This is a genomic window from Streptomyces sp. NPDC042638 (genome assembly GCF_040647235.1).
Taxonomy (GTDB): Bacteria; Actinomycetota; Actinomycetes; order Streptomycetales; family Streptomycetaceae; genus Streptomyces; species Streptomyces rameus.
The window spans coordinates 53,842-107,531 of the sequence record NZ_JBEZBT010000004.1 but is presented as its reverse complement, the minus strand read 5'-3'; the positions used below and the strand labels follow the sequence as shown (position 1 = coordinate 107,531).

At 68.7% G+C, this 53,690-nt stretch carries 56 protein-coding genes, 4 tRNA genes and 2 pseudogenes (1 of these 62 running past the window's edge); 48 read left to right on the top strand and 14 right to left on the bottom strand.

Features of this window, described 5'->3' with window-relative positions; translation table 11 throughout:
• Nucleotides 1-340 (top strand): hypothetical protein (locus AB0B40_RS05115; protein WP_362262923.1); only part of this gene is annotated, 340 nt, incomplete at its 5' end.
• Nucleotides 341-897: 557 nt separating this feature from the next.
• Here AB0B40_RS05115 and AB0B40_RS05110 read toward each other — a convergent pair.
• From AB0B40_RS05110 to AB0B40_RS05100, 3 genes are all read right to left on the bottom strand, one after another.
• Nucleotides 898-1,521 carry a response regulator transcription factor gene (locus AB0B40_RS05110; RefSeq protein WP_345060524.1) on the bottom strand — a complete coding sequence of 208 codons (624 nt, stop codon included), beginning with the start codon at nucleotides 1,519-1,521 and terminating at the stop codon, nucleotides 898-900.
• Nucleotides 1,522-1,788: 267 nt separating this feature from the next.
• Nucleotides 1,789-2,190: a YccF domain-containing protein gene (locus AB0B40_RS05105; RefSeq protein WP_362262920.1), complete on the bottom strand. Its 402-nt coding sequence runs from the start codon at nucleotides 2,188-2,190 to the stop codon at nucleotides 1,789-1,791.
• A 123-nt stretch (nucleotides 2,191-2,313) separates the two neighbouring features.
• Nucleotides 2,314-3,567: an amino acid permease gene (locus AB0B40_RS05100; protein WP_362262917.1), complete on the bottom strand. Its 1,254-nt coding sequence runs from the start codon at nucleotides 3,565-3,567 to the stop codon at nucleotides 2,314-2,316.
• 163 nt (nucleotides 3,568-3,730) lie between these two features.
• Between AB0B40_RS05100 and AB0B40_RS05095 the strand changes: the two genes are divergently transcribed.
• Nucleotides 3,731-3,997: a GlsB/YeaQ/YmgE family stress response membrane protein gene (locus tag AB0B40_RS05095; RefSeq protein ID WP_345060518.1), complete on the top strand. Its 267-nt coding sequence runs from the start codon at nucleotides 3,731-3,733 to the stop codon at nucleotides 3,995-3,997.
• Between the two features lie 73 nt (nucleotides 3,998-4,070).
• Here AB0B40_RS05095 and AB0B40_RS05090 read toward each other — a convergent pair whose 3' ends face one another.
• A complete protein-coding gene (locus AB0B40_RS05090) occupies nucleotides 4,071-4,559 on the bottom strand; it encodes a YajQ family cyclic di-GMP-binding protein (RefSeq protein ID WP_345060516.1) in 489 nt (162 codons plus the stop codon).
• A gap of 224 nt (nucleotides 4,560-4,783) precedes the next feature.
• Here AB0B40_RS05090 and AB0B40_RS05085 point away from each other — a divergent pair.
• Nucleotides 4,784-4,865, top strand: a tRNA-Tyr gene (locus tag AB0B40_RS05085).
• 420 nt (nucleotides 4,866-5,285) lie between these two features.
• Here AB0B40_RS05085 and AB0B40_RS05080 read toward each other — a convergent pair.
• Nucleotides 5,286-6,494: a hypothetical protein gene (locus tag AB0B40_RS05080; RefSeq protein WP_362262913.1), complete on the bottom strand. Its 1,209-nt coding sequence runs from the start codon at nucleotides 6,492-6,494 to the stop codon at nucleotides 5,286-5,288.
• A 406-nt stretch (nucleotides 6,495-6,900) separates the two neighbouring features.
• A complete protein-coding gene (locus tag AB0B40_RS05075) occupies nucleotides 6,901-7,473 on the bottom strand; it encodes a DUF6529 family protein (RefSeq protein ID WP_345060512.1) in 573 nt (190 codons plus the stop codon).
• Nucleotides 7,474-8,033: 560 nt separating this feature from the next.
• Here AB0B40_RS05075 and AB0B40_RS05070 point away from each other — a divergent pair.
• From AB0B40_RS05070 to AB0B40_RS05055, 4 genes are all read left to right on the top strand, one after another.
• Nucleotides 8,034-9,362, top strand: a complete 1,329-nt coding sequence (locus tag AB0B40_RS05070; RefSeq protein WP_345060510.1) for a cytochrome P450 — start codon at nucleotides 8,034-8,036, stop codon at nucleotides 9,360-9,362.
• Nucleotides 9,363-9,672: 310 nt separating this feature from the next.
• Nucleotides 9,673-10,026: a DUF6233 domain-containing protein gene (locus AB0B40_RS05065; protein WP_345060508.1), complete on the top strand. Its 354-nt coding sequence runs from the start codon at nucleotides 9,673-9,675 to the stop codon at nucleotides 10,024-10,026.
• A 44-nt stretch (nucleotides 10,027-10,070) separates the two neighbouring features.
• A complete protein-coding gene (locus tag AB0B40_RS05060; RefSeq protein WP_345060506.1) occupies nucleotides 10,071-10,295 on the top strand; it encodes a hypothetical protein in 225 nt (74 codons plus the stop codon).
• Between the two features lie 64 nt (nucleotides 10,296-10,359).
• A complete protein-coding gene (locus tag AB0B40_RS05055; protein WP_345060504.1) occupies nucleotides 10,360-10,572 on the top strand; it encodes a hypothetical protein in 213 nt (70 codons plus the stop codon).
• Nucleotides 10,573-10,731: 159 nt separating this feature from the next.
• Here AB0B40_RS05055 and AB0B40_RS05050 read toward each other — a convergent pair whose 3' ends face one another.
• Nucleotides 10,732-11,388 carry an NAD(P)H-binding protein gene (locus AB0B40_RS05050; protein ID WP_345060502.1) on the bottom strand — a complete coding sequence of 219 codons (657 nt, stop codon included), beginning with the start codon at nucleotides 11,386-11,388 and terminating at the stop codon, nucleotides 10,732-10,734.
• Nucleotides 11,389-11,489: 101 nt separating this feature from the next.
• The gene (locus tag AB0B40_RS05045; RefSeq protein WP_362262909.1) at nucleotides 11,490-12,755 is read right to left on the bottom strand and encodes a hydrolase; all 1,266 of its coding nucleotides are present in this window, start codon (nucleotides 12,753-12,755) and stop codon (nucleotides 11,490-11,492) included.
• Nucleotides 12,756-13,395: 640 nt separating this feature from the next.
• On the opposite strand from AB0B40_RS05045, the gene AB0B40_RS05040 reads away from it, so the two are divergent.
• The 6 genes from AB0B40_RS05040 (at nucleotide 13,396) to AB0B40_RS05015 (ending at nucleotide 16,017) form a co-directional block, all read left to right on the top strand.
• Nucleotides 13,396-13,468, top strand: a tRNA-Thr gene (locus AB0B40_RS05040).
• Nucleotides 13,469-13,514: 46 nt separating this feature from the next.
• Nucleotides 13,515-13,587, top strand: a tRNA-Met gene (locus AB0B40_RS05035).
• A gap of 90 nt (nucleotides 13,588-13,677) precedes the next feature.
• Entirely contained in the window at nucleotides 13,678-13,842 is a 165-nt protein-coding gene (gene rpmG, locus AB0B40_RS05030) for a 50S ribosomal protein L33 (protein ID WP_003948671.1), read from the top strand.
• 167 nt (nucleotides 13,843-14,009) lie between these two features.
• Complete coding sequence (locus AB0B40_RS05025) at nucleotides 14,010-14,462, top strand: MaoC family dehydratase N-terminal domain-containing protein (RefSeq protein WP_345046709.1); 453 nt, start codon at nucleotides 14,010-14,012, stop codon at nucleotides 14,460-14,462.
• 7 nt (nucleotides 14,463-14,469) lie between these two features.
• Nucleotides 14,470-14,898, top strand: coding sequence for a MaoC family dehydratase (locus AB0B40_RS05020; protein WP_345046710.1), 429 nt, complete (start codon nucleotides 14,470-14,472; stop codon nucleotides 14,896-14,898).
• A gap of 63 nt (nucleotides 14,899-14,961) precedes the next feature.
• Nucleotides 14,962-16,017 (top strand): UDP-N-acetylmuramate dehydrogenase, encoded by a 1,056-nt coding sequence (locus AB0B40_RS05015; RefSeq protein ID WP_362262905.1) that lies wholly within the window; start codon nucleotides 14,962-14,964, stop codon nucleotides 16,015-16,017.
• Between the two features lie 10 nt (nucleotides 16,018-16,027).
• On the opposite strand, the gene AB0B40_RS05010 is transcribed toward AB0B40_RS05015, so the two are convergent.
• Nucleotides 16,028-16,660 (bottom strand): NAD(P)H-binding protein, encoded by a 633-nt coding sequence (locus AB0B40_RS05010; RefSeq protein ID WP_362262902.1) that lies wholly within the window; start codon nucleotides 16,658-16,660, stop codon nucleotides 16,028-16,030.
• Between the two features lie 102 nt (nucleotides 16,661-16,762).
• Here AB0B40_RS05010 and AB0B40_RS05005 point away from each other — a divergent pair, with 102 nt between their 5' ends.
• Both AB0B40_RS05005 and AB0B40_RS05000 read left to right on the top strand, forming a co-directional pair.
• Nucleotides 16,763-17,371, top strand: a complete 609-nt coding sequence (locus AB0B40_RS05005; protein WP_362262899.1) for a helix-turn-helix domain-containing protein — start codon at nucleotides 16,763-16,765, stop codon at nucleotides 17,369-17,371.
• A 47-nt stretch (nucleotides 17,372-17,418) separates the two neighbouring features.
• Nucleotides 17,419-18,127 (top strand): annotated as a pseudogene (locus AB0B40_RS05000) (hypothetical protein).
• Here AB0B40_RS05000 and AB0B40_RS04995 read toward each other — a convergent pair.
• Nucleotides 18,072-19,112, bottom strand: a complete 1,041-nt coding sequence (locus AB0B40_RS04995) for an adenosine deaminase (RefSeq protein ID WP_362262896.1) — start codon at nucleotides 19,110-19,112, stop codon at nucleotides 18,072-18,074. The pseudogene AB0B40_RS05000 and the gene AB0B40_RS04995 overlap by 56 nt on opposite strands.
• 125 nt (nucleotides 19,113-19,237) lie before the next feature.
• Entirely contained in the window at nucleotides 19,238-20,464 is a 1,227-nt protein-coding gene (locus AB0B40_RS04990; RefSeq protein WP_345046717.1) for a pyridoxal phosphate-dependent aminotransferase, read from the bottom strand.
• Nucleotides 20,465-20,726: 262 nt separating this feature from the next.
• Here AB0B40_RS04990 and AB0B40_RS04985 point away from each other — a divergent pair.
• The 16 genes from AB0B40_RS04985 to AB0B40_RS04910 all read left to right on the top strand — a co-directional run bounded on the left by AB0B40_RS04985 (nucleotide 20,727) and on the right by AB0B40_RS04910 (nucleotide 40,926).
• Nucleotides 20,727-20,799, top strand: a tRNA-Trp gene (locus tag AB0B40_RS04985).
• A gap of 106 nt (nucleotides 20,800-20,905) precedes the next feature.
• A complete protein-coding gene (secE, locus tag AB0B40_RS04980) occupies nucleotides 20,906-21,190 on the top strand; it encodes a preprotein translocase subunit SecE (protein ID WP_345046806.1) in 285 nt (94 codons plus the stop codon).
• 80 nt (nucleotides 21,191-21,270) lie between these two features.
• Nucleotides 21,271-22,206, top strand: coding sequence for a transcription termination/antitermination protein NusG (nusG, locus tag AB0B40_RS04975; protein WP_362262891.1), 936 nt, complete (start codon nucleotides 21,271-21,273; stop codon nucleotides 22,204-22,206).
• An 80-nt stretch (nucleotides 22,207-22,286) separates the two neighbouring features.
• Nucleotides 22,287-22,706 (top strand): hypothetical protein, encoded by a 420-nt coding sequence (locus AB0B40_RS04970; protein ID WP_362262888.1) that lies wholly within the window; start codon nucleotides 22,287-22,289, stop codon nucleotides 22,704-22,706.
• Nucleotides 22,707-22,815: 109 nt separating this feature from the next.
• Nucleotides 22,816-23,250: a 50S ribosomal protein L11 gene (gene rplK, locus AB0B40_RS04965; protein WP_055493153.1), complete on the top strand. Its 435-nt coding sequence runs from the start codon at nucleotides 22,816-22,818 to the stop codon at nucleotides 23,248-23,250.
• A 97-nt stretch (nucleotides 23,251-23,347) separates the two neighbouring features.
• Nucleotides 23,348-24,073 carry a 50S ribosomal protein L1 gene (gene rplA / locus AB0B40_RS04960; protein WP_345046720.1) on the top strand — a complete coding sequence of 242 codons (726 nt, stop codon included), beginning with the start codon at nucleotides 23,348-23,350 and terminating at the stop codon, nucleotides 24,071-24,073.
• 167 nt (nucleotides 24,074-24,240) lie between these two features.
• Nucleotides 24,241-25,155: a hypothetical protein gene (locus AB0B40_RS04955; protein ID WP_345046721.1), complete on the top strand. Its 915-nt coding sequence runs from the start codon at nucleotides 24,241-24,243 to the stop codon at nucleotides 25,153-25,155.
• A gap of 1,068 nt (nucleotides 25,156-26,223) precedes the next feature.
• Nucleotides 26,224-26,754 carry a 50S ribosomal protein L10 gene (gene rplJ, locus AB0B40_RS04950; protein ID WP_345046722.1) on the top strand — a complete coding sequence of 177 codons (531 nt, stop codon included), beginning with the start codon at nucleotides 26,224-26,226 and terminating at the stop codon, nucleotides 26,752-26,754.
• Between the two features lie 116 nt (nucleotides 26,755-26,870).
• The gene (gene rplL, locus AB0B40_RS04945; protein ID WP_345046723.1) at nucleotides 26,871-27,254 is read left to right on the top strand and encodes a 50S ribosomal protein L7/L12; all 384 of its coding nucleotides are present in this window, start codon (nucleotides 26,871-26,873) and stop codon (nucleotides 27,252-27,254) included.
• Between the two features lie 591 nt (nucleotides 27,255-27,845).
• Nucleotides 27,846-31,331: a DNA-directed RNA polymerase subunit beta gene (rpoB, locus tag AB0B40_RS04940; protein WP_345046725.1), complete on the top strand. Its 3,486-nt coding sequence runs from the start codon at nucleotides 27,846-27,848 to the stop codon at nucleotides 31,329-31,331.
• Nucleotides 31,332-31,433: 102 nt separating this feature from the next.
• Nucleotides 31,434-35,333 carry a DNA-directed RNA polymerase subunit beta' gene (locus AB0B40_RS04935; RefSeq protein WP_345046726.1) on the top strand — a complete coding sequence of 1,300 codons (3,900 nt, stop codon included), beginning with the start codon at nucleotides 31,434-31,436 and terminating at the stop codon, nucleotides 35,331-35,333.
• A gap of 512 nt (nucleotides 35,334-35,845) precedes the next feature.
• The gene (gene rpsL / locus AB0B40_RS04930) at nucleotides 35,846-36,217 is read left to right on the top strand and encodes a 30S ribosomal protein S12 (RefSeq protein ID WP_003948652.1); all 372 of its coding nucleotides are present in this window, start codon (nucleotides 35,846-35,848) and stop codon (nucleotides 36,215-36,217) included.
• Nucleotides 36,218-36,219: 2 nt separating this feature from the next.
• Nucleotides 36,220-36,690, top strand: coding sequence for a 30S ribosomal protein S7 (rpsG, locus tag AB0B40_RS04925; RefSeq protein WP_007384059.1), 471 nt, complete (start codon nucleotides 36,220-36,222; stop codon nucleotides 36,688-36,690).
• Nucleotides 36,691-36,729: 39 nt separating this feature from the next.
• A complete protein-coding gene (fusA, locus tag AB0B40_RS04920; RefSeq protein WP_345046727.1) occupies nucleotides 36,730-38,856 on the top strand; it encodes an elongation factor G in 2,127 nt (708 codons plus the stop codon).
• A 156-nt stretch (nucleotides 38,857-39,012) separates the two neighbouring features.
• The gene (tuf, locus tag AB0B40_RS04915; RefSeq protein WP_030345400.1) at nucleotides 39,013-40,206 is read left to right on the top strand and encodes an elongation factor Tu; all 1,194 of its coding nucleotides are present in this window, start codon (nucleotides 39,013-39,015) and stop codon (nucleotides 40,204-40,206) included.
• Between the two features lie 132 nt (nucleotides 40,207-40,338).
• Nucleotides 40,339-40,926, top strand: coding sequence for a hypothetical protein (locus tag AB0B40_RS04910; protein WP_362262879.1), 588 nt, complete (start codon nucleotides 40,339-40,341; stop codon nucleotides 40,924-40,926).
• Here AB0B40_RS04910 and AB0B40_RS04905 read toward each other — a convergent pair.
• Both AB0B40_RS04905 and AB0B40_RS04900 read right to left on the bottom strand, forming a co-directional pair.
• Nucleotides 40,809-41,174, bottom strand: coding sequence for a hypothetical protein (locus AB0B40_RS04905; RefSeq protein ID WP_362263138.1), 366 nt, complete (start codon nucleotides 41,172-41,174; stop codon nucleotides 40,809-40,811). The genes AB0B40_RS04910 and AB0B40_RS04905 overlap by 118 nt on opposite strands.
• 133 nt (nucleotides 41,175-41,307) lie before the next feature.
• Complete coding sequence (locus tag AB0B40_RS04900) at nucleotides 41,308-41,778, bottom strand: ATP-binding protein (RefSeq protein WP_362262876.1); 471 nt, start codon at nucleotides 41,776-41,778, stop codon at nucleotides 41,308-41,310.
• 138 nt (nucleotides 41,779-41,916) lie between these two features.
• Here AB0B40_RS04900 and AB0B40_RS04895 point away from each other — a divergent pair.
• The 3 genes and pseudogenes from AB0B40_RS04895 (at nucleotide 41,917) to AB0B40_RS04885 (ending at nucleotide 43,393) form a co-directional block, all read left to right on the top strand.
• Nucleotides 41,917-42,761, top strand: a pseudogene (locus AB0B40_RS04895) (helix-turn-helix transcriptional regulator).
• Nucleotides 42,758-42,946, top strand: a complete 189-nt coding sequence (locus AB0B40_RS04890; RefSeq protein ID WP_345046732.1) for a DUF397 domain-containing protein — start codon at nucleotides 42,758-42,760, stop codon at nucleotides 42,944-42,946. The pseudogene AB0B40_RS04895 and the gene AB0B40_RS04890 overlap by 4 nt, the downstream one beginning before the upstream one ends.
• A 120-nt stretch (nucleotides 42,947-43,066) precedes the next feature.
• Complete coding sequence (locus AB0B40_RS04885; RefSeq protein ID WP_345046734.1) at nucleotides 43,067-43,393, top strand: amino acid ABC transporter permease; 327 nt, start codon at nucleotides 43,067-43,069, stop codon at nucleotides 43,391-43,393.
• Nucleotides 43,394-43,639: 246 nt separating this feature from the next.
• Here AB0B40_RS04885 and AB0B40_RS04880 read toward each other — a convergent pair whose 3' ends face one another.
• Nucleotides 43,640-44,026 (bottom strand): hypothetical protein, encoded by a 387-nt coding sequence (locus AB0B40_RS04880; protein WP_362262872.1) that lies wholly within the window; start codon nucleotides 44,024-44,026, stop codon nucleotides 43,640-43,642.
• 254 nt (nucleotides 44,027-44,280) lie between these two features.
• Here AB0B40_RS04880 and AB0B40_RS04875 point away from each other — a divergent pair, with 254 nt between their 5' ends.
• The 14 genes from AB0B40_RS04875 to rplP form a co-directional block, all read left to right on the top strand.
• Complete coding sequence (locus tag AB0B40_RS04875; protein ID WP_362262869.1) at nucleotides 44,281-44,880, top strand: alpha/beta hydrolase; 600 nt, start codon at nucleotides 44,281-44,283, stop codon at nucleotides 44,878-44,880.
• A complete protein-coding gene (locus tag AB0B40_RS04870; RefSeq protein ID WP_345046737.1) occupies nucleotides 44,877-45,476 on the top strand; it encodes a hypothetical protein in 600 nt (199 codons plus the stop codon). Before AB0B40_RS04875 ends, AB0B40_RS04870 begins: the two co-directional genes overlap by 4 nt.
• Before the next feature lie 228 nt (nucleotides 45,477-45,704).
• A complete protein-coding gene (locus AB0B40_RS04865) occupies nucleotides 45,705-46,151 on the top strand; it encodes a hypothetical protein (protein ID WP_345046739.1) in 447 nt (148 codons plus the stop codon).
• Nucleotides 46,148-48,007, top strand: coding sequence for an alpha/beta hydrolase (locus tag AB0B40_RS04860; RefSeq protein WP_345046740.1), 1,860 nt, complete (start codon nucleotides 46,148-46,150; stop codon nucleotides 48,005-48,007). The genes AB0B40_RS04865 and AB0B40_RS04860 overlap by 4 nt, the downstream gene beginning before the upstream one ends.
• A 61-nt stretch (nucleotides 48,008-48,068) precedes the next feature.
• The gene (locus AB0B40_RS04855) at nucleotides 48,069-48,539 is read left to right on the top strand and encodes a hypothetical protein (protein ID WP_362262865.1); all 471 of its coding nucleotides are present in this window, start codon (nucleotides 48,069-48,071) and stop codon (nucleotides 48,537-48,539) included.
• Nucleotides 48,540-49,147: 608 nt separating this feature from the next.
• The gene (gene rpsJ, locus AB0B40_RS04850; RefSeq protein WP_003948644.1) at nucleotides 49,148-49,456 is read left to right on the top strand and encodes a 30S ribosomal protein S10; all 309 of its coding nucleotides are present in this window, start codon (nucleotides 49,148-49,150) and stop codon (nucleotides 49,454-49,456) included.
• A 17-nt stretch (nucleotides 49,457-49,473) separates the two neighbouring features.
• A complete protein-coding gene (gene rplC / locus AB0B40_RS04845; RefSeq protein WP_020135811.1) occupies nucleotides 49,474-50,118 on the top strand; it encodes a 50S ribosomal protein L3 in 645 nt (214 codons plus the stop codon).
• Between the two features lie 8 nt (nucleotides 50,119-50,126).
• Entirely contained in the window at nucleotides 50,127-50,783 is a 657-nt protein-coding gene (gene rplD, locus AB0B40_RS04840) for a 50S ribosomal protein L4 (RefSeq protein WP_161296465.1), read from the top strand.
• Nucleotides 50,783-51,202: a 50S ribosomal protein L23 gene (gene rplW, locus AB0B40_RS04835; protein WP_161296467.1), complete on the top strand. Its 420-nt coding sequence runs from the start codon at nucleotides 50,783-50,785 to the stop codon at nucleotides 51,200-51,202. The genes rplD and rplW overlap by 1 nt, the downstream gene beginning before the upstream one ends.
• 38 nt (nucleotides 51,203-51,240) lie before the next feature.
• Nucleotides 51,241-52,077, top strand: a complete 837-nt coding sequence (gene rplB / locus AB0B40_RS04830; protein WP_018543909.1) for a 50S ribosomal protein L2 — start codon at nucleotides 51,241-51,243, stop codon at nucleotides 52,075-52,077.
• Between the two features lie 12 nt (nucleotides 52,078-52,089).
• Nucleotides 52,090-52,371, top strand: a complete 282-nt coding sequence (gene rpsS / locus AB0B40_RS04825; protein ID WP_023547380.1) for a 30S ribosomal protein S19 — start codon at nucleotides 52,090-52,092, stop codon at nucleotides 52,369-52,371.
• 45 nt (nucleotides 52,372-52,416) lie between these two features.
• Nucleotides 52,417-52,764, top strand: coding sequence for a 50S ribosomal protein L22 (gene rplV / locus AB0B40_RS04820; protein ID WP_019329637.1), 348 nt, complete (start codon nucleotides 52,417-52,419; stop codon nucleotides 52,762-52,764).
• A complete protein-coding gene (gene rpsC / locus AB0B40_RS04815; protein ID WP_116148545.1) occupies nucleotides 52,764-53,591 on the top strand; it encodes a 30S ribosomal protein S3 in 828 nt (275 codons plus the stop codon). The genes rplV and rpsC overlap by 1 nt, the downstream gene beginning before the upstream one ends.
• A 5-nt stretch (nucleotides 53,592-53,596) precedes the next feature.
• On the top strand, nucleotides 53,597-53,690 hold the 5' portion of the coding sequence (rplP, locus tag AB0B40_RS04810; protein WP_009190136.1) for a 50S ribosomal protein L16. The gene runs 326 nt beyond the window's last position; only the first 94 of its 420 coding nucleotides appear in the window; the start codon lies at nucleotides 53,597-53,599; its stop codon lies off the right edge, out of view.

Sequence of the window (53,690 nt, the reverse complement as noted above, 5' to 3'; positions counted from 1 at the left end):
CCAGGGCGGCACGCAAGGTGGTAGGGGGAACACTCAGGGCGGTACGCAGGGTGGCGGAACCGGTAACACTCAGGGCGGTACGCAGGGTGGCGGGACCGGCAACACCCAGGGCGGCACGCAAGGTGGCGGGACCGGCAACACCCAGGGCGGCACGCAGGGTGGCGGGACCGGCAACACCCAGGGCGGCACGCAGGGTGGCGGAACCGGTAACACCCAGGGCGGCACGCAGGGTGGCGGGACCGGCAATACCCAGGGCGGCACGCAGGGTGGCGGAACCGGTAACACCCAGGGCGGCACCCAGGGTGGATCCGGTAACACTCAGGGCGGCACCCAGGGCTGATTCGGCCGGAAGGTGAGTTCGTCACCTCGCAGAGGGCGCCTCTGCGGGGTGACGACCAACGCCGTGGACCGCGTCCGTCCGCTGGTATCCCTTGTCGGCGTCGATGCCGACGTCGAGTTCACTTCCGCTTTCGGGGTGAGGGAATTGGGAAAAGTCCCATTCCGTAAATTCGGTCTCTCAATCGCAGTATCCGCAATCGCATCCGCATGCACCTGTCTGATGGTGGACGTATCGGCCGCTTCTGCGAGTACCTCGAGTGCTACGACTACTGCGATTACGGTCGCGCCTGCGAAGTCGGCGATGCGCTGTTATGCGACACGAGCCAACCCTGACGCCGTCGTCTGCTACCGATTCTCGAAGAAGGCAGAATTCAGGCACGGCAGTGTTGTGTACGTACCGATTCTCATTCAGGTGCCTACGCCCTCGAATCCGCCGTCCGTGGTCATCGTGAACAGCCTCGATGATGTTCATCCGGGCGACACTTCCGGGTGAGGGTTCCGGCGGCATTGATTGTCTGAGCTGGCGCGGATCGCGAGGTTCGGCCCGCTCACCGCTGCTTACTCCGCCGGAAATTCCCCCAGGGGGCCGTACTTCAGAGCCAGGCGGGTGAGGTCGGCCCTGCGGCGAGAGCCGATCTTCCTGCGCAGTCGCTCCAAATGCGTGTGAACCGTGTTTTCGGTGATGTTCAGTTTGGCGGCGATCTCCCGGTCCGTCGCCCCGCTGGCCACGAGCTGCAAGATCTGTCTCTCGCGGTTGGTGATGTGCGGTGGGGGCGTAGGCAGGCTGTGACCGGCGAGACTCGCGCCGAGATAGCTTCTGCCTGAGGCGACGGCACGGACGGCCGCCATCAACTCCGATACGTCGGTTTTCCTACTGAGATACGCGCGGGCACCGGCTTTGATGCACAGAACGGCATCTGTCTGGGCCTCCGAAGTCGACAGCACGATGACGGCACGTCCTTGTCGGTTCAGCTGGGCGACTTGGTCGGACGTCACTTGGTCGGACACCTGTAGGGCGATGAGAACGAGCTCTGTTCTCTTCGCATCCCGGAGCGCTTCCTGCACGCTGCTGAAGAAGGCCGTGATCTGCAGGTCGGGCTGGGTGTTGATCGCCTGCACGAGGCCGAGGCGAAGCAACGGCCAATCGCAGATGACAGCCATCGGCGTCACGGACGGGCTCATGGGAAGCTCCAGCGTTGGCGGGGCTCCGGCCACAGGACGAAGCGGAGTGGACGACCGGCGGCTCCCGCCGCCTGATACCAGACTCCGGCCTCTGGCGGCAGGCGGCACCCCCGCATGCCCCGCCGCGGGGAAACGCGACACGAGCGGAGCAGTGGTCTTCGGTCTTCGACCGCTCAGCGGGCCTCGTCTGCAGCGGGGCCGATCACGCGGCCGGGATGCCCGGAACGGGCCCGCCGTGCAACGCGAACGGTGTCGGCACCGAAGAGATCATCGCCCGGCGAACCCCTGATCCGTCGGCACTACCTCACGCCCGAGCGGCAGAAGCGAGATCGGAATGAGCTTCAGGTTCGCCCAGCCGAAAGGGATGCCGACGATCGACAGGAAGAGCGGGATACTCGTGATCAGGTGCGCCAGCGCCAGCCACCATCCCGCGAAGATCACCCAGAGCACGTTGCCGATGAAGGACCCCGCTCCGGCGTCCCGCCGGTCCACCGTCGTCCGGCCGAACGGCCAGAGCACGAACCCGGCGATGCGCAGTGACGCGATGCCGAACGGAATGGTGATGATCAGGATGAAGCAGATGAGCGCAGCGATCAGGTAACCGATCGCCATCCAGAGGCCGCAGAGGACGAGCCACAGGATGTTGAGCAGCAGGTTGAACACCTTCATGATCGGCACCTCTCCAGGTCGCTCCGCCGGCATGCCTGCTGTCACAAGTATCAGCCGGTCATGTGCTCGGCCGGAACCGTGGCGTCGTCGTACCGATCATCCGCCGCACCGGCCCGCCCACCATCACGCCCCGTTCCGGCCTGCCCACCACCGCCGTACGCCATAGGCCGCCGCACCAACCGCCAGTACACCTCCGCCCACGGCCACCGAGACCGCGGGCAGCGCGCCTGCCAGGGTGGCGCAGCCCAGCAGACCCACCGCCGGCACCACGCGGGACGACGGGGCCGCGCTCAGAGTCCACGCCGAGGCGTTGGCGACGGCGTAGTAGACCAGCACGCCGAAGGACGAGAAACCGATCGCGCCACGCACGTCCACCGTCGCGGTGAGTACGGCGACCACCGCACCCACGGCCGCTTCCGCCCGATGTGGCACCCGGAACCGCGGGTGCACGGCCGCCAGCGCGCCCGGCAGATGCCCGTCCCGGGCCATGGCGAGCGTCGTACGGGACACCCCGAGGATCAGCGCGAGCAGCGAACCCAGCGCGGCCACCGCCGCCCCGGCCCGCACCACGGGCACCAGCTGCGGCACCCCAGCCGACCGCACGGCCTCGGCCAGCGGCGCCGCCGTCTGTCCGAGCCGGACCGGGCCGAGGACGGCGAGCACGGCGACGGCCACGCACGCGTACACCACCAGAGCGATCCCCAGGGTCAGCCGGATCGCCCGCGGGATCGTGCGCGCCGGGTCGCGGACCTCCTCCCCGAGGGTGGCGATCCGGGCGTACCCGGCGAACGCGAAGAACAGCAGTCCGGCCGCCTGGAGCACACCGCCGGCCCCCGCCGACAGGCCGACGTCGAGCCGCCCCGCGTCGGCCCGCCCCGAGGCCAGGCACGCCACGGCCACGGCCGCGAGGACGGCCATGACGACGGCCACGATCACCCGCGTCAGCCATGCCGACTTCTGGATCCCGCCGTAGTTCACGGCGGTCAGGGCCACCACGGCCGCGACCGCCACCGCGTGGGCCTGCTCCGGCCACACGTACGCGCCCACGGTGAGTGCCATCGCCGCGCAGGAGGCCGTCTTGCCGACCACGAACGCCCAGCCGGCGAGATGGCCCCAGAAGGCGCCCAGCCGCTCCCTGCCGTACACGTACGTTCCACCGGAGGCCGGGTAGCGGGCGGCGAGCCGGGCCGAGGACATGGCGTTGCAGTAGGCCACCACGGCCGCGACGGCCAGTGCGGCCAGCAGCCCGGTCCCGCCCGCGCGCGCGGCCGGCCCCGGAGCGGCGAAGACACCGGCGCCGACCATCGAGCCGAGGCCGACCACCACGGCGTCCCGCACGCCCAGACTGCGGCGCAGGCCGGCATCGGTACGTGTCATGCGCCGCACCCTACTGAGGGCGGCAACCGGCAGGCGGCCTGGTGACGTCCTCCTCAATGACAAGGCACGAACACGCGCGCGACGGACAGCGGGCCCTCACCGGAGAACCGGAAGGCCAGGGCCCGGACAGTGCGGACACAGCGCGGAAGGGCAGGTTCACGGCATGAGCATCATCGGTTGGATCATCCTGGGACTGCTGGCCGGAGCCATCGCCAAGGTCCTGCTGCCCGGACGCGACCCCGGCGGCTTCATCGGTACGACCCTCATCGGCGTGGCGGGCGCGTTCATCGGGGGCTGGATATCGGCCCGCTGGCTGGACCACCCGATCACCAAGCACTTCTACGACGGCGCGACCTGGGCCGCGGCCATCGGCGGCTCCCTGGTGCTGCTGATCGTCTACCGCGTCCTGTTCGGCAACTCACGCGACTGAGCGCGGCACGGCGACGCAACACGGAAGGGTGGGCACCACACGGCGCCCACCCTTTTCCTCCGGCGTCTTCGTCCTACCGGTAGTTCACGAACTGCAGCGCGAAGTCGAAGTCCTTGCCCTTCAGGAGGGCGATGACGGTCTGCAGGTCGTCGCGGCTCTTGGAGCTGACGCGCAGCTCATCACCCTGGACCTGGGCCTTCACGCCCTTGGGGCCCTCATCACGGATGATCTTCGCCACCTTCTTGGCGTTCTCCTGGGAGATGCCCTCCTCGATCGACGCGAAGAGCTTGTACTCCTTGCCGGAGAGCTGAGGCTCGCCCGCGTCCAGCGCCTTCAGCGAGATGCCGCGCTTGATGAGCTTGGACTGGAAGACGTCGAGAACAGCCTTCACGCGCTCCTCGGAGTTCGCCTCCATGAGGATCTTCTCGCCCGACCAGGAGATCGAGGCTCCCACGCCCTTGAAGTCGTAACGCTGCGAGATCTCCTTGGCGGCCTGGTTGAGGGCGTTGTCGACCTCCTGCCGCTCGACCTTCGAGACGATGTCGAAACTGGAGTCGGCCATGTCCTGTGGCTCCTTGTATCGGGTGCGTATCGGGTGCGTGCCGGCGTGCGCGGCGGCGACCGCCGGGCCCGGTGGAGTACCGGGCCGCATCCGCACCAGCCTAGCCACCTCGTGACCCGAGGGGTGGAGATCAATCGGGTGGCGAAGCACCCCTCCGGATCGGGTATTGTTTACGTCGTTGCCGGGGAACACCGCCGAAAGCGGGTTCGATTGGCAGCAAGCCCGGCGGTGTGCCCGAGCGGCCAAAGGGAGCAGACTGTAAATCTGCCGGCTCAGCCTTCCCAGGTTCGAATCCTGGCGCCGCCACACGACCGAAAGGGTCTGTGACCAGCAGCAATGCTGATCGCAGACCCTTTCGTCGTTCCCGAAGCGCACACTATCGATTTGGGGTCTTCGCCCCACTGTGTCTCACCGTGATCCACGTGCTCCGGCCGCGGGCCTGGGGGTCGACCTCGGAGCTGAGTCACGTGGAGACAGCGGCGTGGCGAAGATCATAAGGGCGCTTGGCCGACGGCGAGGCGCGTTGAGCGGGGCTGAGTGCGCGTGCTCGCGCTTCTGCCCACACTTCGCCGTACCCGGTGTCTTGAACAGCCGACCGTCGGAGGCGATGCCGTAAGCCGTGATGTGACAGCACAGCAGGGGGCAACCAGGTTGGGCTGGGCGGGATCGGGACCGTACCGGCCACATCCCCCGCGAATCTGCCGGCTCAGTCTTCCCAGGGGCTGGTCAGCGCCGGTTTTTGATCTCGTCGAGCATTTCCTCGACCGGGCCCGCCAAGACGTCGATCAGACCGTAGCGGCTCCGTACCGCGCGCAGCGTCTGCTCGGGGAACGTGCGGTTTTCCTCGCCTGCGGGCGCGATGACCGGCGCCACGTCGACACCATGTTTGCCAAAGCGCCAATAGGTGGTGACGCGGCGCTTTTTTCTCGTGATTTGATCGATCGCATTGTTTTCTTTCATCTCGGCCGTTTGGATGATGGTGTCGTTCTCTTTCTCGTCTGCTTTTACCCATTGGGGTACAGTAGTGCCGCGCCAGGAGTAGCTAGGGCCTCCGAATTTATCCATGACGAGCCGGTCTTTACGCGCCAGGCTCAGGGTGGCGTAGAACGTCAGCTTGTCGAAAGTCGTGTTGCTGGGAAGCTGGACGACGGTCCGCGTGAGCGACTCGTCGTTCGCCTCGACCCAATTTCCGGGCGGCATCCACGGCTGCGCCGACACCAGCTTGCCCGGCTGGTAGACCTCCCTGCGGGTAAGCGGGTGCTTCTCCCGGTACATAGCCCATTGCTCGGCGTCCTTTCGCCATTTATCCCGGGCCACGTCCCTCGGGCTCATCGACACTTCCTCTCCCATGGCATGGAATTCGGCGCCCAGCACGTAGAAGGCCATATCGCTGTGGTTCACGAGCTTGATGTCGACCGGTACGGAGAACAGCTTGCGGTCCGCGCTGAGCACTGCCTTGCCCACGTTCAGCTGCACGAGAGGGGTGGCCTCGCGCCGGTACGGCTGGAAGAGGTACTGGTAGCTAAAATTGGCGACCGCTACGAGAGTGGAGACGATGAGTGCCGCGGCCACCCGCTTCGGAGTGGGGAGATCAGCCAGTCTTCGCCACACCAGAAGGACAGTGGATAGCGCACTTACGCTGAGCACAATGGTCAGTACTTTGTAGCCGACTTTCTCGCCGTCATTCCACGTCTGTAGTGCGAGCAAGACGTTCGTCAACAACGCCACACCGGTGCTGATCAGCGCGACCACTCCGAAGTTGGAATTCGGTCCGCGGGCCCAGCAGTCCACGACCGCGGCGACACCCACGACCATGATGAGAGCCGCCAGCATGAGGGCCGCACCGGTGAAGCACCCCGCGAAAGTCAGAGCCTCCCTGAAGTCCTTGAAGCCACACCAGCCCGCGGGCAGCGCCGTGAGGAGCAGGACCAGCACGACCCATGCCATTTCCGCCCGGGAGCATGGGCATGTCCTCAGGCCTCTTCGCACCATCACGTACGCGCCGGCGGGGGCCCCTGGGTCGCGCCCTGAGGAAGTCGTCACATGATCACCTCTGGCTGTACACCGGAATCCGATCACCATGCTCCGAGTGATCCACGCGATCACTACACACATTCCGCCGGGATCACCACACACATTGCGCCGGTCGGCCCCCTCTTCCTGCGCCAAAGCCGTAACAGTGATTGCAACCTGGTGCGGGTCTCCTGCTCTCACGGCGCAGTTCCGCGTCAAGGGTGCCGACGCCTCCGGCGAGGGAGGTGGCGGCGACGGCGCCCACGGTTGTGCCCGTCCCGGTCAGGACGAGGGGTTGGCTACCGGAGTCGCTGTCGCCATGGGACGGTCAGAAGCCGGGGGCGGAGCCGGCGAAGAACCACAAGGCGGCGGTGTACCACATCAGTGCGATGGCGGTGACCAGGGTGCCGCCGGCGGCCGGAAGCGCCCAACCGGGCAGTCGGCGGCTGCGTACCACCAGCACCTTGGCGACGAACGCGCCGTACAGGACGCAGCCCACGATGGAGTGCACCGCCACCCGGCTGCTCGACAGGTCGACTCCGTACGCGGTGACGCAGTGGTAGGAGATGGGCAGCGAGAGCAGAAAGGCGAGGAGGCCGATGAGCCGGTGGGCGGGGGGCACCCGGTGCGGCGCGGCCCCCGCTCCCGGCAGGCGCCGGTACATCCACAGCCCGAGCAGCAGTTGGATGAGCGCCAGCGCCATCAGAGCACTGCCCAGGCGCGCCTTGAGATCGAGGACACCGACGCCGTGCCGCCCGAACAGGCCGCTGGTGTAGTCGGGTGTGTGCGTGCGGCCGAACGCGTAGACCCCCACCGCGACCGCGACCGGAAGCAGAAAAGCCAGGAAGGCCGCCGTGGTTCGTGCGGGACGCCGCGTCTGCGCGCCCGTCGGCCCGGTCATCGGTCCCCGATCGATCGGGTTCGACCGCGCTGCCGCATGCGCGTACGACGTACCGCTGTGGCGCCCGAGATCCTCCCGCTGGGGCAGCCGCCAGGGGGAGCAGGCGGCATGGCGGAAACCGCCGGCACTCTCGCCGCGGCCATTCCTCTCACGAGCGCTCCATGGTGTCGGACGGCGCATCCGGGCAGCCGCGCGGGAACGGCCCCCGGCGGAACCCGGCGGAACCCTTCTCCCCAAGTTGGCACCGGGTGCTCGGGCCCTGTCCACTCCGGCTGGTCCGCCCGGGCAGTCGCCGCCCTTAACATGACAAATATGGCATATGTGGCAACATGAACAAGTGTGGCATTCATGCGAGAGGAGTGCGTCATGATCGCCAAGCTGCTCAGCAAGCTGTCCTTCACCCGGCACTACGGTGCGTACGGGGAACACGACTGGCATGCGTACGCCGGCGACAACTAGGGCCTGACCGCACTATCGGCGGGCGCCCCTGGTGCCCGCCGGCTCCGAGCCACACTGCCGACGACATCGACCTGGACGGGTACGGAAGTCAGGACGATCTCATGGGCCGAATCAATGAGCCGCCGCGATTGCCCGGAGGCGGCTTCGCGGCCTGGAGCCGTGACCGGCTGGCGATGGCGCGCCGTGGTGCTGACGAGTGCGGGGACGTCTGGCAGCTGGAGCCGGGCGTCTACGTGACCGCCACGGCCGGCCCGTGTGAAGAAGTCCTGCGCCGTTCGCAGGACTTCCGCAAGGCACCCTCGCCTCTCTTCCCGCCGTTGAAGTGGCCGAGCGGAGCAACGACGCCTGAGCAGCGTGCCCACGCACACGCCGCCCGCATGCGCGGACTGCGCCCGCAGGCGGTCGCGGCCCGGATCGGTGAGATGGCGCCCACCACTGCCCGGTTCGCCGACCAGTGGCCCATGGGCCGGGACGTCGAGATCCTGCCTCTGGTGCGGCCCACCCTGGCGGAGATCGGCGTGCACTACCTCTTCTCCGAAGACACTCCCGCCCTGCTGCCCTTTGCCCCACAGCTCTTCCTGGCCCGGGAGGCGCTCGCCCGCCCCTCGCGCTGGGTGTGGCCGCGCTGGATCCCCACACCGGCACGGCGGTTCCGCACGCGACAGCAAATCGCCTTCACCGACGCTCTGCGGCCCATCGTCCGCCGGCGCCGTTCATCGGGCCGCCTCGGCGACGATGTGCTGGGGCACATGCTGCGGCCCTCCCCGCGCTACGGCCTGCTGCCGGAAGAGGCCATCCTCGACACGCTCCCCGGAATCACCGTCGCCACCTTCGAGGCACCTACCCGGGCAGCCGGATGGATCCTGCTCCACCTGGCCCGGCACCCCGAGGCGGCGGCCCGTGTCGCTGCCGAAGCCGCCGTGCTGCCCGCGAACCCGGCCGCGACGACCAGTACCCACCTCGACAGCCTGCGATACACGCAGGCTCTCGTACGCGAGGTGCTCCGGCTGCACCCTCCGAGCTGGCTGCTGACCCGGCGCACCCCACGACGGACTCAGCTCGACGACTACACCATCGACGCCGGGTCCACCGTTCTCGTCTGCCCCTACACCGCCCAGCGCGACCCACGGGAGCACTCCGAGCCGGACGAGTTCCAGCCCGAGCGCTGGCTCGACGATTCGGATTCGGATCCGCCCGCGAAACCCGGGGTGTTCCTCTCCTTCGGCACCGGTCCGCATGGCTGCGAGGGAGCCGCTCTGGCCATGGCGATGCTGACGCTCCTGACCGCGCAGACCGCCCGCCGCTACCACCTGAGCGAGCCGCCCGGACCGGAACCCGGCTACCAGGTGACCACCTTCGAAGGGCTCGCGACCGCCGGCCTGCGCCTGCGTGCCACCTCGCGCGACCGGGAGCGGTCCTGCTTCGAGTGACCGACCGCCCGGATGAGCGGCGTGGCCGGTGCCGATCGCGACATCGAACTCGAACCATCCTGGAACAGGGCCGGTGCGATGCGAGCCGACCGACCGTCCCGACCGGCTCGCCCGTGGCCGTCGTTTCGACCGCCAACCGGAAGCGGTCGCGGTCGCGGTGCCCGCGAGGCTGAGGGGCACGCCGAGGCCGGTGCCGGTCACCCTGCTCCTGCCTCACCGTTTCCCCCGCGGAGGCGGACCGGGACCGCCGGTTCGCCGTTCCGGCGGTCCCGCTGTCGCACTTCCCGTCGGCGGCACTAGAATCGAACGTGTGAACGAGAACCGTCCGCTGACGCGTCTCGACATGCTGCGCTTCGCCCGCCGCGTCGTCGAGCACCAAGCTGCCCGGCAGCTTGCGTTGATGGACCGGTGGATCACCGACGAGGAGCGCCGGGAGGCCGAACGGCAGCGTCGTACCGCCGCCCGGCAGGCCTGCCCGGAGTGGGTGGTCGAGCGTGGTCTGAACGGCCGTAGCGCGGTGTACGTCCATGTCGGTGGCTGTACGGGCGCGGGCGGGCGGGCGAAGGGCGCCGGGCGCGAAGAGGCGGTACGTGCCCTCACCGAGGAAGGAGTCCCCGCGTGCCCGCTGTGCCGGCCGGATACCGCGCTGGGGATTCTCGAATGACCGGCCCGGGTGCGGGCCCGGGCGGTCCGGATGATGCTGGAGCCATGGCCGGGAAACGTCCCATCATCGTGCAGTTGCCGTCTCCGACCGGCGGTCGCCGGGTGCGGGTGGACGGCGAGATCCTCGGCCTCGCGCACAACGTGGGGGACCTGGTGGAGTTCCTGCGCCGGGCCGGGCTGGAGATCGAACCGGAAGAGGTGGCCGACTCGCCGCTGATCGACTGGCGCGGAGTGGGCCCCGACCGGTGGGAAACGGAGACCCGGACCTGACCGAGCAGCCGCTCCCGCCCGTGCGGAGGCGCACCGACGGTCCCGTTCCGGGCACACTGGCGGCATGTCCTCCCGACGCAGAACCTGTCCCGTGTGCCGTCGCGAAATCGCCGTCGTCGCCGGCCGCTTCGCGCGACACGACCCGCCCGGGGCACGGGAGAACGGAGAACTCCTCTCCTGCGCCGGGTCGCGACGCCAGGCACAACTCGGCGCGGAACAGCCGTCCCTGGACGGCTACGTCGTGCCGGACTTTCCCGGACAGCTGCCCCTGTTCTGATGTTCTGAGTTCTGGCGTTCCGCCCGGCTTCCGACCGGCCGCCGGCGGACGCTACCGGTCAACGCTCGGCGGCCGGTTCCGTTTTCGGCTCCGGCGGTCGGACTCGGTTCCGGCGGCCGGATTCCGTTACGGCGGTCGGCTGCTGTTCCGGTCGCCGACTCAGTTCCCGGCGACGGATTTGACCGCTACCGACACCGGCGTCGAACCGCTGATCAGCTCCAGCGTGAGACCGGCCGTCGCCGGCGTGTCCACCAGTTCCGCGAGGACGGCCGCCACGTCGTCCCGCGGGATCGAGCCCGGCCCCGTGTGCGCCTCCATGCGGACCAGGCCGGTGCCCGGGTCGTCCGTCAGCGAGCCCGGGCGCAGGATCGTCCAGTCCAGCGCCTCCTGCCGGGCGATGTAGGCGTCGGCCTCGCCCTTGGCGCGTAGGTACACGTCGAAGACCTCGTCCCCCTGGTGCGCGGGATCAGCGCCCATCGAGGACACCACGACGAAGCGGCGTACGCGCGCGCGTACGGCCGCGTCCGCGAACAGCACCGCCGCGCCCTTGTCCACCGTCTCCTTGCGGGCCTTGCCGCTGCCCGGGCCCGCGCCCGCCGCGAAGACCGCCGCGTCCGCGCCCTGCAGGTGCGCGGCGACCCCCTCCACCGAGACGGACTCCAGGTCGAGCAGGACCGGTTCGGCGCCGGCCGCCCGGAGATCGTCGCCCTGTTCGGGCTTGCGGATGATGCCCGCCACGTCGTCCCCGCGCGCGGAAAGCAGACGCTCCAGCCGCAGCGCAATCTGACCATGACCACCAGCGATGACAATGCGCATGATTCCGACCGTACGCCCGAAGGGCCTCATCCGCCGCACGAGTTAACCGGCGCGCGGACAGCCCTGCGGGCTCCTCGGCCCCGGGCCGCCCCGCCGGGGGCTCAGGACAGTTCCCCGCGCCCCTGCCGCGGCAGCCCTAGCTCCGCCGCCGCAGCCGAGTTGCAGTACTCGCGCACCGCACTGGTACGGGCCACCACCCGGCCCCGGTGCACCACGATCCGGCTGTAGGCCAGGGAGAGCGCGCCGGCGAGATGGTCACCGCGTACGGCAAGGAGCTCGGCGGGGAAGCCCGCCTCCACACGCACCTCGGGCAGGCCCAGCACCGCGCGGGCCGACGCGCACACGGCGTCGTAGGCGTCCTCCGCGCGCAGGCCGTGCGCGGAGGCGAGCAGGTAGGCCGCCTCGAGGGGGTCGCCGCGGCCGACGGGGTTGGAGACGTCGCGCATGGCCCCGCTTCCGGCCGCCACCCGCACCCCGGCCGCCCGCAGCACCCGTACCGGTGCCGTGCCCCGCCGGTCGGCGCCGCCGCAGCCGCCCTGGGGCAGGCACACCACCGTCACGCCGGCCGCCGCGAGCTGGTCGGCTGCGCGGGAGGCGGCGTCGGCGGACAGGCGCGCGAGCCCCGCGCACGGTCCGATCGTCACGCCGGGGCGCAGGCGCCCCGCCATGACCGCGAGCCGGGACAGCCGGGCCGGGTCGGAGGCGTCCGTGTGCAGGTCCACCGGGCAGCCGTGTTCGGAGGCCACCTCCAGAACCGCCTCCACATAGCCCGTGGGATCCGGGTCCAGGTCCGGGCAGCCGCCCACCACGGAGGCGCCCATCTTCACCGCGTCCCGCAGCATCGCGAGCCCCTCCGCCCCGGCCACCCCGGTCAGCAGCCGAGGCATCGCCACCGTCGTCAGCTCGGCCAGCCCCCGCAGCGACCGCCGTGCCTGCAGGACCGCGCCCAGCGCGCCGAGCCCCTGGACGTCGCCCACGCGCACGTGCGCGCGTAGCGCCGTCGCCCCGTGCCCGAGCTGCAGCAGTGCCGCCTCGGTCGCCCGGCGCTGGACGTCCTCGGGGGTGTACGACACCGGGCCGGGACAGTCGGCGGACAGGGCGGTGTCGCCGTGGGCGTGGGGCTCCGCCGGCGCCGGCAGGAGCAGATAGCCGCTCAGGTCCACGCGCGTGACGCCCGCTCGGGCCGGTCCCGGGGCGAGACTGCCGGTCGTACCCACCGCCTCGATACGCCCTCCGCCGAGCCGCACGTCCACGGTCCGGCCGTCGGTGAGCCGCGCCCCGCAGAGCAGGAGGGCGGCCGGGTCGGACGGCCCCGAGGACCCCGACGAGTTCGACGGCGGTTGCGGCTGCGGCTGGCTGTCGGGCATCGCGCTCCAGGGTCGGGGCCGGGGGGCTCGGCGGGCCGGCATACGGGATCCGGGGCTGTGACGGCCCAAGATCACACAGAGTGAGTCGAGCCTAGGGTCGCGAGCCGCGCGGGTCGTGCAGGAGCGCAATAGTCGTACCGGCGTGGTCCGCCCCAGGCGGCCACAGCGGCCACACATGTCGCCCACGCGCGCGGCCGGCGCCGCGCGTGGGCGACGCTCGCGTGCGCGAGCCGCACCGACGACGCCCAGGCCCACGCTGACGCTCAACGCCGCACACCCACGGCGCTCGCGCGCGTGGAGCCTCCCCTGCGCGGCCCGCCCGGGCTCACGTTCACGCGCGCGTGCCGCCGTCCGCTCCACGCGCGCGTGCCGCCGTCTGCTCCACGCGCGCGTGCCGCCGCTGTCCGCGACGCCGGTCGGTGCGACGCCCGCCGCGCGGGCTCGTTCGCCTTCCCGTCGCGGCTCCCGTGGCTCCCGTGGCTCCCGCCGCTCCCGCGCGCGGGAGCGGCGGTGGCGGTGGCGGAGAGGTGCGTCGCGTGAGGCCGGCGGGATGCCGGGAGGGCGGTGGGGAGGGCCGGGGCGGGCGGAGGGAAACGGATTTGGGCGAACGGCGGCGGACCGTGTAATGTCTTCATCGCTCGCCCCAATAGCTCAGTCGGCAGAGCGTCTCCATGGTAAGGAGAAGGTCAACGGTTCGATTCCGTTTTGGGGCTCTGGTGTGAGAGGTCCCCGTCGCAAGACGGGGTCCGATCTCATCAAAGCGGTGTAGCTCAGTCGGTAGAGCAAGCGGCTCATAATCGCTGTGTCACCGGTTCAAGTCCGGTCACCGCTACTGACAGTAGCCGATTGCGGGGTCGGTCCTTCGATCGGCTACTCTTGCTTGCGTTGAATCAGTCCATCCGTTCGTCTTAGGAGCACTCACGTGGCTGCCACCGACGTCCGCCCGAAGATCACGCTGGCCTGCGTGGAGTGCAAGGAGCGGAACTACATCACCAAGAAGAACCGGCGTAACAACCCGGATCGCCTGGAGATGAAGAAGCACTGCCCGCGTTGCAATGCGCACACCGCGCACCGCGAGACGCGATAAATCAGGCTCGTTCGTGAGGCCGTCCCCTTCCGAGGGGGCGGCCTCACGGCGTTTCCGCCGACTCGGCAACCAGGTACCCATGCCGCCTCATCAGCCCCATGCGCATTCCGTGGCGGGTTTCCGGCTAATTTGGGGCCATCACAGCAGACGTCAGGAGGTGCCGGGCCATGGCGCTCGACCAGTCCTTCGTGGGACGGACCTACCCGCCCACCGCGCCCTATGAGGTGGGCCGGGAGAAGATCCGCGAGTTCGCCGAGGCGGTGGGCGAGACCAACCCGGTGTACACGGATCCCGAGGCCGCCAAGGCGTTCGGCCACTCCGATGTGATCGCCCCGCCGACCTTCGTGTTCTCCATCACTTTCCGGGCCGCCGGACAGGTGGTCCAGGACCCGCAGCTGGGGCTCGACTACAGCCGGGTGGTGCACGGTGACCAGAAGTTCGTCTACGCCCGCCCTGTGCGCGCCGGCGACCGGCTCACGGTGACGTCCACGATCGAGAGGATCAAGTCCCTCGCGGGCAACGACATCCTGGACATCCGTGGTGAGGTGCACGACGAGGCCGGCGAGCACGTCGTGACCGCCTGGACCAAGCTCGTGGCCCGCGCGGCCGAGGAGGCGTGAACAGCCGATGACCGCGAAGATCGCGTATGACGACGTCGAGGTCGGCACCGAGCTGCCGGCGCAGAGCTTCCCCGTGACGCGCGCCACGCTGGTGCGCTACGCGGGTGCCTCCGGGGACTTCAACCCGATCCACTGGAACGAGAGGTTCGCCAGGGAGGTGGGTCTGCCGGACGTCATCGCGCACGGCATGTTCACCATGGCCGAGGCAGTCCGCGTGGTGACGGACTGGACCGGGGACCCGGGCGCGGTCGTGGAGTACGGCGTCCGCTTCACCAAGCCGGTCGTCGTCCCCGATGACGACCAGGGTGCCCTGATCGAGGTCAGCGGCAAGGTCGCGGCCAAGCTGGACGACAACACCGTGCGGGTCGACTTGACGGCGACGAGCGACGGCCAGAAGGTGCTGGGCATGTCCCGGGCGGTCGTGCGGCTGGCCTGACGGCCGACGCCGAGGGCCCACGGCTGGGCGGCGCCGTCGGAGGCGTCTCGTAGTCTTGGGCCCGTGCAGGTACTCCACGACGCCCCCCTTGCCCCGCTGACCACCTTCAGGCTGGGCGGCCCCGCGACGCGGCTGGTGACCGCCGCGACCGACGCCGACGTGATCGCCGCGGTCCGCGAGGCCGACGACACCGGCACCCCGCTGCTGGTCATCGGCGGCGGATCGAACCTCGTCATCGGCGATAAGGGCTTCGACGGCACCGCCCTGCGCATCGCCACCCGCGGTGTCGAACTGCGCGGCACCACCCTGGAGGTGGCGGCCGGCGAGGTGTGGACCGACGCCGTGGCCCGCACCGTGGAGGCCGGGCTCGCCGGGCTCGAATGCCTCGCCGGCATCCCCGGGTCCGCGGGCGCCACGCCGATCCAGAACGTGGGCGCCTACGGCCAGGAGGTCTCCTCGACGATCACGGAAGTGATCGCGTACGACCGGCGGGCCGGCGAGACGGTCACGCTGACGAACGGCGAGTGCGCCTTCTCGTACCGCCACAGCCGCTTCAAGGCCGACCCCGAGCGCTATGTCGTGCTCCGGGTCCGTTTCGAGCTGGAGGACGCGGGAGGGCTGTCTTCCCCGGTCAAGTACGCCGAGGCGGCCCGCGCGCTCGGCGTGGAGCCCGGCGGCCGGGTGCCGCTGGCCGAGGCCCGTGAGGCCGTGCTGAAGCTGCGCGCCGGGAAGGGCATGGTGCTGGACCCCGAGGACCACGACAGCTGGTCGGCCGGGTCCTTCTTCACCAACCCGATCCTCACCGACGAGCAGTTCACCGCGTTCCACGCGCGCGTGCGCGAGCGGCTGGGCGAGGGCGTCGAGCCGCCCGCCTACCCGGCGGGGGAGGGCCGTACGAAGACGTCCGCGGCCTGGCTGATCGACAAGGCGGGCTTCGGCAAGGGCTACGGCACCGGTCCCGCCCGCATCTCCACCAAGCACACCCTCGCCCTCACCAACCGGGGCGGCGCCACTACGGAGGACCTGCTGGCCCTGGCCCGCGAGGTGGTCGCCGGCGTCCGCGAGGCCTTCGGGGTCACGCTGGTCAACGAGCCGGTGACCGTGGGTGTGAGCCTGTGACCGGGGCGGCTCAGTAGGCGACGCCCACCCCCTGCTTCAGGGTCTCCCCGGCGTCGATCATCGACAGCATCGCGTGCGCGACGTCCGCGCGCGCGATGAAGCGGCCCTTGGGCGGGAAGCCGCCGATCACGGTGCGGTAGCGGCCGGTGAGCGGCTTGTCCTGCAGCCGCGGCGGCCGTACGGACGTCCAGTCCGTACCGCTGCGGGCCAGGTCGGCCTCCATCTCGCCCAGATCGGCGTAGACGTCCTTGAGGACCGCAGACACCAGAGTGCGCATCCCGCGGTCCAGGGCGCCCTCGCCCTCCGCGGCCGGCCCGACCGGACCGGCGCTGACGACCAGCAGCCGGCGGGTGCCCTCCGCCTCCATGGCGCCCAGGACGGTACGGGTCAGCCGGGTGGTCACACCGGCGTCCTTGCGGCTGCGCGCGCCCAGGCCGGACAGGACGGCGTGCCGGCCCCGGACGGCGGTGCGCAGCTCCTGCGGGTCGGTCAGGCCGCTGCGGACGACCTCCAGGCGATCGCCGGTGAGGCCGAGCCTGGCCGGGTCCCGGACGACAGCCGTGACCTCGTGACCGGCGTCCAGGGCCTGGCGGACCAGTTCCCGGCCGATCCCCCCGGTGGCACCGAAGACGGTCAGCTTCATGGCGGCTCCCCCTGCTCGTCAGGTGGGTGAGTGCTTACTCACCTCGTTGTCCCCTAGAGTGGGTAAGCACTCACCCACCCGTCAAGTCCGAAAAGGAGCCCCGTGGAGACCAAGCCGGCGCGGGTCCGCATCCTCGACGCCGCCCACGAACTGATGCTCACCGTCGGGCTGGCCCGCGCCACCACCAAGGAGATCGCCCGCGCGGCCGGCTGCTCCGAAGCGGCCCTCTACAAGTACTTCGACAGCAAGGAAGAGCTGTTCGTGCAGGTCCTCGACGAGCGCCTGCCCCGGCTCACCCCGCTGCTGCGCAGCCTCTCCGCCGAACCGGGGCAGGGCACCCTGGAGGGCAACCTCACCGAGATCGCCCGCGAGGCCGCCCTCTTCTACGAGCAGAGTTTCCCGATCGCCGCCTCCCTGTACGCCGAGACCCAGCTCAAGCAGCGCCACTACGACGCCCTGCGCGCCATCGGCTCCGGCCCGCACCTGCCCATCCAGGGCCTCGACTCCTACCTGCGCGCCGAACAGGCCGCCGGCCGGGTCCGCGCCGACGCCGACACCTACGCCGCCGCCTCCCTGCTCCTGGGCGCCTGCGCCCACCGCGCGTACGCCTACGACGCCGTGGCGAACGGCGAACGGCCGCCGGTGGAGGAGTTCGCCGCCCGGCTCGCCTCCACGCTGCTGGGCGGAATCTCCGTTGCGGACCGGCCCTGAGGCCCGCGACCCAGCTGCCATGAGGCACCGCACATGAGGCACCGCACATGCGGCTGAGACTGCGCGAGTTCCGGCCCCGGACGGGCCCGTACGCGTACCGGATCGTCCAGCCCCGGCACACCCTGCGCCACACCTCCCTGCGCGCCCCCGATTCCCGTCGGGATGCTCTGCGGCGACCACGACGGGCTGGACCGGCTCGCGGGCCTGTTCGCCTTCGCCGCCTGCTCCCGGCACACGATCGTCCACGTGCCGCTGCGTGACGGTGTCCCGCCCCCCGAGGGCGTCGGCGACACCGTCGACCTCGTCCTCGCCCACCACGGCCTCGGGCTGCGCCCCGGCCAGTGGCCCGAACTGCGCCGGAGGCTGCGGCAGGGCACCCCGCTGACCGGGCGCACCGACGAGTCACGCACCGCCCGGGACGCCGCCGCCTGGCGCGAGCGCCGGGAGCGGGCCGGCTCCCGGGACGATCTGCGGCACGCCACGCGCGCGCGGACGTTCTTTCTCTTCGGCAGCCGGGACGTGTTCGCCGAGACGGCCACCGCGCTCGCGTACGCCGCGGCCCGGGGGCCGTACCGGAAGGGCGTCGCCAAGGGCCGTCCGGCGCTGATGGCGGTGCTGCCGGAGCTGGTCCAGCCGCCCGGCGGTGGACACCCGGTCGAGGTGCTCGTCTGCTTCCGGGCCTATCCGCCCTACGCCCACTTCAGGCGGCCGGGCGCGCCAGCCAGTCGTCCACGCCGGCCAGCAGCCGCTGCCTGACCTTCTCCGGGGCGGCGGAGCCCCGCACCGACTGCCGGGCCAGCTCCGCCAGTTCGGCGTCGGTGAAGCCGTGGACGTGGCGGGCCAGCTCGTACTGCGCGGCCAGCCGGGAACCGAACAGCAGCGGGTCGTCGGCGCCCAGGGCCATCGGGACGCCCGCCTCGAAGAGGGTGCGCAGCGGCACGTCCTGCGGCTTCTCGTACACACCGAGGGCGACGTTCGAGGCCGGGCACACCTCGCAGGTCACGCCCCGCTCCGCCAGCCGCCTCAGCAGCCGCGGGTCCTCGGCCGCCCGCACCCCGTGCCCGATCCGCGTGGCGTGCAGGTCGTCCAGGCAGTCCCGGACCGACGCCGGGCCGGTCAGCTCACCGCCGTGCGGTGCCGACAGCAGACCGCCCTCGCGCGCGATGTGGAAGGCCCGGTCGAAGTCCCGGGCCAGGCCCCGCCGCTCGTCGTTGGAGAGCCCGAAGCCGACCACGCCCCGGTCCGCGTACCGCACGGCCAGCCGGGCCAGCGTGCGCGCGTCCAGCGGGTGCTTCATGCGGTTCGCGGCGACCAGGACACGCATGCCGAGGCCGGTCTCCCGGGACGTCGTGTCCACCGCGTCCAGGATGATCTCCAGGGCCGGGATCAGCCCGCCGAGCCTGGGCGCGTACGACGTCGGGTCCACCTGGATCTCCAGCCAGCCCGAGCCGTCCCTGACGTCCTCCTCAGCGGCTTCCCGGACCAGGCGCTGGATGTCCTCCGGCTCGCGCAGGCAGGAGCGCGCCGCGTCGTACAGCCGCTGGAAACGGAACCAGCCCCGCTCGTCCGTGGCGCGCAGGCTGGGCGGTTCCCCGCTGGTGAGGGCTTCCGTCAGCGCGTCGGGCAGGCGGACGCCGTACTTGTCGGCCAGTTCCAGGACCGTCCCCGGCCGCATCGAGCCGGTGAAGTGCAGGTGCAGATGGGCTTTCGGCAGCTCAGAGAGGTCACGTACACGCTCCATCCCAGGATCCTGCCGTACCCACCCGTCATACCGGTAGCCGTTTCCCCGTACGTGGTCTTGCTCGCACAAACGAACAGGGGCACCCCGCGGGCTTGCGGGGTGCCCCTGTGTCATGAACGGGCCGGTCAGTCCCTGGCCTCCGCCAGCAGCTTCTGGATCCGGCTCACACCCTCGACGAGGTCCTCGTCGCCGAGCGCGTACGACAGCCGCAGATAGCCCGGCGTGCCGAAGGCCTCACCCGGGACGACCGCGACCTCGGCCTCCTCCAGGATCAGCGCGGCCAGCTCGACCGAGTCCTGCGGGCGCTTGCCGCGGATCTCCTTGCCGAGCAGCGCCTTGACCGAGGGGTAGGCGTAGAACGCGCCCTCGGGCTCCGGGCAGACCACGCCGTCGATCTCGTTGAGCATCCGCACGATCGTCCTGCGGCGCCGGTCGAACGCCTCGCGCATCTCCGCGACGGCCTCCAGGCCACCGGAGACGGCGGCCAGGGCGGCCACCTGGGCGACGTTGGAGACGTTCGAGGTGGCGTGCGACTGCAGGTTCGTCGCGGCCTTGACGACGTCCTTCGGGCCGATGACCCAGCCCACGCGCCAGCCGGTCATGGCGTACGTCTTCGCCACGCCGTTGACCACGATGCACTTGTCGCGCAGCTCGGGCAGGAGCGCCGGCAGGGACACCGCGGCGGCGTCGCCGTAGACCAGGTGCTCGTAGATCTCGTCGGTGAGCACCCACAGGCCGTGCTCGACGGCCCAGCGGCCGATCGCCTCGGACTCGGCCTCGGAGTACACGGCGCCGGTCGGGTTGGACGGGGAGACGAAGAGGACGACCTTCGTCTTCTCCGTGCGCGCCGCCTCCAGCTGCTCCACCGAGACGCGGTAGCCGGTCGTCTCGTCGGCCACGACCTCCACCGGGACACCGCCGGCCAGGCGGATCGACTCCGGGTACGTCGTCCAGTACGGCGCCGGGACGATGACCTCGTCGCCCGGGTCGAGGATCGCGGCGAAGGCCTCGTAGATGGCCTGCTTGCCACCGTTGGTGACCAGGATCTGCGAGACGTCGGGCTCCCAGCCGGAGTCGCGCAGCGTCTTCGCGGCGATCGCGGACTTCAGCTCGGGCAGGCCGCCGGCCGGCGTGTAGCGGTGGTACTTGGGGTTCTTGCAGGCCTCGACGGCCGCCTCGACGATGTAGTCCGGGGTCGGGAAGTCGGGCTCACCGGCGCCGAAGCCGATCACCGGACGCCCGGCGGCCTTCAGGGCCTTGGCCTTGGCATCCACGGCGAGGGTGGCGGACTCGGAGATCGCGCCGACTCGGGCGGAGACCCGGCGCTCGGTGGGTGGGATTGCAGCGCTCATGCCGCCCATCGTTCCAGACCGGAAATCCCCCCGGCACACGGGTTTCACAGACTGAACAGCAAGGGGTCGAGGCGTGAACAGGGATCCGAATACGGCCCCGGGCCAGGACGATCTTTGGCGGAGCGGTCCCGGACGGGCACTTTCTGTTCGACGCCGGGGCGTGGAGCACGTACACTCTCACCTCGTTGGCCTCCGGCAGCCGCCGCCGAAACCGGTGCACACCGAGCACTCGGTCGGATGCGGTACGTTGGGGGACACACAAAGGGTCGTAGCTCAATTGGTAGAGCACCGGTCTCCAAAACCGGCGGTTGGGGGTTCAAGTCCCTCCGGCCCTGCTACACACACCGCCAGGATGTGTGCGCAGGTACGTACAGCAATGCACCGCCGTGCGGCTCAGAAACCGGGCGCGGCACGGCCACGACCCGGGACCAGGTGAGGACAATGACGGACGCCGTGGGCTCCATCGACACGCCTGATGCCCAGGACGAGGTGCCCGAGTCCAAGAAGACTCGCAAGGGCGGCAAGCGCGCCAAGAAGGGCCCGCTCAAGCGCCTCGCTACGTTCTACCGCCAGATCATCGCGGAACTCCGCAAGGTCGTCTGGCCCACGCGTAACCAGCTGACTTCGTACACCACTGTGGTGATCTTCTTCGTCGCCATCATGATCGCGCTGGTGACCGTGATTGACTATGGGCTCAACCACGCGGCCAAGTACGTCTTCGGCTGAGCCAAGAGCGAAGGGCGCCGTGGCACCGGCGCCCGTTTTCGCATGTTCCACCCCTCTGTATCCAGGAAGAAGCAGCCATCGTGTCTGACCCGAACCTGAACGACGACGCCACTGAGCCCCGCGGGCTGGCTGCCGACACGGCGGATGACGAGCTCGACATCGTCGAGGGCGCGGACGAGCAGGACGAGTTCGAGGCTGCCGAGGCCGAGGCGGGGGAGCCGGCCGAGGTTGCCGCCCTGCACATCGAGGACGAGGGCGACCACATCGCCGAGACCGACGAGGACATCGAGGCCGGAGCCGTCGAGACCGACGAGGACGTCGAGACGGACACCGACGAGGACGTCGAGGCCGGCACCGACGAGGACGTCGCCGTCGCGGAAGCCGCGGAGGAAGAGCCGGCCGCCCCGGTCGACCCGATCCAGGCCCTGCGCGAGGAACTGCGCACCCTGCCCGGTGAGTGGTACGTCATCCACACCTACGCCGGTTACGAGAACCGCGTGAAGACCAACCTGGAGCAGCGCGCCGTCTCGCTGAACGTCGAGGACTACATCTTCCAGGCCGAGGTGCCGCAGGAGGAGGTCGTCCAGATCAAGAACGGCGACCGCAAGACGATCAAGCAGAACAAGCTGCCGGGTTACGTCCTGGTTCGTATGGACCTGACCAACGAGTCCTGGGGTGTCGTCCGCAACACCCCCGGAGTCACCGGCTTCGTCGGCAACGCCTACGACCCGTACCCGCTGACCCTGGACGAGATCGTCAAGATGCTCGCCCCGGAGGCCGAGGAGAAGGCCGCCCGCGAGGCCGAGGGCAAGCCCGCCCCGCAGCGCAAGGTCGAGGTCCAGGTGCTGGACTTCGAGGTCGGCGACTCGGTCACCGTCACCGACGGTCCGTTCGCCACGCTGCAGGCGACCATCAACGAGATCAACCCCGACTCGAAGAAGGTCAAGGGCCTGGTGGAGATCTTCGGCCGGGAGACCCCGGTCGAGCTGTCCTTCGACCAGATCCAGAAGAACTGAGCGCATCCCCCGAGAGCGCCCCGCCGGTCAGCACCGGACCGGGGCGCTCTCGCCGTGTCCGGCCCGCCGTCGTCGGCACGGTGGCCGCACTCGCGCTGCTGGCGGTGACGTACGCCGTCTTCCTCCCGGCGGCCTGGCTGCGCACCGAACTGCGCGGCGCGGAGCCGACCGCCGCCACCTTCCACGGCGGAGCCTGCCTCCTCGGCGGCTGCACGGTGACCTACCCCTTGGCGGGGGAGCAGGTGACCGCCGGTCTGCCGGTCGGCACGCGCGCGGGGGACCACGCCGAGGGCGACACCGTGTACGTGCGCTCCGCGCCCGGTGAGCCGGAGCGGGCCGTGCTCGCCGCGGACACCGGCCGCGGGACGGTGGCCGCACTGCTCGCGGTGCCCGTCGGCGCGACCCTGCTCGCGCTGCTCGCCGCAGCCGTTCACGTACTGCGCGACCGACGGCCCGAAGGCCCGCACAGACCGCCTGACCTGGGCGATTTCATGTCCTGAGGGGACAGCGGCTATCGTTGTGCGGTATGCCATCTGTGGGATCATGCATCGGCGTGGATCCGGTTGACGCGGATGGCAGTCAACCTCTCAGTAAGGACCCGGAGAGAGCATGCCTCCCAAGAAGAAGAAGGTCACGGGGCTCATCAAGCTCCAGATCCAGGCCGGTGCGGCCAACCCGGCTCCGCCGGTCGGCCCCGCGCTGGGTCAGCACGGCGTGAACATCATGGAGTTCTGCAAGGCCTACAACGCCGCGACCGAGTCGCAGCGCGGTTGGGTCATCCCGGTGGAGATCACGGTCTACGAGGACCGCTCCTTCACCTTCATCACCAAGACGCCGCCGGCCGCGAAGATGATCCTCAAGGCCGCGGGTGTCGAGAAGGGCTCCGGCGAGCCGCACAAGACCAAGGTCGCCAAGATCACCGAGGCGCAGGTCCGCGAGATCGCCCAGACCAAGATGCCCGACCTCAACGCCAACGACCTGGACGCCGCGGCGAAGATCATCGCCGGTACCGCGCGTTCCATGGGCGTCACGGTCGAGGGCTGATCCCCACCCCCAGCAGTCATGCGGCCGTAGCCGGTCGCACGTGGCAGGGCCTGCTCGGCCCGCACCACGACTCCTTTCAGAACACACAGGAGCAGTTGTGAGCAAGCGCAGCAAGGCTCTCCGCGCTGCGGACGCCAAGATCGACCGGGAGAAGCTGTACGCCCCGCTCGAGGCGGTCCGTCTCGCCAAGGAGACCTCCACCACCAAGTTCGACGGCACCGTCGAGGTCGCCTTCCGCCTGGGTGTCGACCCGCGTAAGGCCGACCAGATGGTCCGTGGCACCGTGAACCTTCCGCACGGCACCGGCAAGACCGCCCGGGTCCTGGTCTTCGCGACCGGTGACCGTGCTGCGGCCGCGGAGGCCGCGGGCGCCGACATCGTCGGCTCCGACGAACTGATCGACGAGGTGGCGAAGGGTCGTCTGGACTTCGACGCCGTCGTCGCCACCCCGGACCTCATGGGCAAGGTCGGCCGCCTCGGCCGCGTCCTCGGCCCGCGTGGTCTGATGCCGAACCCGAAGACCGGCACCGTCACCCCCGACGTCGCCAAGGCCGTCACCGAGATCAAGGGCGGCAAGATCGAGTTCCGCGTCGACAAGCACTCGAACCTGCACTTCATCATCGGCAAGGCGTCCTTCGACGACTCGCAGCTGGTGGAGAACTACGGCGCCGCGCTGGAGGAGATCCTCCGTCTGAAGCCGTCCGCCGCCAAGGGCCGGTACATCAAGAAGGCCGCCATCAGCACCACGATCGGCCCCGGCATCCCGGTCGACCCCAACCGCACCCGCAACCTCCTCGTCGAGGAGGACCCGGCCGCCGTCTGAGCCTTCGCTCAGCCCGGTAGCCGCGTCAGGTACGCGTAAGGAAGAGGGCGGGCCCTGGAACCCTGGAGGTTCCGGGCCCGTCCTTTCTTTGTGCGACCTTTCGCACGTCTGTCAGTGGCCTGGGCTACGGTGCAGGCACAGGACACGTATCAGGGGTGGGACTAATCATGAAGAGCACGACCGCGCGCCGGGCGACCCTTTCCATAGCGGTGGTGGCCGCGCTGACCGGAGTGGCCGCCTGCGGCTCCTCCGGCTCCGACAAGGGCGGTGACAAGGCGGCCGGCAAGACCGCGATCCACGTCAGCCCCATCGCCGCTCTGCGTTCTGCCGAGCAGTCCACCGACAAGGCCGAGTCGGCCAAGGTGCGCTCCACCACGTCCGTCGGCGACCTCATGGCGATGACCGCGAACGGCGCCCTCACCTGGGACAACGGCCTCAAGGGCAACCTCACCATCACGTACACCGGCGGCCAGATGGCCGAGATGATGAAGAAGGCCGGCACCCAGTCGATGGAGGCCCGGTATCTGCCGGACGCCTACTACGCGCACATGGGCGACGCCTTCGCCCAGCGGGCCAGCGGCAAGCACTGGCTCAAGTACTCGTACGACGACCTCGCCAAGCTCGGCGGCGCCTCCGGTTCGTACATGAAGGACCAGATCCAGAACGCGACGCCGAACCAGTCCGTGAAGATGCTGCTGGCCTCCGGCGATGTCAAGAAGGTCGGCGAGGAGAAGATCTCCGGCGTCGCCACGACCCACTACTCGGGCACGGTGAACGTCGCCGACCTCGCGGACAAGACCACCAACCTCAGCGCGAGCCAGCTGTCGGCCCTGAAGAAGCAGCTCAGCCAGGCGGGCGTCACCACGGACACCGTCGATCTCTGGATCAACGACCAGAACCTGCTGGTCAAGAAGACCGAGAAGGCCGCCACGGCCCAAGGCACCATGACCAACAGCACCCTCTACACCGACTACGGCGTGAAGGTCACCGCCGAGGCTCCTCCGGCCTCCGACACCAAGGACTTCGCGGACATGATGAAGGCCGGCGGCACCGCGGCGGGCGGCACCGGCACCGTCTCCTGAGCCAGGCGCCACCCAGGAGACCCTGAGGAACGCGCGACCGGCGGATGCGCCGGGCACCCGGAACGTGCGTTCCTCGGGGCAGCTCCACAGCTCCCCGGGCCACCCGGTTTCCCGAGCCGCCTGGTTTCCCGGGCCGCACAGCTTCTGGAGCCGCACCGCTCGCCGAGCCGCACAGCTCCCCACAGCCCCCGGCTTCCCGGGCCGCCCGCCTCCCCAAAGCCGCCCAGCTCCCCGGGCCAGCCGCCCGGCTTCCTGAGCTTCACAGCTCCCGAGCCCCGCAGCTCCGCGAGCCGCGCGGTCCTGTGAGGGCCGCCGCCCTCCCCGCCCGGGCGCCACGTCGACACGGTCGTCACCGCCGTCCGGCCGGCAGTGGACGGCGGCCGCGTGGTCCCGCGAGGCCGGCCGCCTTGCGCTCGCCGCCCATCGCGCCACTCCGCGTCCTTCGTGGTCTCCGGCCGTCTCGGCTGAGGCCCGCGCACGCTCCCGGTCCCGGCGTCGTACGCGCGGCCGTCCCGGCCGTGGCCCGCGCACCCTCCCGGCCCGGCGTCGTACACGCAGCCGTCTTGGCTGAGACCCGCGCACCCTCCCTGCCCGGCGTCGTACACGCAGCCGTCTTGGCTGAGACCCGCGCACGCTCCCGCCCGGCGTCGCGCGTCGCATACTCCGCCGCATCGTCGGCGTCGTACCCGCTGCGGCGCCTAGCCCGTGCGCGCCGCACGTGGGGCCGGGTGCGGCCCCGGAGCGCGTCCGTCGGCACGGCCGTCACCGCGTCCGGTCGGCCGCGGACAGTCCGATTTGCTCGGTGGCGCCCCGGTCCCGTACTCTCTTCCAGAAGCCAAAGACCGCTGGTCGTTGCCGTGCGCTTGAACAAGGGTGCGGTGGCCGAAGGATCCGCTGAAAAGTGGACGACCCGCGCAGGTGATTGAGGAAGAACTCCCGGAGTGCGCGCGCCGAGCGCGTGTGCGACCGGTCGAGTCCGCCCCGAGCGCCTGCGCCGGGGCGTTTCGTTTCCCCAGTCCTCCTTCGGGTCCGCGCGGTCCGAATCACCCGGAAGGAGGCCGAGGCTCTATGGCGAGGCCCGACAAGGCTGCCGCGGTTGCGGAGCTGACGGACAAGTTCCGCAGCTCCAACGCCGCCGTGCTGACCGAGTACCGCGGTCTCACCGTGGCGCAGCTCAAGACGCTGCGCCGGTCGCTCGGTGAGAACGCCCAGTACGCCGTGGTGAAGAACACGCTGACCAAGATTGCGGCCAACGAGGCCGGGATCACGCTCGACGACCAGCTCTTCGCTGGTCCGACGGCCGTCGCCTTCGTCACCGGTGACCCGGTGGAGTCGGCGAAGGGTCTGCGTGACTTCGCCAAGGACAACCCCAACCTCGTCATCAAGGGCGGTGTCCTTGACGGCAAGGCGCTGTCCGCCGACGAGATCAAGAAGCTTGCGGACCTCGAGTCCCGCGAGGTTCTGCTCTCCAAGCTGGCGGGTGCCTTCAAGGGCAAGCAGTCCCAGGCTGCTCAGCTCTTCCAGGCCCTCCCCTCGAAGCTCGTCCGCACCGTGGACGCTCTTCGCGCCAAGCAGGAGCAGCAGGGCGGTGCCGAGTAATTCGGCTCGCTTTCTGATCCTCGCCGCCTGAGGCGGCAGGGTCGCAGCGGGCCCGACGTACGCCCGCCACTCATGTACATCCGGCACCAGCCGAATTAGTGGAAGGATCGCCCACCATGGCGAAGCTCAGCCAGGAAGACCTGCTCGCGCAGTTCGAGGAGATGACCCTCATCGAGCTCTCCGAGTTCGTGAAGGCCTTCGAGGAGAAGTTCGACGTCACCGCCGCCGCCGCGGTCGCCGTCGCCGGCCCCGCGGGCCCGGCCGCCCCGGCCGAGGCCGAGGAGGAGAAGGACGAGTTCGACGTCATCCTCACCGGCGCCGGTGACAAGAAGATCCAGGTCATCAAGGTCGTGCGTGAGCTGACCTCCCTGGGTCTGAAGGAGGCCAAGGACCTCGTCGACGGCACCCCGAAGCCGGTCCTCGAGAAGGTCAACAAGGAAGCCGCCGAGAAGGCCGCCGAGTCCCTCAAGGCCGCCGGCGCCTCCGTCGAGGTCAAGTAAGACCCTTCGGGTCCCCAGGGACTCGAACGCGCGCTGAACGCGGTCTCGTGGGGCGCTGAATCCGGCGCCCTCGGGCTGTAACGCGAACGCACCGAAGAGCGATCATCCATCCGGGTGGTCGCTCTTCGGCGTATCCGGAGGACCGACCGCGGTTGCCTTGCACTCGCTGCGGCGAGGGGTATGGTGATCTTCGTTGTGTCACCGGACGGCCTGCTTCCGGCAGGGGGGCCTTGACGAACCGCACGCAGCGCGCAATTCTCAGGACGCGTCGTCACAAGGATCCGAATCCGAGGCATGGATCGACGACGAAGAGGGCAGTATCACCGTGCGTTGAGGGCAACAGGCCGAGAGCGTTGAACAAGGGCGTTGAGCACAACGAGGGTCTTCGAAAACCCGCACTGGACATCAGTGTGCCAAGTGGCTACACTGACCCTTTGCGCTGCCTGTTAGCTGCCCCCTGCCCGTCACCAGGGGTCTGCCCTCACTTGACCACAGTCGACTGAAGCCCCCCTGACCTGGGTTTCTGTCCCTGTGTGCGGGGGAGGGACCGGTACGCGCGTAGTGAGTCCGAGCCCTCGGAAGGACCCCCTCTTGGCCGCCTCGCGCACTGCCTCGACCGCGAATACGAACAACGGCGCAAGCACCGCCCCGCTGCGCATCTCCTTTGCAAAGATCAAGGAGCCCCTCGAGGTTCCGAACCTGCTCGCGCTGCAGACCGAGAGCTTTGACTGGCTGCTCGGCAACACCGCCTGGCAGACTCGGGTCGAGGAGGCTCTGGAGAACGGTCAGGACGTCCCCACCAAGTCCGGTCTGGAGGAGATCTTCGAGGAGATCTCCCCGATCGAGGACTTCTCCGGGTCGATGTCGCTGACGTTCCGGGACCACCGCTTCGAGCCGCCGAAGAACTCCATCGACGAGTGCAAGGAGCGCGACTTCACGTACGCCGCCCCGCTCTTCGTCACCGCCGAGTTCACCAACAACGAGACCGGTGAGATCAAGTCCCAGACGGTCTTCATGGGCGACTTCCCGCTCATGACGAACAAGGGCACCTTCGTCATCAACGGCACCGAGCGTGTCGTTGTGTCTCAGCTGGTCCGTTCCCCCGGTGTCTACTTCGACTCCAGCATCGACAAGACGTCCGACAAGGACATTTTCTCCGCCAAGATCATCCCGTCCCGGGGTGCCTGGCTGGAGATGGAGATCGACAAGCGCGACATGGTCGGTGTCCGCATCGACCGCAAGCGCAAGCAGTCCGTCACCGTGCTGCTGAAGGCGCTCGGCTGGACCACCGAGCAGATCCTCGAGGAGTTCGGCGACTACGAGTCGATGCGCGCCACCCTGGAGAAGGACCACACCCAGGGCCAGGACGACGCGCTGCTCGACATCTACCGCAAGCTGCGTCCGGGCGAGCCCCCCACGCGTGAGGCCGCGCAGACGCTGCTGGAGAACCTCTACTTCAACCCCAAGCGCTACGACCTCGCCAAGGTCGGCCGCTACAAGGTCAACAAGAAGCTGGGTGCGGACGCTCCGCTGGACGCGGGCATCCTGACCGTCGAGGACATCATCTCGACGATCAAGTACCTGGTGCAGCTGCACGCCGGCGAGACCGAGACCACCGGTGACAACGGCGACACGATCGTCGTCGAGACCGATGACATCGACCACTTCGGCAACCGCCGTCTGCGCAGCGTCGGTGAGCTGATCCAGAACCAGGTCCGTACGGGTCTCGCCCGTATGGAGCGCGTCGTGCGTGAGCGCATGACGACTCAGGACGTCGAGGCGATCACGCCGCAGACCCTGATCAACATCCGGCCGGTCGTCGCCTCCATCAAGGAGTTCTTCGGCACCAGCCAGCTGTCGCAGTTCATGGACCAGAACAACCCGCTGTCGGGTCTCACCCACAAGCGCCGTCTGTCGGCTCTTGGCCCGGGTGGTCTCTCCCGTGAGCGGGCCGGCTTCGAGGTCCGCGACGTGCACCCGTCGCACTACGGCCGTATGTGCCCGATCGAGACGCCCGAAGGCCCGAACATCGGTCTGATCGGCTCGCTCGCCTCCTACGGCCGGGTAAACGCGTTCGGTTTCGTCGAGACCCCGTACCGCAAGGTCATCGACGGCCAGGTCACCGACGAGGTCGACTACCTGACCGCCGACGAGGAGGACCGCTTCGTCATCGCGCAGGCCAACGCCACGCTCAATGACGACCTGCGCTTCGCCGAGGCCCGCGTGCTCGTCCGCCGCCGTGGCGGCGAGGTCGACTACGTCGGCCCCGAGGACGTGGACTACATGGACGTCTCGCCGCGCCAGATGGTGTCGGTCGCGACCGCCATGATCCCGTTCCTCGAGCACGACGACGCCAACCGTGCCCTCATGGGCGCGAACATGATGCGTCAGGCCGTGCCGCTGATTAAGTCCGAGGCCCCGCTCGTCGGCACCGGCATGGAGTACCGCTCCGCCGTCGACGCCGGTGACGTGGTCAAGGCCGAGAAGGACGGTGTGGTCCAGGAGGTCTCCGCGGACTACATCACCACCGCCAACGACGACGGCACGTACATCACGTACCGCCTGGCCAAGTTCTCCCGGTCCAACCAGGGCACCTCGGTCAACCAGAAGGTCATCGTCAACGAGGGCGACCGCATCATCACGGGCCAGGTGCTCGCCGATGGTCCGGCCACCCAGAACGGCGAGATGGCCCTGGGCAAGAACCTGCTCGTGGCGTTCATGCCCTGGGAGGGTCACAACTACGAGGACGCGATCATCCTGTCGCAGCGCCTCGTGCAGGACGACGTCCTCTCCTCGATCCACATCGAGGAGCACGAGGTCGACGCCCGTGACACCAAGCTGGGCCCCGAGGAGATCACCCGGGACATCCCGAACGTCTCCGAGGAGGTCCTCGCCGACCTCGACGAGCGCGGCATCATCCGCATCGGTGCCGAGGTCATCGCCGGCGACATCCTCGTCGGCAAGGTGACCCCGAAGGGTGAGACCGAGCTGACCCCCGAGGAGCGCCTGCTGCGCGCGATCTTCGGTGAGAAGGCCCGTGAGGTCCGTGACACCTCGCTGAAGGTGCCGCACGGCGAGACCGGCAAGGTCATCGGTGTGCGCGTCTTCGACCGCGAGGAGGGCGACGAGCTGCCGCCGGGCGTGAACCAGCTGGTCCGCGTCTACGTCGCGCAGAAGCGCAAGATCACCGACGGTGACAAGCTCGCCGGCCGCCACGGCAACAAGGGTGTCATCTCCAAGATCCTGCCGATCGAGGACATGCCGTTCCTGGAGGATGGCACCCCGGTCGACATCATCCTCAACCCGCTGGGTGTGCCGTCCCGAATGAACCCGGGACAGGTGCTGGAGATCCACCTCGGCTGGCTCGCCAGCCGCGGCTGGGACGTCTCCGGTCTCGCCGACGAGTGGGCCCAGCGCCTGCAGGTCATCGGCGCCGACCAGGTCGCCCCGCGCACCAACGTCGCGACCCCGGTCTTCGACGGTGCCCGCGAGGACGAGCTGGCGGGTCTGCTGCAGCACACCATCCCGAACCGCGACGGCGACCGTCTGGTCCTCCCGTCCGGCAAGGCGCGGCTGTTCGACGGCCGTAGCGGTGAGCCGTTCCCGGACCCGATCTCCGTCGGCTACATGTACATCCTGAAGCTGCACCACCTGGTCGACGACAAGCTGCACGCCCGCTCGACCGGTCCGTACTCGATGATCACCCAGCAGCCGCTGGGTGGTAAGGCCCAGTTCGGTGGCCAGCGGTTCGGTGAGATGGAGGTGTGGGCCCTCGAGGCCTACGGCGCCGCGTACGCCCTCCAGGAACTGCTGACCATCAAGTCCGACGACGTCACCGGCCGCGTGAAGGTCTATGAGGCCATCGTCAAGGGCGAGAACATCCCCGAGCCCGGCATCCCCGAGTCCTTCAAGGTGCTCATCAAGGAGATGCAGTCGCTCTGCCTGAACGTGGAGGTGCTGTCCAGCGACGGTATGTCCATCGAGATGCGCGACACCGACGAGGACGTCTTCCGCGCTGCGGAGGAGCTCGGCATCGACCTGTCCCGGCGCGAGCCGAGCAGCGTCGAAGAGGTCTGACGGGAGTCCGGTAGGGGCCTCGCCACCGTGTGAGGCCCCCGCCGACCCCCAGGCCCCCGTATCAGACCAAAGACTTTCGACCCTGAGAGGGATTGACGCATAGTGCTCGACGTCAACTTCTTCGACGAGCTCCGGATCGGCCTGGCCACCGCTGACGACATCCGTCAGTGGAGCCACGGCGAGGTCAAGAAGCCCGAGACGATCAACTACCGCACCCTGAAGCCCGAAAAGGACGGACTCTTCTGCGAGAAGATCTTCGGTCCGACCCGGGACTGGGAGTGCTACTGCGGCAAGTACAAGCGTGTCCGATTCAAGGGCATCATCTGTGAGCGCTGTGGCGTCGAGGTCACGCGCGCCAAGGTGCGCCGTGAGCGGATGGGCCACATCGAGCTCGCCGCGCCCGTCACGCACATCTGGTACTTCAAGGGTGTCCCCTCGCGCCTCGGCTACCTGCTGGACCTGGCGCCCAAGGACCTCGAGAAGGTCATCTACTTCGCCGCGTACATGATCACGTACGTCGACGAGGAGCGCCGTACCCGCGACCTGCCCTCCCTGGAGGCGCACGTCTCGGTCGAGCGCCAGCAGATCGAGAACCGTCGCGACGCCGACCTCGAGGCCCGCGCCAAGAAGCTCGAGACCGACCTGGCCGAGCTGGAGGCCGAGGGCGCCAAGGCCGACGTGCGCCGTAAGGTGCGCGAGGGTGCCGAGCGCGAGATGAAGCAGCTGCGCGACCGTGCGCAGCGCGAGATCGACCGTCTCGACGAGGTGTGGAACCGGTTCAAGAACCTCAAGGTCCAGGACCTGGAGGGCGACGAGCTGCTCTACCGCGAGCTGCGTGACCGCTTCGGCACGTACTTCGACGGTTCGATGGGTGCCGCGGCGCTGCAGAAGCGCCTGGAGTCCTTCGACCTCGACGAGGAGGCCGAGCGCCTCCGCGAGATCATCCGCACCGGCAAGGGCCAGAAGAAGACCCGTGCGCTCAAGCGCCTCAAGGTCGTCTCCGCGTTCCTGCAGACCAGCAACAGCCCCAAGGGCATGGTGCTGGACTGCGTGCCGGTCATCCCGCCGGACCTGCGTCCGATGGTGCAGCTGGACGGTGGCCGCTTCGCGACCTCCGACCTGAACGACCTGTACCGCCGTGTCATCAACCGCAACAACCGCCTGAAGCGGCTTCTCGACCTCGGCGCGCCCGAGATCATCGTGAACAACGAGAAGCGCATGCTCCAGGAGGCCGTGGACGCCCTCTTCGACAACGGTCGTCGTGGTCGTCCGGTCACCGGTCCCGGTAACCGCCCGCTGAAGTCCCTCAGCGACATGCTGAAGGGCAAGCAGGGTCGTTTCCGTCAGAACCTGCTCGGCAAGCGAGTCGACTACTCGGCGCGTTCCGTCATCGTCGTCGGCCCGCAGCTGAAGCTGCACCAGTGCGGTCTGCCCAAGGCCATGGCGCTGGAGCTCTTCAAGCCGTTCGTGATGAAGCGCCTGGTGGACCTGAACCACGCGCAGAACATCAAGAGCGCCAAGCGCATGGTGGAGCGCGGCCGCACGGTCGTGTACGACGTCCTCGAAGAGGTCATCGCCGAGCACCCGGTGCTGCTGAACCGTGCTCCCACCCTGCACCGCCTCGGCATCCAGGCCTTCGAGCCGCAGCTGGTCGAGGGCAAGGCCATCCAGATCCACCCGCTCGTCTGCACCGCGTTCAACGCGGACTTCGACGGTGACCAGATGGCCGTGCACCTGCCGCTGTCCGCGGAGGCGCAGGCCGAGGCCCGCATCCTGATGCTGTCCTCGAACAACATCCTCAAGCCGGCCGACGGCCGCCCGGTGACGATGCCGACCCAGGACATGGTCCTCGGTCTGTTCTTCCTCACCACCGACGGCGAGCTGCGTGACACCAAGGGCGAGGGCCGCGCGTTCGGCTCCACGGCCGAGGCGATCATGGCGTTCGACGCCGGCGAGCTGGCGCTGCAGTCGCAGATCGACATCCGCTTCCCGGTGGGCACCATCCCGCCGCGCGGCTGGATGCCGCCGGCCCGCGAGGAGGGCGAGCCCGAGTGGCAGCAGGGGGACTCGTTCCGCCTGCGCACCACCCTGGGCCGCGCGCTCTTCAACGAGCTGCTGCCCGAGGACTACCCGTTCGTCGACTACTCGGTGGGCAAGAAGCAGCTCTCCGAGATCGTCAACGACCTGGCCGAGCGCTACCCCAAGGTCATCGTGGCGGCGACGCTCGACAACCTGAAGGCGTCCGGCTTCTACTGGGCGACCCGTTCCGGTGTCACCGTGGCCATCTCCGACGTCGTCGTTCCCGAGGCGAAGAAGGAGATCGTCAAGGGCTACGAGGCGCAGGACGAGAAGGTCCAGAAGCAGTACGAGCGCGGTCTGATCACCAAGGAAGAGCGCACTCAGGAGCTCATCGCGATCTGGACCAAGGCGACCAACGAGGTCGCCGAGGCGATGAACGAGAACTTCCCCAAGACCAACCCCATCTTCATGATGGTTGACTCGGGTGCCCGAGGAAACATGATGCAGATGCGGCAGATCGCCGGTATGCGTGGTCTGGTGTCGAACGCGAAGAACGAGACCATCCCGCGTCCGATCAAGGCGTCCTTCCGTGAGGGCCTGTCCGTGCTGGAGTACTTCATCTCCACGCACGGTGCCCGTAAGGGTCTGGCGGACACCGCCCTGCGTACCGCCGACTCGGGTTACCTCACCCGTCGTCTGGTCGACGTCTCGCAGGACGTCATCATCCGCGAGGAGGACTGCGGCACCGAGCGCGGTCTCAAGCTGGCCATCGCCGAGCGCGGCGCCGACGGCGTCCTGCGCAAGGCGGACAACGCCGAGACCAGCGTGTACGCGCGCTGCCTCGCCGAGGACATCGTCGTCGACGGCAAGGTGCTCGCCCCGGCGGGCGTCGACCTCGGTGACGTCCTCATCGACCAGCTGGTCAAGGCCGGCGTCGAGGAGGTCAAGACCCGCTCGGTCCTGACCTGTGAGTCCGCCGTCGGTACCTGCGCGATGTGCTACGGCCGTTCGCTGGCCACCGGCAAGCTGGTCGACATCGGTGAGGCGGTCGGCATCATCGCCGCCCAGTCCATCGGTGAGCCCGGTACCCAGCTGACGATGCGTACCTTCCACACCGGTGGTGTGGCCGGTGACGACATCACCCAGGGTCTGCCCCGTGTCGTCGAGCTCTTCGAGGCCCGTACCCCGAAGGGTGTCGCCCCGATCTCCGAGGCCTCCGGCCGCGTGCGGATCGAGGAGACCGAGAAGACCAAGAAGATCGTCGTCACCCCGGACGACGGCAGCGACGAGACGGCGTACCCGATCTCGAAGCGTGCCAAGGTCCTGGTCCGCGAGGGCGACCACGTCGAGGTGGGCCAGCAGCTCACCGTGGGTGCCACCAACCCGCACGACGTACTGCGCATCCTGGGTCAGCGTGCCGTCCAGGTCCACCTGGTCGGCGAGGTCCAGAAGGTCTACAACTCGCAGGGTGTGTCGATCCACGACAAGCACATCGAGATCATCATCCGGCAGATGCTCCGCCGCGTGACGATCATCGAGTCCGGTGACGCCGAGCTGCTGCCCGGCGAGCTGGTGGAGCGCTCGAAGTTCGAGACCGAGAACCGTCGTGTGGTCCAGGAGGGCGGTCACCCGGCCTCCGGTCGTCCGCAGCTGATGGGTATCACCAAGGCCTCGCTGGCGACGGAGTCCTGGCTGTCGGCCGCCTCCTTCCAGGAGACGACCCGAGTCCTGACGGATGCGGCGATCAACGCCAAGTCCGACAGCCTCATCGGCCTCAAGGAGAACGTCATCATCGGTAAGCTCATCCCGGCCGGTACGGGTCTGTCCCGCTACCGCAACATCCGGGTCGAGCCGACCGAGGAGGCCAAGGCCGCGATGTACTCGGCCGTCGGCTACGACGACATCGACTACTCGCCGTTCGGTACGGGCTCCGGCCAGGCCGTTCCGCTGGAGGACTACGACTACGGTCCGTACAACCAGTAAGCGAGCAGTCCGAGGGGCGGCCACTCCATCCGGGGTGGCCGCCCCTCGGCGTTGCCGGGGCCTGAGGGCCTCCAGGCGGCCGCCAGGGACCTCGCGGCGCCAGGACCGGGGCCCCGTGCCGTCCAGGCCGGCGGAGTGACCCCGATGCCCTCTGGCGGCGCTCGGTGGCGTGAGGGAGAGGGCCGGCGCATGTGTCCGCACACGGGCCCGGAATCAGCGATTCGAAGATCACCCGGCGAGCGGGGGCTTGACATGTTTCGCTGGAAGGAGCCACCGAGTCTCATTTGTTTTGACCGCAGCGAATGAGGTAGGTACGCTCAGACCTTGTGCCTGGGGTGTGCCCTGGCTCCTGTGCGTGCCTGTGAACCGCATGGCGAGCCGTGAGCGGCCACCGTGATCTGCGCCCTTTCCGCCTTGCGGCGGGAGTCTGGCGGATTCGACACACCCGACCGCGTGGGTCGGTGATGTTCCAGGTTAGCTTCACCATTCGGCACACAGAAACCGGAGAAGTAGTGCCTACGATCCAGCAGCTGGTCCGCAAGGGCCGGCAGGACAAGGTCGAGAAGAACAAGACGCCCGCACTCGAGGGTTCCCCTCAGCGTCGTGGCGTCTGCACGCGTGTGTTCACGACCACCCCGAAGAAGCCGAACTCGGCCCTGCGTAAGGTCGCGCGTGTGCGTCTGACCAGCGGTATCGAGGTCACTGCTTACATTCCGGGTGAGGGACACAACCTGCAGGAGCACTCCATCGTGCTCGTGCGCGGCGGCCGTGTGAAGGACCTGCCCGGTGTTCGCTACAAGATCATCCGCGGTTCGCTCGACACCCAGGGTGTCAAGAACCGCAAGCAGGCCCGCAGCCGCTACGGCGCCAAGAAGGAGAAGTAAGAATGCCTCGTAAGGGCCCTGCCCCGAAGCGCCCGGTCATCATCGACCCGGTCTACGGTTCTCCTCTTGTCACGTCGCTCATCAACAAGGTGCTGCTGAACGGCAAGCGCTCCACCGCCGAGCGCATCGTGTACGGCGCCATGGAGGGCCTGCGCGAGAAGACCAGCAACGACCCGGTCATCACGCTGAAGCGCGCGCTGGAGAACATCAAGCCCACGCTTGAGGTCAAGTCCCGCCGTGTCGGTGGCGCCACCTACCAGGTGCCGGTCGAGGTCAAGCCCGGCCGCGCCAACACCCTGGCGCTGCGCTGGCTGGTCGGTTACTCCCGCGCCCGTCGCGAGAAGACCATGACCGAGCGTCTCCTCAACGAGCTTCTCGACGCCTCGAACGGCCTCGGTGCGGCCGTGAAGAAGCGCGAGGACACCCACAAGATGGCCGAGTCCAACAAGGCCTTCGCGCACTACCGCTGGTAGTCGCTACCCACATCGAGACCGAGAGAAGACTGAAGCCTTATGGCTACCACTTCACTTGACCTGGCCAAGGTGCGCAACATCGGCATCATGGCCCACATCGACGCGGGCAAGACGACCACCACCGAGCGGATCCTGTTCTACACCGGTGTGTCTTACAAGATCGGTGAGGTCCACGACGGCGCTGCCACCATGGACTGGATGGAGCAGGAGCAGGAGCGTGGCATCACGATCACCTCTGCTGCCACCACCTGTCACTGGCCGCTGGAGAACGTCGACCACACCATCAACATCATCGACACCCCGGGCCACGTCGACTTCACCGTCGAGGTGGAGCGCTCCCTGCGCGTGCTCGACGGTGCCGTGACGGTGTTCGACGGTGTCGCCGGTGTTGAGCCCCAGTCCGAGACGGTGTGGCGTCAGGCGGACCGCTACGGCGTGCCGCGTATCTGCTTCGTCAACAAGCTCGACCGGACCGGTGCCGAGTTCCACCGCTGCGTCGACATGATCTCTGACCGCCTGGGCGCTCAGCCGATCGTGATGCAGCTGCCGATCGGTGCCGAGGCCGACTTCAAGGGCGTCATCGACCTCGTGACGATGAAGGCCCTGGTCTGGTCCGCCGAGGCCACCAAGGGCGAGATGTACGACACCGTCGACATCCCGGACACGCACACCGAGGCTGCCGAGGAGTACCGCGGCAAGCTGCTCGAGGCCGTGGCCGAGAACGACGAAGAGATCATGGAGCTGTACCTGGAGGGCCAGGAGCCTTCCGTGGAGCAGCTGTACGCCGCGATCCGTCGTATCACCATCGCGTCCGGCAAGGGCACCGGCACCACCGTCACCCCGGTGTTCTGCGGTACCGCGTTCAAGAACAAGGGCGTCCAGCCCCTGCTCGACGCGGTCGTGCGCTACCTCCCGTCCCCGGTCGACATCGAGGCCATCGAGGGCCACGCGGTCAACGACCCGGAGGAGGTCGTCCGCCGCAAGCCGTCCGACGACGAGCCGCTGTCCGCGCTGGCGTTCAAGATCATGAGCGACCCGCACCTCGGCAAGCTCACCTTCGTCCGGGTCTACTCGGGCCGCCTGGAGTCCGGCACCGCGGTGCTGAACTCCGTCAAGGGCAAGAAGGAGCGCATCGGCAAGATCTACCGCATGCACGCCAACAAGCGTGAGGAGATCGAGTCGGTGGGCGCCGGCGACATCGTCGCCGTCATGGGCCTGAAGCAGACCACCACCGGTGAGACGCTGTCCGACGACAAGAACCCGGTCATCCTGGAGTCCATGGACTTCCCGGCGCCGGTCATCGAGGTCGCCATCGAGCCCAAGTCGAAGGGCGACCAGGAGAAGCTCGGCGTCGCGATCCAGCGTCTCGCCGAGGAGGACCCGTCCTTCCAGGTCCACTCCGACGAGGAGACCGGCCAGACCATCATCGGCGGTATGGGCGAGCTGCACCTCGAGGTGCTGGTCGACCGCATGCGCCGTGAGTTCCGGGTCGAGGCCAACGTCGGCAAGCCCCAGGTCGCGTACCGTGAGACGATCCGCAAGGCCGTCGAGCGCGTGGACTACACCCACAAGAAGCAGACCGGTGGTACCGGTCAGTTCGCCAAGGTGCAGATCGCGATCGAGCCGATCGAGGGTGGCGACACCTCGTACGAGTTCGTGAACAAGGTGACCGGTGGTCGTATCCCGAAGGAGTACATCCCTTCGGTCGACGCCGGTGCGCAGGAGGCCATGCAGTTCGGCATCCTCGCCGGCTACGAGATGACCGGTGTCCGCGTGACGCTGCTCGACGGTGCCTACCACGAGGTCGACTCCTCCGAGCTGGCGTTCAAGATCGCCGGTTCGCAGGCCTTCAAGGAGGCCGCGCGCAAGGCTTCGCCCGTGCTCATGGAGCCGATGATGTCCGTCGAGGTCACCACGCCCGAGGACTACATGGGTGAGGTCATCGGCGACATCAACTCCCGCCGTGGTCAGATCCAGGCCATGGAGGAGCGGGCTGGTGCCCGCGTCGTCAAGGGCCTCGTGCCCCTGTCGGAGATGTTCGGCTACGTCGGCGACCTCCGCAGCAAGACGTCGGGTCGCGCAAGCTACTCGATGCAGTTCGACTCCTACGCCGAGGTTCCGCGGAACGTCGCCGAGGAGATCATCGCGAAGGCCAAGGGCGAGTAACGCACCGCGTTCACACGCCGTAGGCTTGACTCCGGAGCCTCACGGGGCATTCCACCGTAATCACGGAGGAATGTCCCGGGTTCCGGGCCTTTACAGCAAAGATCACCTGGCGCCGATGAAGTAAGGCGTACAGAACCACTCCACAGGAGGACCCCAGTGGCGAAGGCGAAGTTCGAGCGGACTAAGCCGCACGTCAACATCGGCACCATCGGTCACATCGACCACGGTAAGACGACCCTCACGGCCGCCATTACCAAGGTGCTGCACGACGCGTACCCGGACCTGAACGAGGCCACCCCGTTCGACAACATCGACAAGGCGCCCGAGGAGCGCCAGCGCGGTATCACCATCTCCATCGCGCACGTCGAGTACCAGACCGAGGCGCGTCACTACGCCCACGTCGACTGCCCTGGTCACGCGGACTACATCAAGAACATGATCACCGGTGCCGCGCAGATGGACGGCGCGATCCTGGTGGTCGCCGCCACCGACGGCCCGATGCCGCAGACCAAGGAGCACGTGCTCCTGGCCCGCCAGGTCGGCGTTCCGTACATCGTCGTCGCCCTGAACAAGGCCGACATGGTGGACGACGAGGAGATCCTGGAGCTCGTCGAGCTCGAGGTCCGTGAGCTCCTCTCCGAGTACGAGTTCCCGGGCGACGACGTTCCGGTCGTCAAGGTCTCCGCGCTCAAGGCCCTCGAGGGCGAGCAGGAGTGGGTCGACTCCGTCCTCAACCTGATGAAGGCTGTCGACGAGTCGATCCCGCAGCCCGAGCGCGACGTCGACAAGCCGTTCCTCATGCCGATCGAGGACGTCTTCACGATCACCGGTCGCGGTACGGTCGTCACCGGCCGTATCGAGCGTGGTGTCCTGAAGGTCAACGAGACCGTCGACATCATCGGCATCAAGACCGAGAAGACCACCACCACGGTCACCGGTATCGAGATGTTCCGCAAGCTGCTCGACGAGGGCCAGGCCGGTGAGAACGTCGGTCTGCTGCTCCGCGGCATCAAGCGCGAGGACGTCGAGCGCGGCCAGGTCATCATCAAGCCGGGCTCGGTCACCCCGCACACCTCGTTCGAGGCTCAGGCCTACATCCTGTCCAAGGACGAGGGCGGCCGTCACACGCCGTTCTTCAACAACTACCGCCCGCAGTTCTACTTCCGTACGACGGACGTGACCGGCGTCGTGACCCTCCCCGAGGGCACCGAGATGGTCATGCCGGGTGACAACACCGAGATGACGGTGGAGCTCATCCAGCCCGTCGCCATGGAAGAGGGCCTGAAGTTCGCCATCCGTGAGGGTGGTCGCACGGTGGGCGCCGGCCAGGTCACCAAGATCAACAAGTAAGTTCCGCTTGCTTGAAGGTCAACCGACCTGAAGGTCTCTGACCTGCGAGAGGCCCGTACGACTTCGGTCGTACGGGCCTCTTCCGCATTACCGGCTCCCTGTCGTTCCGGGGTTGCGCGCACGGTTCTCCGCGTGAGTACCGTGCCGCCCGCCGACGGGTCCGACCAGCCTCCCCTGTCCGACGAGCAGTGGGCGGCGTTCCTGCGCGACGCCGTCCGGCGCCCCAGGGAGCCGTCCGCGCGCGCCAGGACGCGGCTGGGCCGGCTCCGGGCCGGAGTGCGCCGCGGGCTCCGGCGTCCCGCCCGCTTCTCGGTGCGCGCCGGCGTACAGGCGGTCGTGCCCTGGCCGGCCGCGGCGGCCGTGGTGGTCTACGGCGCCTGGGAGCGGGGCCTGCTCTCCTGGGCCCGTGGGGACGCGTCGCCCGCCGCCGACCGACTCCTCGCACACGATCACCGGTCAGCCGTCCTACACCCTGAGAGGGGGAGACGCATGGTCGGCGTGTGGTGGTGGGGGAGGCACCGGGGCCGGTGGCGGCAGGAACTCGGTGAGACGGTGGGCGAGCAGTGCGGCCGGGTGGCGGGAGTTGGGCGGAAGATTCGCGGTCAGTGCACGGTGTACGGCCTCGGGGGCGACACCGCGTTCGAACCAGGCGGCGACGGCCGGGGTGAGGCGGCGGGTTCTGCCTCCGGTTCCGGCCCCGGTTGCGGTTCGGCGGGCTGAGGCGGGGGAGCGGCAGGTGGCCGTGGAGGCTGACTGCCACTCGGTTCGGGGTGGTCGGGAGTGCGGGTGGCCAGGGGCTGGTTGTACGAGACCGTGTACGTGACGATCCGGCCGCTGGGCAGGCGCGCGCGGATACGAGCCAGGTAGCCGTGGGCCTCCAGCTCGCGCAGGGCTGCCGCGATGCGGGTCTCGCCCTCGGGGAAGCGGGTGGCGAGAGTCTTGATGTCTACGCGGGTGCCGGAGGGCAGCGACTGGAGGTGGCAGGCGAGGCCGATCGCGGTGAGGGTCAGCCGGCGGTGGAGGCTGGTGGGGTCGGGTGGGTCGGTTCTCCCCCGGCCCGGTCATGGCAAGTATTGACCTCGCCCACGGCCGGGGCGCCGGTCACCGGGGCGGGGCGGGGCGGGGCGGGGCGGATCGCGATGCGGTGGGGCGGGTGCTCACCTCCGCCCAGACGGTCTTGCGCGGGTACCGCCCCTCGGTGACGCCCCAGCGGTCGGCGAGGGCCGCCACGAGCAGCAGGCCGCGGCCTGATTCGCCGTCCTCGGCCGGAGTGGTGAGCCGGGGCAGCCGGTCACCGCGCGTGTCGGTGACCTCGATGCGGAGCGTGCCGCCGGCGACGTAGAGCAGCAGCTGGAAGTCACGGCCGGGGACCCGGCCGTGGGTGGCGGCGTTCGCGGCGAGTTCGGCCACGATCTGCGTCGGTGCCTCCAACGGCAACCCCCACGTGCGCAGTTGCTGCTCGCTGAGCAACCGGGCGAGGCGGGCCCCGCGTGGCGTGGGGGACAGGCGGAGGCTGAAGTGAGGGATGTGCCCGTCGTGTTGGTTTTCAGGGGCAGCCGTTTCTTGATTCACGTCACTGAGCGTGGCGGAGTCTGCTTCCGTGAAGGGAGTGACTACGCCTGTACGTACGGCGACTGTCCAGGCTTTGTCTCGGCTGTCCCACCTGTCTCGGGCGTTGTACGGGTACGAGTGCGCGCCGCAGGAGGAGCGATGGGTGAGGGAGTGGACGAGGCCGGCTGGGACGTCGAGCCCGGCGACGAGATCGAGCCGGTGGTCCAGGCGGTGGGTCGCCTGCTCAAGGTCTGCCGGGAGGCGGCCGGGGTCTCGGTGCCAGAGCTTGCCGAGGCCATGGGGTACGGCGAGGACATGATCCGCAAGATCGAACGCGGGGCGCGGATCCCCCGGCCGGAGCTGCTGGACAGAGCGGACACGTTCCTGAAGGCGCAGGGCCACCTGAGGGCCTTCACGGAGGACATGAAGAAGGCCCGCTATCCGAAGAAGGTGCGGGAGCTGGCGGAGATGGAGGGGCGGGCGGTGGAGATGTTGCTGTACAGCAACCACAACATCCACGGCCTGTTGCAGACCGAGGAGTACGCGCGAGCGCTGCTGCGCACCTGGCGCCCGGCCTACTCGCCGGATCAGCTGGAGCGCATGCTGGCTGGGCGCATGGCCCGGAAGTCCGTCTTCGACCGCTCGCCCGCACCGGAGTTCAGCTTCGTCCAGGAAGAGGTGACGCTGCGGCGCCCGGTCGGGGACACATGGTGCTGCGCCGACAGCTCGAACATATGCTGGAAGTAGCTAAGTTGCCGTTCGTGGAGCTACAGGTGATGCCGACCGCGCGGGCGAATCACCCCGGGACGGGTGGGCTGATCGAAGTGCTGAAGTTTCTGGACGGAACAGCAGTTGGGCGTACCGACGGTGACTTCTCTGGTCGTCCGGTCTCGAACCCGAGGCAGCTCCGTGTCCTCGACCTGCGCTATGGCATCATCCGGGCTCAGGCGCTCACGCCAGAGGAGTCTCTGGTCTTCATCGAGCAAGCGCTGGGAGAACTATGAGCACCTCGGAACTCCGCTGGTTCAAGAGCAGCTACAGCAGCAGTAGCAACGGCAACGACTGCCTCGAAGTCGCCCCCACCCCCACCACCATCCACATCCGCGACTCCAAGCGCCCCGACGGTCCCCGTCTCACCGCCACCCCGGCCGCCTGGGCGGCGTTCGTGGACCTGGCCCGGCGGTCTTGAGCGACAGCTGAGTACACGTACTCAGGCGCCCCCGACGTCACGCCCCTAAGCTCCACCCCGTGACACGCGGTCATCACGGCATGACCGCACCGCCGTCACGAAAAGGGGGAGTACGCGCTCATGGCGTGGGACGAGTGGGAGCAGCTCAAGTCCAGCGCGGCCCAGCGAATGCGGATCGACCATGTGCCCGCCGACCCCGGCGGGGGCGGCGGGGCGGGTCCGGACCTGAAGGCGTCGAAAGGTCCGTGGACGAAGGCGTCCGGAGTGGCGGAGGACCTGCGGAGCGCTACCGACTCGGCGCTCACCGACCTGACGACTGCCCATGAGGGCGCCAAGGCCGGAACCGAAGGCTTCACCAGTACCGATGCATTGCACGAGATCCTGCCCACCTGGGAGAAGCGGCTGACTGCGGTGCGCGACGAGTGCGGTCGGTTGCACGCGCGTTAGCCAGGAGCGGACGCGACTTCGGCGAGATCGATCCGGCTGTCGCGGGCAAGGTCGACGGCGTGCGCGTTCCCGACAAGCCCGACTGGGCCCGGTGAGGTGAACGGTGCCCACCTGGCAGCAGTTACGTGACGCGAACGCGAAATGACGCGGCTCAGCCGCAATTACCAGTACCTGCATGGTGAATGCGGTCTCGTCCGCACGGCCCTGAACGGCCTCGCCTCGGAACTGGTCGACCTTCAGAAGAAGTTACAGCAGGCCCTCGATGACGCGGCGGATCTTGGCTTCACGGTCAACGAGGACGGCTCGGTCGAGTATCCGCACAGCACGCAGCTTCCGCTCGCCGCCGGTGCGGCGGCCGGCAAGGGTGTTGCCAAGCCGGGTGCCCCGGTGCCCTTCCTGCCCGGCGCCGGAGAGGCGCAGGGCGACCCCGACAAGGGCAGGGCCGAGGACATCGCCGAACGCATCCGGCAGGCGGTGAGCAGCGCCGTCGAGATCGACAACCGGTACGCCGGGATCCTGCGCCGGCTGAAGGCGCCGGACGGTCTGGAAGTCACCGACGACATGCTCATGGACGAGGCCCGTGACATGGGCGAGGTCCAGAAGGCGGCAGGCAAGTACCTCGGCGACGATCACATCCCGCACGACAAGTCACCGGCCGAGAACGGGAAGTGGTGGGACGGGCTCACGCAGGAACAGCGTGAGGAGTACCAGACGCTGTTTCCCGCGGAGATCGGCGCGCTCGACGGCATACCGAGCGCGGTGCGCGACTCGGCGAACCGCACGGTGTTGGACGAGGTCCATGCTCAGGTCCGGCACGACCTGTACCAGTTGGGTCCGGAGCCGCCCAAGACGATCGTCACGGCGGCCGGGGTCGTCCGCAATCCGGAGTGGACCGCCTGGGACGCCCTGGGAGGCAGTCGACCTCCACCATTACCTGGATCGGATACGACGCTCCGCAGGACATCCTCACCGACTCCCCGCGGTCCAGCTATGCCTATCACTCGGCGCCCACCCTCAACACCTTCATGGACGGACTGCAGACAGCCCAGGGTGGTCCGAACGCAAGCCACACCACGCTCATCGGCCATAGCTACGGGACGACTGTGATCGGTGCGGCCGCCAAAGAGCACCACATTGCGGCCGATGACATAGTCGTCGCCGGCAGCCCCGGCATGCTTGTCGGCGACGCGGGTGACCTGGGCGTGGGCAAGGACCATGTCTGGTCCGAAGCTGCCGGCTCCGACCCGGTGCCGTACATCGGCAGGGATTTCCTCGGGGGCTGGAAGTGGGGGGTGGACACCTACCACGGTGTGCCCTACAACGCGGGATACATCCAGACCATCCCGTCTGACGAGTCATTCGGTGCCCACAGGATGGACGTGGACACCAGTGGTCACAGCGGGTACTGGACAGAGAGATCAACGAGCATAAAGACCCAGGCGGCGGTGGTCGTCGGCCGCTACGACAAGGTCCAGGAGGACAATTGACCCGCCGCCTCAGTGACCGTCCGGGGCTTCGCCGGCTGGGCGTCGCCGTCGCCTGTGGCCTCATCTTCCTCACCGGAACGGGGTGTTCAAGCACGATGGATCACGATGAAGCCTCCGTCCCGGGGCACGAGACCAGCGGATCGAAGGCGGTCTACCCGGATGTCGGCAAGGCCAAGGACAAAGCGAAAGCGGTGTCCAGCCAGATCTATGAGCTGATCGACATTCGGACCGGGAAGGTGACCCAGCCGGGCCCCAGTGTCGCCACCTGCGACCAAGACCCTGATCATCTGTACCAGACCGTTCACGCCTGGTCCGTCTACGGCGTCTCGGAGGACGAGCTGAAGGCCGGTTTCCGGCGCCTCAAGGAAGGTCTCCCAGGGAAGGGCTGGAAGATCGTTCAGTATGGACCGAACAAGAGCAAGGACCGGACGCTGGAGATGACAGCGGACTCCCGGACCGAGCCCTTCTCGGTGAACGTGGAACTCTGGGTGTCCAGCCCGACGGCCGGCCGCGAGCCGGAACCCAAGATCCTCGTCAACGTCGTATCCGGCTGCTGGCGAGCGCCCAAGGGTACGGACCTGAACACGGAGTACTGACCCGTGTCCGGCCACGCCATCGGCAGCGACTGGACGCCCCGAGAAAAAGGAGCGCGCTGCAGAAGAGACCCTGGGCGGCGTTCGTCGGACCGGCCCGGCGGTTCTGGGCGACAGCTGAGTACACGTACTCAGGCGCCCCCCGATGCCACGCGCTTAAGCTCCGCACCGTGGCACGAGATCATTACGGCAGGACCGCACCGCCGTCATGACTGGGGGGAGTACGCGCTGATGGCGTGGGACGAGTGGGAGCGACTGAAGGCGGACGCCGCGGCGCGCGGGTCCACGGGGATGCAGTTGAACCATGTTCCGTCGGAGCCGGGCGGCGGTGGCGCCGGTGACCTGAAGTCGGACAAGAAGGCCTGGACGAAGGCCGGCGAGGACACCAAGGGGTTGCAGGACGGCATCTCCAAGGCCCTGGGCAAGCTGGACCACGGGCAGAGCGGACTCGGCGAGCTGTCCGGCGTGCAGTCCGCGGCGGCGCAGCGGGAGCTGTACGAGTCCTGGAAGAAGTACGTGGGGGACGTCAAGGGCCGTTGTGGTGAGCTGGGCGGCCTCATGGAGAAGTCCGGGCGCGACCTGTCGATGACCGACGCCGAGGTGAAGGCGGAGCTGGACAAGGTCAAGGACAAGTACCAGGACACCGAGGCCGTCGGCGGCCAGGCGAAGGGCCGGTGACCGCGGCCGTGGACATCGCGACGCTGCAGGCGCTGAAGCCCTCGGAGTTCCAGGAGGCGGCCGACGGCTACCGGGCCGCGAGCGATATGGCGAGCGCGGCCAAGGAAACGGTGGAGAACCAGATTGCCGCCGGTATCCGCAACCAGCTGAAGGGCGAGGCGGCCGGCGCGGCCCTGCGGGAGCTGAAGGAGCTGGGCAAGGACTTCCACTACGCCCAGACCGAGTGCGCGCTGGCCGGTACCGCGCTGAACGGGTTCGCGTACGACATGGCCGCCGCGAAGCGGAAGCTGGAGGCGGCTCTGGAGGACGCCAAGGCGGCCGGGTGCACGGTCGGCGCGGACGGTTCGGTCACCTTCCCGGCCGGTGGCGAGGAGGTCGACGGCAAGGTGCCCGAGGGCGGCACCGTGTCCGCCTCGGCCAGTTCGACGGACGCGACGGCCAACGCGATCGAGCAGCAGGCCATCCACCAGCACCCGAACCCGAACTTCGGCAAGGCCATCGGCTTCGCGAACCGCATCGGGGACGCGCTGAAGGAGGCCGCGGACGCGGACGCCAAGTGGGCGCCGAAGCTGCGCGCGCTGAAGGCCGACGACGACCTGGTGGTGTCCGGCCGGGACTGGACCGACGTCAAGAGCGACACCGACGGTGTCGTGAAGGGTGCCGACGCCTACGCCCGCTCCCTTCCGAAGCCGCCCAAGGACGGTGATCCGGAGCTGGTCGCCCACTGGTGGGCGGACCTGACCGACGAGCAGAAGGCGGCCTACGTCTCCATGCACCCCGACTCCATCGGAGCCATGGACGGCCTCCCCGCCACCGTGCGGGACGAGGCCAACCGCGTCGTGCTGGCCGAGAGCCGGGCCGGCTACCAGGACAAGCTGGACGCCTGGATGGGGAAGGAGCCCGACCGCTACGCCCCCTACATCAGCCCGATCACCGGCCGTGAGGTGAAAGGCGCCCAGATCGAGACCGAGGAGTGGAAGGAGTGGAACAGGAAGAAGGAGGCCCTGGAGGGCCGCATCCGGGGCATGGACGCCATCCAGTCGCGCTTCGACAGAACCGGGACCGACGGCCTGCCCGAGGCCTACCTGCTCGGCTTCGACCCCGAGGGCAAGGGCCACGACGGCAAGGTCATCATCGCCAACGGGAACCCGGACACCGCCGACCACACCGGCATCTACGTCCCCGGCACGGGCACCCTCCTGCCGGACATCCAGAAGGACATGGGCCGCGGCGAGATCCTGTGGCACGAGACCAACCGGTACGCACAGGGGCAGAAGGTCTCCACCATCACCTGGTTCGACTACGACGCGCCCCTGCAGGCGAAGCCGTTCGAGAAGGGCGGCGGCCTGTTCCCGGAGGCGATGTCGGACGAGTGGGCGGCCAAGGGCGGCCCGGGACTGTCGCACTTCCTCGACGGCAACCTCGAAGCGCACCGCATGGCGTCCGGCAACACCCACCTGGGCCACACCACCCTGATGGGCCACAGCTACGGCACCACGCTCATCGGCGACGCGGCGAAGTCGCGGGTGTGGCCCGAGGGCGCGCTGCCGGTGGACGACGTCATCGCCGTGGGCAGCCCCGGCATGCAGGCCAAGCGGGCCGCGGACCTGGGCATCCCCCAGGGGCACATGTGGGCGGAGCAGGGCGGTGGCAACGACGCGGCGGTGCGCATCGGCGGGAAGTACCTGGCCGGCCTCGGCGACGACTGGACGATCCCGACCGACCCGGAGTTCGGTGCCAACATCATGGAGTCGGACGCCGGGGACCACGGCGCCTTCTGGGACGAGGGCTCGACGAGCCTGCGCAACCAGGCCCTCGTGATGGCAGGCCAGTACGACAAGGTGACCCTTGAATAAGACATACGCGACCGTTGTCAGCGCGGCTCTGACCGCCATCCTCTTGGGAGGCTGCTCTCAGGTGAGCGGAGAGAAGGACGAGAAGAAGGCCGCCGTCCGCGACGAGCGAGCGGTAAAGCAGAGCGTCGAGCGGGCATCCAGCGAGATCCTCGACATCCTGGCGGTGAAGGGCAAGGTGACCCGGTCGGGCGCCGTGGCCACCCCGTGCTCGTCGTACCCGGAGGGCAGCGGGGTGCACCGCATGCGGCATCCGTGGAGCGTCTACGGCGTGCCGGGCGACGATCTCGAACAGGCCATGGACCGCCTGCGCACGCAGTTGCCGGCCAAGGGCTGGAAGATCGTCAAGGACGGCCCCGACAAGAGCCGGGCGAAGCTCCCGCAGATCGTGGCCAACTCGTCCGACGGCCGTCTCTCCGCCGACCTGCGGCTGTGGCGGGAGCCCGCCGGCAGCGAGCGCTCGTCCATGATCGAGGCCACGGTGGTGTCCGACTGCTTCCGCAGCGGGCCCGGCGGCACCACCGGGACGGGCTGACGCCGGTGATCGGCCGGACCCGTACCGAGTGCACGTCGGCGCGATGCAGAAGAAGTCCGGTCTCCGAGGTGTCCGCGCGGGCTGGCATCGTTCGCCCGGTCCGCGCTGAAGGCCTTCGCCGGGCACGAGGCGGAGCGGCGCGGCTGCGGCAAGGTGCGGATCATGGACCGGCCGTGACCGCCTCACCAGTTTGACCTACGTCACCTTCGGGGTAATCTCTACGGCTCGATTGGCGGTCTGCCTGCCCCATATGGCAGACTGTCCGAGTTGCTCGGTCGAGTGTTGATGCTGCGCGCCTCCCGCCGGGAGGACCGGAAGCGAGTCCCACAGTACTCGTCGCCCTAACTGCCTTCGGGCAGCACTGGGGCGGACGTACGGGAATCTTCCGGGAAGTGTGAGCGCGACACCGGCCAGGCGCCCGGTGGGCCCGAGGTCCCCGGTCCGCGGTTTCCGGAAGGGCCGTGTGCATTCCGCAGGGATGTTCGAACAAGGGACATCTGTGTCAGCGGGAGAGCGACACGCCCGACCGCGTGGGTCGGAGAAACGACGGCAGCACAAGGAATCCACCGGGTTCCAGAGCGTAAGAGAGACAGGACTACTGAGTAGCCATGGCGGGACAGAAGATCCGCATCCGGCTCAAGGCCTACGACCACGAGGTCATCGACTCCTCGGCGAAGAAGATCGTCGAGACGGTGACCCGCACTGGTGCGTCGGTCGCGGGCCCGGTGCCGCTGCCCACTGAGAAGAACGTGTACTGCGTCATCAAGTCGCCGCACAAGTACAAGGACTCGCGCGAGCACTTCGAGATGCGCACGCACAAGCGCCTGATCGACATCCTCGACCCGACCCCCAAGACCGTTGACTCTCTGATGCGACTCGACCTCCCGGCCGGTGTCGACATCGAGATCAAGCTCTGAGGGCTGGTGATCTGAGAATGGCTAAGCAGATCAAGGGCATCCTGGGCGAGAAGCTCGGCATGACGCAGGTGTGGGACGAGAACAACCGTGTTGTTCCGGTCACCGTCGTCAAGGCCGGCCCCAACGTCGTCACCCAGGTCCGCACGAACGACGTCGACGGCTACGAGTCCGTCCAGATCGCGTTCGGCGAGATCGACCCGCGCAAGGTGAACAAGCCCCTCAAGGGCCACTTCGCCAAGGCCGACGTCACTCCCCGCCGCCACCTCGTCGAGATCCGTACCGCTGACGCCAGCGAGTACACCCTCGGCCAGGAGATCACCGCCGAGGTGTTCGAGGCCGGCATCAAGGTCGACGTGACCGGCAAGAGCAAGGGCAAGGGCTTCGCCGGTGTCATGAAGCGTCACAACTTCAAGGGCCTCGGCGCCGGACACGGCACCCAGCGCAAGCACCGCTCGCCCGGTTCCATCGGTGGCTGCGCCACCCCGGGCCGCGTGTTCAAGGGCCTCCGCATGGCGGGTCGCATGGGCAACGAGCGGGTCACCACCCAGAACCTGACCGTCCACGCCGTTGACGCGGAGAAGGGTCTGCTGCTCATCAAGGGCGCGGTTCCCGGTCCGAACGGCGGCCTCGTCCTGGTCCGCACCGCGGCCAAGGGGGCCTGAGGTAACCGATGAGCACTGTTGACATCCTTTCGCCGGCGGGCGACAAGGCCGGTTCCGTCGAGCTCCCCGCGGAGATCTTCGACGTGGAGAAGATCAGCATTCCGCTGATCCACCAGGTCGTCGTCGCGCAGCTGGCCGCTGCCCGTCAGGGCACGCACAAGACCAAGACCCGTGGCGAAGTCCGTGGTGGCGGCAAGAAGCCGTACCGCCAGAAGGGCACCGGCCGCGCCCGTCAGGGCTCGACCCGCGCGCCGCAGTTCGCCGGTGGTGGCGTCGTGCACGGTCCCGTGCCGCGTGACTACTCGCAGCGCACCCCGAAGAAGATGAAGGCCGCGGCCCTGCGCCACGCCCTCACCGACCGGGCGCGTCACAACCGCATCCACGTCGTCTCCGGCGTGGTCGAGGGCGCGAACCCCAGCACCAAGGCCGCCAAGAGCCTGTTCGGCAAGATCTCGGAGCGCAAGAACCTGCTCCTGGTCGTCGACCGCTCCGACGAGGCCGCGTGGCTGTCCGCCCGCAACCTGCCCCAGGTCCACATCCTGGAGCCGGGCCAGCTGAACACGTACGACGTTCTCGTCTCGGACGACGTGGTCTTCACCCAGGCCGCTTTCGAGTCCTTCGTGTCTGGCCCCAAGGCCGCTGACACCGAAGGGAGCGAGGCCTGATGGCTACGCGTCACCCGAGCATTGCCTCCAAGGCCGCCAAGGCTGCCAAGGCCGCGCGCGTCGCCAAGGCGCGTCGCCACGCCACCGAGGGCAAGAACACCGTCGAGACCCCGCTGAGCAAGTCCTTCACGGACCCCCGTGACGTGCTGCTCAAGCCGGTCGTCTCCGAGAAGAGCTACGCGCTCCTCGACGAGAACAAGTACACGTTCATCGTCGCCCCGGGCGCCAACAAGACCCAGATCAAGCAGGCCGTGCAGGCGGTCTTCGACGTCAAGGTCACCGGGGTCAACACGATCAACCGCCAGGGCAAGCGCAAGCGCACGAAGACCGGCTTCGGTCAGCGTGCCGGCAGCAAGCGGGCGATCGTGACCCTCGCCGAGGGCGACCGTATCGACATCTTCGGCGGTCCGACCGCGTAAGCGGGTCGGATCGTCCGATATCGGACGAGGACTGAGAAATGGGAATCCGCAAGTACAAGCCGACTACGCCGGGCCGTCGTGGCGCCAGCGTTGCCGACTTCGTCGAGGTCACGCGGTCCACGCCGGAGAAGTCGCTGGTCCGCCCGCTGCACAGCAAGGGCGGCCGTAACAACGCCGGTCGTGTGACCGTTCGCCACCAGGGTGGCGGACACAAGCGCGCCTACCGAGTGATCGACTTCCGTCGTCACGACAAGGACGGCGTGCCGGCGAAGGTCGCGCACATCGAGTACGACCCCAACCGCACCGCGCGCATCGCGCTGCTGCACTACGCCGACGGCGAGAAGCGCTACATCCTCGCCCCGCGCAACCTGCAGCAGGGTGACCGCGTCGAGAACGGTCCCGGGGCCGACATCAAGCCGGGCAACAACCTGGCGCTCCGCAACATCCCGGTCGGTACCACGATCCACGCGATCGAGCTCCGTCCCGGTGGCGGTGCCAAGTTCGCCCGCTCCGCCGGTGCCTCCGTGCAGCTGCTCGCGAAGGAGGGCGCCTACGCCCACCTGCGCATGCCGTCCGGTGAGATCCGCCTGGTCGACGTCCGCTGCCGCGCCACTGTGGGCGAGGTCGGCAACGCCGAGCAGAGCAACATCAACTGGGGCAAGGCGGGCCGTAAGCGGTGGCTGGGCGTTCGCCCGACCGTCCGTGGTGTCGTGATGAACCCGGTTGACCACCCGCACGGTGGTGGTGAGGGCCGGACCTCCGGTGGTCGTCACCCCGTGTCCCCGTGGGGCAAGAAGGAAGGCCGTACTCGTTCGCCCAAGAAGGCGTCGAACAAGTACATCGTCCGCCGCCGCAAGACGAACAAGAAGCGCTAAGGACGGGTTGAGATGCCTCGTAGCCTGAAGAAGGGGCCCTTCGTCGACGACCACCTGATCAAGAAGGTGGACGCCCAGAACGAAGCCGGCACCAAGAACGTCATCAAGACCTGGTCCCGCCGCTCGATGATCGTCCCGGCCATGCTGGGCCACACGCTGGCGGTGCACAACGGCAAGACCCACATCCCGGTGTTCGTCACCGAGTCGATGGTCGGCCACAAGCTCGGCGAGTTCTCGCCGACGCGCACCTTCCGGGGTCACGTCAAGGAAGACCGGAAGTCGAAGCGCCGCTAGTAGCGGATCGCATTCAGACACGTAAGTAACTCTGAAGGGACAACCATGGAAGCCAGGGCCCAGGCGCGGTACATCCGCGTCACGCCCATGAAGGCCCGCCGTGTGGTGGACCTCATCCGTGGCATGGACGCCACGGAGGCCCAGGCTGTTCTGCGATTCGCTCCGCAGGCAGCCTCCGTGCCCGTCGGCAAGGTGCTCGACAGCGCCATCGCCAACGCCGCGCACAACTACGACCACACCGACGCCGACAGCCTCTACATCTCCGAGGCCTACGTCGACGAGGGCCCGACCCTGAAGCGGTTCCGGCCGCGCGCCCAGGGCCGTGCCTACCGGATCCGCAAGCGGACCAGCCACATCACCGTGGTCGTCAGCAGCAAGGAAGGAACCCGGTAATGGGCCAGAAGGTAAACCCGCACGGGTTCCGGCTCGGTGTCACGACCGACTTCAAGTCGCGTTGGTACGCCGACAAGCTGTACAAGGACTACGTCAAGGAAGACGTCGCCATCCGTCGGATGATGACGTCCGGCATGGAGCGCGCCGGTATCTCGAAGGTGGAGATCGAGCGCACCCGTGACCGCGTGCGTGTGGACATCCACACCGCTCGCCCGGGCATCGTCATCGGCCGCCGCGGCGCCGAGGCCGACCGCATCCGCGGTGACCTGGAGAAGCTGACCGGCAAGCAGGTCCAGCTGAACATCCTCGAGGTCAAGAACCCGGAGACCGACGCTCAGCTGGTGGCCCAGGCCGTCGCCGAGCAGCTCTCCTCCCGCGTCTCCTTCCGTCGGGCCATGCGCAAGAGCATGCAGTCCGCCATGAAGGCCGGCGCCAAGGGCATCAAGATCCAGTGCGGTGGCCGCCTCGGCGGCGCCGAGATGTCCCGCTCGGAGTTCTACCGCGAGGGCCGCGTGCCCCTGCACACGCTCCGTGCGAACGTGGACTACGGCTTCTTCGAGGCCAAGACGACCTTCGGCCGCATCGGCGTGAAGGTCTGGATCTACAAGGGCGACGTGAAGAACATCGCCGAGGTCCGCGCCGAGAACGCTGCGGCCCGTGCGGGTAACCGCCCGGCCCGTGGCGGCGCCGACCGCCCGGCCCGTGGTGGCCGCGGTGGCGAGCGTGGCGGGCGCGGTCGCAAGCCGCAGCAGGCTGCCGGCGCCGAGGCCCCCAAGGCCGAGGCTCCCGCGTCCGCTCCGGCTGAGAGCACCGGAACGGAGGCCTGACCGAAATGCTGATCCCCCGTAGGGTCAAGCACCGCAAGCAGCACCACCCGAAGCGCAACGGTATGTCCAAGGGTGGAACGCAGGTTGCGTTCGGCGAGT

Bases quoted from the DNA above. Each gene is read 5' to 3' on its own strand.
- AB0B40_RS05110 (WP_345060524.1), bottom strand. From the start codon at position 1,521: ATGAGCCCGTCCGTGACGCCGATGGCTGTCATCTGCGATTGGCCGTTG.
- AB0B40_RS05105 (WP_362262920.1), bottom strand. From the start codon at position 2,190: ATGAAGGTGTTCAACCTGCTGCTCAACATCCTGTGGCTCGTCCTCTGC.
- AB0B40_RS05100 (WP_362262917.1), bottom strand. From the start codon at position 3,567: ATGACACGTACCGATGCCGGCCTGCGCCGCAGTCTGGGCGTGCGGGAC.
- AB0B40_RS05095 (WP_345060518.1), top strand. From the start codon at position 3,731: ATGAGCATCATCGGTTGGATCATCCTGGGACTGCTGGCCGGAGCCATC.
- AB0B40_RS05090 (WP_345060516.1), bottom strand. From the start codon at position 4,559: ATGGCCGACTCCAGTTTCGACATCGTCTCGAAGGTCGAGCGGCAGGAG.
- AB0B40_RS05075 (WP_345060512.1), bottom strand. From the start codon at position 7,473: ATGACCGGGCCGACGGGCGCGCAGACGCGGCGTCCCGCACGAACCACG.
- AB0B40_RS05070 (WP_345060510.1), top strand. From the start codon at position 8,034: ATGGGCCGAATCAATGAGCCGCCGCGATTGCCCGGAGGCGGCTTCGCG.
- AB0B40_RS05060 (WP_345060506.1), top strand. From the start codon at position 10,071: ATGGCCGGGAAACGTCCCATCATCGTGCAGTTGCCGTCTCCGACCGGC.
- AB0B40_RS05055 (WP_345060504.1), top strand. From the start codon at position 10,360: ATGTCCTCCCGACGCAGAACCTGTCCCGTGTGCCGTCGCGAAATCGCC.
- AB0B40_RS05050 (WP_345060502.1), bottom strand. From the start codon at position 11,388: ATGCGCATTGTCATCGCTGGTGGTCATGGTCAGATTGCGCTGCGGCTG.
- AB0B40_RS05045 (WP_362262909.1), bottom strand. From the start codon at position 12,755: ATGCCCGACAGCCAGCCGCAGCCGCAACCGCCGTCGAACTCGTCGGGG.
- AB0B40_RS05025 (WP_345046709.1), top strand. From the start codon at position 14,010: ATGGCGCTCGACCAGTCCTTCGTGGGACGGACCTACCCGCCCACCGCG.
- AB0B40_RS05020 (WP_345046710.1), top strand. From the start codon at position 14,470: ATGACCGCGAAGATCGCGTATGACGACGTCGAGGTCGGCACCGAGCTG.
- AB0B40_RS05010 (WP_362262902.1), bottom strand. From the start codon at position 16,660: ATGAAGCTGACCGTCTTCGGTGCCACCGGGGGGATCGGCCGGGAACTG.
- AB0B40_RS04995 (WP_362262896.1), bottom strand. From the start codon at position 19,112: ATGGAGCGTGTACGTGACCTCTCTGAGCTGCCGAAAGCCCATCTGCAC.
- AB0B40_RS04990 (WP_345046717.1), bottom strand. From the start codon at position 20,464: ATGAGCGCTGCAATCCCACCCACCGAGCGCCGGGTCTCCGCCCGAGTC.
- secE (WP_345046806.1), top strand. From the start codon at position 20,906: ATGACGGACGCCGTGGGCTCCATCGACACGCCTGATGCCCAGGACGAG.
- rplK (WP_055493153.1), top strand. From the start codon at position 22,816: ATGCCTCCCAAGAAGAAGAAGGTCACGGGGCTCATCAAGCTCCAGATC.
- AB0B40_RS04955 (WP_345046721.1), top strand. From the start codon at position 24,241: ATGAAGAGCACGACCGCGCGCCGGGCGACCCTTTCCATAGCGGTGGTG.
- rplJ (WP_345046722.1), top strand. From the start codon at position 26,224: ATGGCGAGGCCCGACAAGGCTGCCGCGGTTGCGGAGCTGACGGACAAG.
- rplL (WP_345046723.1), top strand. From the start codon at position 26,871: ATGGCGAAGCTCAGCCAGGAAGACCTGCTCGCGCAGTTCGAGGAGATG.
- rpsG (WP_007384059.1), top strand. From the start codon at position 36,220: ATGCCTCGTAAGGGCCCTGCCCCGAAGCGCCCGGTCATCATCGACCCG.
- fusA (WP_345046727.1), top strand. From the start codon at position 36,730: ATGGCTACCACTTCACTTGACCTGGCCAAGGTGCGCAACATCGGCATC.
- AB0B40_RS04890 (WP_345046732.1), top strand. From the start codon at position 42,758: ATGAGCACCTCGGAACTCCGCTGGTTCAAGAGCAGCTACAGCAGCAGT.
- AB0B40_RS04885 (WP_345046734.1), top strand. From the start codon at position 43,067: ATGGCGTGGGACGAGTGGGAGCAGCTCAAGTCCAGCGCGGCCCAGCGA.
- AB0B40_RS04865 (WP_345046739.1), top strand. From the start codon at position 45,705: ATGGCGTGGGACGAGTGGGAGCGACTGAAGGCGGACGCCGCGGCGCGC.
- rpsJ (WP_003948644.1), top strand. From the start codon at position 49,148: ATGGCGGGACAGAAGATCCGCATCCGGCTCAAGGCCTACGACCACGAG.
- rplC (WP_020135811.1), top strand. From the start codon at position 49,474: ATGGCTAAGCAGATCAAGGGCATCCTGGGCGAGAAGCTCGGCATGACG.
- rplD (WP_161296465.1), top strand. From the start codon at position 50,127: ATGAGCACTGTTGACATCCTTTCGCCGGCGGGCGACAAGGCCGGTTCC.
- rplW (WP_161296467.1), top strand. From the start codon at position 50,783: ATGGCTACGCGTCACCCGAGCATTGCCTCCAAGGCCGCCAAGGCTGCC.
- rplB (WP_018543909.1), top strand. From the start codon at position 51,241: ATGGGAATCCGCAAGTACAAGCCGACTACGCCGGGCCGTCGTGGCGCC.
- rpsS (WP_023547380.1), top strand. From the start codon at position 52,090: ATGCCTCGTAGCCTGAAGAAGGGGCCCTTCGTCGACGACCACCTGATC.
- rplV (WP_019329637.1), top strand. From the start codon at position 52,417: ATGGAAGCCAGGGCCCAGGCGCGGTACATCCGCGTCACGCCCATGAAG.
- rpsC (WP_116148545.1), top strand. From the start codon at position 52,764: ATGGGCCAGAAGGTAAACCCGCACGGGTTCCGGCTCGGTGTCACGACC.